Source organism: Marivita sp. S2033 (assembly GCF_046592965.1).
Classification (GTDB): domain Bacteria; phylum Pseudomonadota; class Alphaproteobacteria; order Rhodobacterales; family Rhodobacteraceae; genus Marivita.
Map to the genome: position 1 here is coordinate 446060 of NZ_JBISBV010000002.1, position 56807 is coordinate 502866.

The following is a 56807-nucleotide window of genomic DNA, read 5'->3' on the forward strand; positions in this document are numbered from 1 at the left end:
CAGGTCGCGCAGCAATCACTGGCGTCGTTCTGTAACAAGGTCAGCCTTTTGACCAGTTCGAACGGCGGGTTCGTGACCGAAGCATCAATCACGGACGCCAATTTTGCCTTGGCCGAACAGATGTGCCTCACCCGCACCTACGCAATGGCGCAGGGTGAGGAATTGATCGCCAAGGTGCAGGGTGCCACGCAAGAGCAGATCACCGAACAGTGCCGCAGCTTTGGCCCGCTGTTGAAAGATCACGTCTCGGCCGTGTCCCTGCAGACGCGGGACGAGGTCTTGCAGGGTGTTTCGTCCTTCATTCTGGCAAGCGGGATGCCTCCGCAACAATTGGCCGGCACGGCGCGCGTGTGCTTGTCGGTGGGGTATCGAGTGGATGACATGGATGTCGCAATGGGCTCGGCGCTGCTTCTGACATCACTTGGCGAAACGGGATATGCCGAGCTTCTGGGCCATCACCTCAGCCAGGGCATTGGCGCGTCAGAGCGCGCGGATATCGCCGTGGCCTGGTACGAAGCTGCCCTGACATCGTTCACTGACAGCGGCGAGATGGCGTTTGCACCGGGTCAGCCGGATCGCATGGGACTCTTGCAAAAGGCAGCCCTCATGCTCGGCGGACAGGCCATCGCGACGCCGGACGAATCCACCCCGAAACCTGCGGCGCTTCCCTTGCTGGTTGTGGATAATTGATGATCGTGCCCCGAGAGCCGAATGCGGTCTCTCGGGGTGGTTTCTTGGTAGGTGTGATGGGGGAACGGTAGGGGTTTGGCTTGCGCATCCAACGCCCCGTTCGCTCGTAAAGCGATCTTTACAGTATCAAGAAATTTGCGCTTGCCCCGGACAGAAGCTTTCGCTAATCACCCGCCTACCAAGTCAAGACAGTGCGGTCGTGGCGGAATTGGTAGACGCGCAGCGTTGAGGTCGCTGTGGGGTAACACCCGTGGAAGTTCGAGTCTTCTCGACCGCACCAGTTTAAATCTCAGTGATCCCTGAACATCTGGCCACTCAATTCGAAGAACTGAGTTGAAAAGGCGCGAAGCTCTGTGCGTGCATGTCGACATGGCGCAAGGCATCGGCTTCAACCAGAACCTCATGCACCAAGAGCACCTTCATGCCATGAGCAAGATCGTCTTGTGTGCTGATTTCCATAATCCGCGCCCGCTCAGCGTCATTAATCTTGGCTGCGTCAAATTCGGCAACGTAGTTTTTGACAACGTCTGTGAACGTATCCGCATGGGCGGAGATCGGGGCAAAAAAGATCAGCGTGGCAGCAATAAAGCGTTTCATATCCTCTGGTCCGGTCAGTTGCGGTTCGGGGATGTAACGTGCGCGCCACATATATGTTCCCGTTGAGACGGGTCCGGCACACATCATGCAGTGGATGTGCCGCAGTGGTCCGCGCCGATCCTGCATAGATCCGGATGTTACGGGAGAGCCCCGAGCCAGAGCCACACCGTCAAAACGCTCAGCGCCGTGGCGATCAATACCGATGACGCCGCCACCCGACGGGCACGTGCGTACATGTTGGCAAACACATAGGCGTTGATCCCCGGAGCCATCGCGGCGTTCAACACGGCACTGCGAAACGCGCTGTCATCCAGCATGAAGCTTTTTCCCAGGGTCCAGGTGATCGTGGGATGAAGCACCAGGCTGATCGCGCAAACGTAACGGATCACCCGCATGTCGCCCTCGGGACGGTAGCGGTACAGAACGCCGCCCATGGCGAAAAGCGCGGCCGGGAGCGCGGTTCTCACCATCATGTCCAGAGCGTCGCTGAGTGGAACGGGGAGCGAGATATTCAACAGGTTGAACACCGCGCCCAGCATGATTCCGATCACAAGCGCGTTGCGGAACATTGCCTTGAGCACGATCATCGGCACATCCCGGTTTGGCAACTCCGCCGCGCGGGCGCGGACGAATTCCATCACCGTGATGCCCAGGCCGTAGCAGAATGGCGAATGCAGCGCGATGATCGCGTAATTGGCGCTGAGGGCGTCTGTCCCGTAGGCGCGTTCCGTGATGGCGAGGCCGAGCAGGACAGAATTGGCGAACAGGCAACAAAAGCCGATGGCGACGGCATCTTCCCAGCCGCGTTTGAAGAAAAAGCGGACACCGAACAGCCCGGCCAGAAAGCAGCTGAGCGAGCCTGTGTAAAAGCTGATGAGCAAGGGCGCGGTAAAACTGTCGCCGAAATCGAGCGTCCAGATCGAGCGAAACAGCAAGCACGGGATCGCGATGGTCTGGGTGAATTTCATCAACCCGTCGATCACGCTTTCGCCCAGCACGCCACGCCACGTCACGACATAACCAAAACCGATCAGGACAAAAACCGGCAGGATGATCTCGATCAGCGTCTGCATGTCACATCACCTGATCGCGGGCAGGATCATAGCGGCTGCGTGATCACCATGCCGTCGTAGGCCGGTGTGATGTGCGCGGGCGTTTCGGCGTCGACCGTTGCGTAGTCGAGGTCGATATGCATGTTGGTGAGAATGCCTCGACGCGGCTTGGCGCGGTCCAACCATTCAAGCGATTGCGCGAGATGCGCGTGGGTCGGGTGCGGCTTCCGGCGCAATGCATCCAGAACCCAGACGTCGAGATCTTGCAGATGGTCGGCCCAGACGGGTTCGGAAATAGACGCAACATCAGGCATATACACCAGATCGCCGATCCGGAAACCAAGCGCGTCGATGCTGCCATGATTGACCCGGAACGGCGTCAGCACAACCGAACCACCAGCGCCGGTCACGGTCACCGGGCCCATGATGGTGTTCATTTCAAGGATCGGCGGGTAAGGGCTATCGGAGGGCTGCACGAAGGCATAGCCAAAGCGCGAAAACAGATCGTTCTGCGTGTCGCCATCGGCCCAGACCTGCAAACGATGCTTCATGTTGAAGACGATCATGCGCAAATCATCGACGCCGTGAACGTGATCGGCATGGCTGTGGGTGTAAACGACGCCGTCGAGTTCACCGACGCCAGCGTCCAGAAGCTGCGCGCGCATGTCCGGCGATGTGTCGATCAGAACGCGGGTGATGCCACTATCCGTAACCCGCTCCACCAGCATCGAGCAGCGGCGTCGGACGTTGCGCGGGTTTGTCGGATCGCAATCCCCCCAATGCCCGCCAAGGCGCGGTACGCCGCCAGATGATCCGCAGCCCAGTATGGTAAAGCGCGTCTCGCCCATCATGGAGCGGACTCGTACTGCGCCGCCTTGGAAAACAGCCGGTCGAAATTTGCCTCGGTTTGCGCGGCGAACTCTGCGTAATCCATCCCGAACAGCCCGGCACCGACGCGCGCGGTATGCGCGGTGTAGGCCGGTTCGTTGCGCCGCCCGCGATGCGGCGGCGGGGCGAGGTAGGGGCTGTCGGTTTCCACCAGAATGCGATCCACAGGCGCGGAGGCGAAAATGTCGCGCAGATCCTGGCTCTTGGGAAAGGTCGCGATGCCCGACATCGAGAGGTAAAACCCAAGATCAAGCGCTGCGCGCGCGAGGTCGGCGGATGAAGAAAAGCAATGCATTACACAGTTGTAAGGCTTGTTCTTAAAGCCATCTGTGAGGATACGCGCCATATCGTCATCGGCTGCGCGGGCATGGATGATAAGTGGCAGGCCGGTTTCCTGCGCCGCCTTGATATGCACGCGGAGCGATTGTTTTTGAATCTCCGCACTGTCGCTCGTGTAGTGATAATCCAGTCCCGTTTCGCCAATGCCCACGAACTTCGGGTGCTGCGCCAGCGCGACCAGTTCGTCGACGCGTGCAAGCGGTTCATCGGCGGCACTCATCGGATGGGTGCCGGCGGCGTAGAACACCGGCTCATAGGCTTCGGCAATGGCGCGCACCTGAGGCTCCAGCCGCAGCTTGGTGCAGATGGTGACCATCCGCCCGACGCCCGCATCCAGCGCCCGTGCAATCACGTCGGGGCGTTCGTCATCGAAGTCGGGGAAATCCAGGTGACAATGACTGTCGGTGATCGTGTGAGTAAACATGGCTGAGGTATCGGGGATGCGCGCGGGAGCGTCAAGCCACCCCGGCGTTATCGCGGGCAGCCGTCCTGCAACGCCAGAAAACTGGCCAGCAAAAGCGATCCGGTTTCGACGTTCACCGCCCGCCCGTGTCGCAAGCGGTCGCCTTCGGTCTGCGCAATCCGTGCCCATGCCCGCGCGGCCTCTGGTGTCGGACACAGACGCTGGAATGTCTCGGCCTCTTGCAGCGCGGCGGGCGGGTCGGGTGGCTGGCCGAGTGCGCCAGTGCGCGCGAGCCTCGCCAGAGCACGGTCAAACAGGGTCAAGAGAAGATCAAGCCGGTCCTCCTTGCCGCGCCCGGCGGCGCTTTCGGCCAAAGCGATGGCAATCGGGCGGCTGAGGTCGGGCAGGGTGGCCAACAGCTTGACCAGATCGGCGTAGAGCGTCAGCCCGTCCTGTTGCAAGAGCCGCACCGACGCACCAACTGATCCACCCGACAAAGCGGCCAGTGCTGCCGGGTCGGCCCCGGTCTGGTCGATCTCGGCAGCGGCGAGCGCCTGTGCCATGTCCGCCGCTTCAAGGGGCGCCAGACGCAATTCGCGGCAGCGCGAGCGAATTGTCGGCAAGAGGCGCGATGGTTGATGGCTGACCAGCAGGATTGTAGTCCGGGCGGGCGGTTCTTCCAGCAGTTTCAAAATCGCATTGGCCGCGTTGACGTTCATATCGTCGGCCACATCGACAATCACCACACGACGTCCACCATCGGTGGCGGAGAGGGCGAAGAAATTCTTGAGCCGGCGCACTTCATCGACCGTGATCTGTGCCTTGAGACGCTTGGCCTTTTCGTCATACGGGCGGCGCAGAACGAACAGGCCGGGCTCTGATCCGGCCTGCATCCGCCGCGCCACCGCATGTTCGGGGTCGATACCAAGATCCGCCGGGCGGGCGGCTGCGCCGAACATGTCGCCCGCATCGGCGGGGGGCGTTGCCAGCAGAAATCGCGCGATCCGCCATGCCAGCGTCGCCTTGCCCACACCGCGCGGACCGGTGATGAGCCAGCCGTGATGCAACCGGTCCGAACCATAGGCTTGCAGGAAATCCGCCTCGGCTACGTCCTGTCCGAACAGGCGCGCGGTCTCGCGCGGATGCGGCGCGCCGTCGATGCGGTCGGGTTCTGTTCTGGTATCACTCATGGCAGATGCGGGCTTACCGCAGCCCAGACATCCTCTGCAACAACCTCGGGCGCACCGGCCCCGTCGATCACCCGAAACCGGGTCGCGAATTCCTCTGCCAATTCAAGAAACCCGGCGCGCATGCTGGCTTGCAGACCTTCGCCGAAATTCTCAAACCGCTCTTCCTTGGTATTGCGCGACTTGGCACGGCTCAACCCTGTGGCCGGGTCCATGTCGATCAGAATCGTCAAATCCGGGTCCACGCCGATCATCAGATCGTGTAGGGCATCGACCTTGGCGCGAAGATCGCCGCGCGACAGCCCCTGATACATGCGCGTACTGTCCGCAAACCGATCGCAGATGACGATGTTTCCGGCTTCGAGCGCGGGGCGGATGGTGCGCTCAAGATGATCGCGCCGCGCGGCGGTGAACAACAACAGTTCGGTTTCCGCCGACCAGCGATCCGGATCGCCCTGCAAGACCAAAGCGCGGATTTCTTCGGCCCCCGCACTGCCGCCGGGTTCGCGGGTGAGGACCACATCGCGCCCCTGCGCGGTCAACCTGTCGGCCAGCGCACGCGCCTGCGTGGATTTGCCCGACCCGTCAATCCCTTCAAAGCTGAGAAACAGCCCGTGTCGGCTCACATCGCACCGTCGGCCGGTGCGCGAAGACGTCCCATCAGAACTTGCGAGACGTTCATGATCCGGTCGACAAAGCCGCTGGCGGGCACGCCGCTGGCAGCATAAAGCGGAATCCGGTGTTCGGGCAGCCCTTGGGGGCTGATGATCAACTCGGCCAACTGGCGACCCTCGACCACCGGCGCTTTTATCGGGCCGGTATAGACAACCTCGGCGGTCACTCCACTGCCGGGCATGTTGGGCAAGAGCAATGTTACATCGTCCTTCGCCGCCAGGCCGACCGTGTCGCTGGCCCCCATCCAGACATCCGCTGTCGCAATCACGGCACCCGCTTTCGTCACGGTTTTCTCGGCAAACTGGCGAAACGCCCAGTTGACGATCGATTCCGATTCCTGCGCACGTGCTTGTGCGGAGTCGAGGCCGGTGATCGAAAAGATCACGCGCCGGTCGCCTTGCTTGGCCGAGCCGACAAGCCCGTAGCCGGCCTCTTGCGTGTGGCCTGTTTTCAATCCGTCCGCGCCGATCCCAAGGCCCAGCAGGGGGTTGCGGTTGTAGCGGTTCTGCGATTCCGCTTCGTCGAAAAGAAACTCTTCTTCGGCGAACATCGGGTAAAAATCGGGAAAGTCGTTGATGAGACGCTGGGCCAGCAATGTCAGATCACGCATCGACATTTCATGCCCCTCAGCAGGCCAACCGCTTGCGTTCTTGAAGGTGGAGTTGGACATGCCCAACTGCTGCGCCCGCTGGGTCATGAGGCGCGCAAATCCGGCTTCGGACCCGTCGGGTGACAGCGCCTCGGCGATCACCACACAGGCGTCGTTGCCCGACAACACGATTATACCGCGCAAGAGATCCTCGACCTCCACCCTTTCGCCTTCGCGCAGGAACAGGGTCGAGCCGCCAAAGGAATTGGCATGCGCGGAGACCGGCAATTTCTCGTCCAGTTGCAAGCGCCCGTCGCGCACTGCCTCGAAGGCGATATAGAGTGTCATCAGCTTGGACATGGACGCCGGGGGCAGGGCGGTGTCGGCGTTTTTCGACAGCAATACAGTCCCGGTGGTTCCATCCAGCACGAAAGCCGCTTCTGCGCTGGTGTCAAATGCCGCCAGCGGAGCGGTGCTCAGCATCAGCGCGGCCATACCTGCGGTGAGAAAATTGCGATAGCGGCGGATCATGGCAGCTCTCCTGTCCTGTCGGTTTCGGACGGCAGTCAATTCGTGACGACGTAGGCGTCTGTAAAGCCGGAATTCTTGATTTTGGCAAGCAAGGCGCTGCGCTCTGCGCGGGTCTGTGCCGGCCCGACGAGCACGCGCCAGAACGCCTTGCCGCTTGAGGATTGTTCAAGAACGGTCGGGACCATTCCCGCCTGCCGCATCGCGGTGGCGGTGTTGTTGGCATTCTGTTCGACACTGAAAATACCGATTTGAATGAAAGGCTTATCCAGCGACGACGCGGCCGGACGCGGAACGGGCGCGGGTTCCGGTGTCGCATCAAGAGCCGCGGCCGCGCTTTCGGTCACCGGATCGAGCGTCGCTTCCGCAACATCCGTGGGTGCCGCCAACGTAGCGTCGACATCAGCGCCGGGTACGTCTTGCGCCGGGGCGGCGGCTGCATCGTCGGGCACCTCCTGGCGGCGCAATGCCACAACGTTCAGGTTGGTCGGAGCGCCAGCCAGCACTCCGAGCGCCGCCGCTGCATCGGAGGAGATTTGCAGGCGTGGCCCCGGCGTCTCGCGCTCTTTGCGAAACAGCGCGCCGATGACGAAATTGCCGTTGGCTTCGTTGCGGATGATGACGCGCTCGGGTTCCGAAACATCGGGATGTGCAGCCCAGACGCCACCAAGCGACGGACGACCGTCCCACAGCCCGGGTTCCGACACCTGGAAGACCTCGGGCGCTTCGATGTCGCGCTCGACCAGCTTTGTCGATCGCGAAGCGCCAGATGCGGTCTCGGCAGCCAATGAATTGGACTCACCGCCTTGCAGGAACCCCGGCAGGTTGCCGCCTTCACAGCCCGCCACTGCAAGCAGGGTCACCCCGCACATCATGAATGCGCGTGGCCGCCGCCACAGCCGGGGGTGCGTGATCGAATTCTTCATTGCCTGCTCGCCTTATGCTGTGCCGAACCGGGCGTGACCGGGCAAAACCCGTCGCGCCGATCGTGTTTTGCACGAACCTTACAGCGATGTTGACCGCAAGAAAAGTCCGACGGCACACCACCCAAAATTTTCCCGCCGCCCGCTTTCAGAATCGCAGCCGCCCCGCTATGTGCTCTGCCACCGGAGGTTTGGCAGAGTGGTCGAATGCGGCGGTCTTGAAAACCGTTGGGCGTGAGAGCGTCCCCAGGGTTCGAATCCCTGAGCCTCCGCCAAAAAATCCCCATAGATTAAATTTCAGCCCCGAAAATTGAACGTATTCAACCGTTTAAAAGGTTTCGTTTTCCCGGCGTGTCTCATGGCTTCCCGCCAGTTCCCTTGTTTGAGTAACTGTTTTGAGTAACAATTCGGCATCTGAGTAACTAGCCGAAAGTAACTGCTATGCTGACATTTCAAGAGTGCCGGGGCGCAACCGGTGAAGCGAAGCGCCGATTCCTGGCCGATGGAGACGGGCTGTTCCTCAGCGTCTCGCCCAAGGGCAAGAAAAGCTGGGTCGTGCGATACCGCAAAGACGGAAAGCAAGAGGCGCTGGGACTGGGGGCGTTTCCGGCGATCTCACTATCCAAGGCGCGAGAGAAACGCGACGCCATACACGCGGCGGCTGCGACCGGCAGTGATGTGAAGGCGGCTGTCTCTGAGGGCGACACGTCCAGCTTTGGGCATTACTTTGAATTGTGGTGGCGCAAGACGGCCCCGACGCTTTCCAGCGCCTATGGGGGTCAAGCCCATCGCCGGATGGAAAGGTACGTTCTGCCCGCGCTGGGTAACAAGCCGATGGACGCGATCACGCCGCAAGAGGTTCTTGGGATCATCCAAAAGGTCGAAGCCAAGGGCCATTTTGAAACGGCGCGACGATTGAAAGATCACATCGGGCGCGTGTTCAAATTCGCCAAGTTCGACGGAGTCGACAACAACCCTGTCGAGGGGATCAACGAACGACTGGCACCACGTCCGAAACAGAAGCACATGCCGTTCGTGCATCCGAAGGACATGCCGCAATTCTTCGCTGCGCTGGGGCAGTATGATGGGGAACGACAAACCAAGCTGCTACTGGAAATCATCATTCGCACGATGGTGCGCACAAACGAGTTGCGCGACGGGCGATGGTCGGAGATCCACGGCAACGAATGGTCTATCCCCGCTGCGCGCATGAAGATGCAGCGCGATCATGTGGTACCAATCGTGCCTCAGGTCGCGGCGTTGTTCGAGGAATTGAAAGGCGTCTGCGACGATCCGGCCATGTGGGGCAGTCACAGGGGAACGAACCTGAGACCCACTGGCGATGAAATGTGCGCCATCTCTGAAAACGGGATGCTCTTTGCGCTGTATCGGATGGGCTACAAGGGCCGCGCCACAGTCCACGGCTTTCGCCGCACGGCGTCCACCTACTTGAACGAGTGTGGGAAGTTCCGCCCTGACGTGATCGAAATGCAGCTTGCGCATGTCGAAGGCAATAAGGTGCGCGGCGCTTACAATGCCGCGACCTACATGGCCGAACGCCGCGCGATGCTGGAACACTGGAACGGCGTGATTGACCAATGGCAAGCCACTGGCGAATTGTTATCTTAAAGCCGTGGTCTGCCAGAAAAAGCCGAGATGGTGTTGTCTTCGAAACGATCGGATAAGAGCGGTTGCTAACCAGAGCCATTGAAACAACGGAAGCTTTGATCTGATCCAATTCTTTGCTACGCCTTCTAAGCTGGCGAGATACCCCAGCAAACGGAACCTACGAAAAAGAGTGAGATTGAAATGAGAGATTACGAGGATTTTTCAGAAGCGTATGAAGTTGCCAAAACAATTGAGATTGTAACTAAAGAAGGATTCCGAGGCGAAGAAGGGCAAATGCAGGTTCGTATCGAAATCCTTCAAGGCTTGCGTAATCGTAATTACAGTGTCCGCTGGCTACGGAAAGAGTATTTTCATCTTCAACCAGCGTATCCCGTCATTGAAGGTAAGCATGAAGCAAAGGCAGGCGATTTTTCGGTCTGGGTTCCATTGAGCGATATGCCGTGGGTCGATGAAGGTAACGAAGATCAAGCTGTTCAACGTGCACTTTCTTGGCTCAGAGACAAAGGAGCTTGATCGCTTCGGCTAACGCGAGAAGCCCCGCCACAATGGGCGGGGCCTCTCACACCGACGCGCATAGCGCCGGTATCCGGTATCAGCCGTGCAGTCGGACGTTGACCGCCCCACTGGCGCTGGCGGCATCTGTGACGGCAAGGCCGATCTCTGGGTTGCCTGCGGCTTCTGTCGTGACCAACCCTACGGCTTCATCGTAAAAGACCGGTGCGCCGATGGTGAAGGCATCCACCCCGACTTTCGACATGTTGAACACGCCACGCGTGACCAGATCGACGGTTTCACCAATGCCAGCGTCACCAGCGGCGACGCCGATCAATTCGCCAGCAATCACAACTTCGCCGGATGTGACAGCGACGGTTGCTGGAATGGTGATATTGTCACCAGTTTGAACGTAATTTTTCATCGTTAGATTCCCTTCGATGTGTTGAAATGAATGGTGTGAGCGCGGGTCGTCGTGGCGCTTCGGATCTCAGCATCGAGCGCCGCAATGGCCTTCGCCATCTCCGAGTCGCTCTTGTACTCAACCTCCGAACCACCGACGTTTTTCACGCGCCGCACCCCTTCGGCGCGAGACGCAACAAGCCCCTCACGCATCTTTTGGAGTTCGACCAGACTGGTCATTACACGCCCGGATTCAGGGTCGCGCCCCGGAAATCAACAGCGCCACAACCGAAGTCGAGAACAACGCGATATTCCATGCCCAGAACGTCCCACCCTTCGCGGCTGGACATTTGCGGCCCCTGCGCACTGGACAGGTAGCTGTATTCCAGCACCGGCAGGGCGGCGGGGTCAGCAAAGACATAGAACGACGCGTCTGTGATCCGGGGTTCCACCAGCAATGTCAGCTTGCCCGCAAACGGGTTCGCACTGTCCACAGTCGCGGCATAGATCGACGCCAACACTTGTTCAGCTTGGGTTTCCAGTTCCGGCCCGACCAACAGGTACTTGGGCGTGGCGTTGATCGGCGTCTTGCCGTCCAGTGCCTTCATGCCGCGAAGCGACTTGCGCGCACCATCCAGCGCCACCACATCAAGAGCCGTGCCAGTGGCAAGGTTGCCGTGATCGGCATGGAACAGCGCCTTGCCGTCTTCACCTATGGCAGGGTTGCTCAGAAGCTGCGAGAGCAACAGGTTCGCTTCGGTTTCCGCTGCCATGCGATCCGCCGTTGCACCCCAATCCCGGAACGCGCCAAGATCATCGTTGATAAGGGCTTTCCGCGAGATCGCGAATTGTGTGGCGTAGGTGTCGAGTGCGTAGCTTTCCGACGCCTCAGAACGCGTCGTGTGTTTGATCTCCCCCGACTCTCTGACCTTTTCGAGCAACCCCACATCGGACAGCTTGAGCCGCGTCCCGGTGCGGAAATCGTTCATGGTGGCCTGACGTGCCAGCGTCGTCTTCACGGGCGACTGCGCCGCCTGATAAGAGGCCGTGAGCGTCCGGTTGCCGGTGCTGGTCAGGAGTTGCGGGAAATCCGATGTGGTATGCATCGCTGCGCGAAACAGTTGATCGGTGTCCATCGCCCGTGTGCTGGTGCCGGTGGCCTCAACACATGCCCGCGCCATGTCGCGCAGTGACTCGTTCATATAGGGCCGCGCGGCATCGTCTGGCGCTTCACCAGACACGCGGGAATAGAGTGCATCGCCGCGACGCTGCATCTGTGTGGCCGGATCGTCTTGTGTGCCGACCGTGCGGATGCGAGGGGCCGGGTTCGACTGGCGCAAGGCCAATGCCGCGTCGCGACCAGCTTGGCGAACCTCATCATCTGTGAGTTCATCGCCCGCATCTTCCATGCGTGTCACCCATTCCCCGTCAAGGTTATGGGCCGCACGGACGCGCCCAATCAGCACTGAACGCTCAGCGTCGATTGTCAGTTCTTCATTTTCCATTCGTTTACTCCTGAATGTAGCCCCGGCATCTGCCGGAATAGGGACGGCGCTAACCTCTGAGATTGACCACGCGACTGCCGTCCGCGTCCGGGCCTTGCTTTGAGGATCGGTCGCATTTTTCCACTGAGTTACGCGATAGCCGACCGAGACTCCGCGCAGGGTTCCTTCACGGATGCGTTCCACAACGGGTAGAGCATCTGCGGCATTTGAAGGGCGAATGGTGGCAACCAGCGCGGCCCCTTCCATCCGGTAATCTGTGACGGTGCCGACCACATCGCGGGCGCTGCCCTGCCGGTGGCCGTCCAGAACCGGCGCGCCTATGAGGGCGGACAGGTCCAACCCGGCGGGGTCGAGCCGTTCGATATAGCCGCCCCGCGCGTCGCGCCGTGACACATCGGCAAAAGTCGAGATGGTGGCTTCGACCGTCATTGCATCACCATCGAACGTATCGGGCGAGAATGCCGCCCGTCGCGTCATGAGATCATCAAGTGGCATCGCTGCCCTCCTGTCTGTTTTGGTAAGGGTCAGCGGCACGTTCGGCGTCGAGGTCTTCGAGCGACCAGCCGCGCGCGGCCACCAGCTTGCGACGGCTGGTCAGCCCCGCTTCGAGTTCGGCGGCATCGGCTTGAACCTGCTTGTAGGGGTCAACCTGCATAAAGGCGGGCGGGAGCCAGTCACACGCGAGATAGTCGTGCGGCGATGCTTCAAAATCATCCGCGACCAGATCGCAAGCAAGGATTCCGTGCTGGATCACTTCGCGCCAGACCGGGCGCAAAAATTGCGGCACGAGAGTTCCATATTGGATTTGTTCGACGCGCTGCCGGAATGGCAGGAGTCCGGCCCTGAGAGAGCTATAATTGGCTCCCGTCAGATCGCCAGAGAGCAGGTGTTCCGGCAAACCCAGACCGGCTGCGATCTGTTGCAGGTTCATGCGAAGGAACGAACCAATCTCCTGAGCCTGACCCGGTGTGTTGAATTTCACATCAAAACCCGTGGGCAACCGCTTCATGGTTCCCGGCTCTAAACCGCTTTCCAGAATGCCGCCGTCTTCGGTGCCGTCATAAGGCTCTGAGCCGGTGCCGTTCATATCCACAAGGAAGGCCGCATGCATGGCTGCGACCTTGGTGCCCACCAGAAGCGCGTCGCAAAGCTGGTCAAATTCTGAGGCGGGGAGGATAACCGGTGCCAACCAAGACACGCCCCTGACCTGCCCAGCGGCAAGCGGTTTCATCACATGCCGAATCTCGTCAGCGGAAATCCGAACCGGCGGCGCATAGTTGGCGAATTGCTCATGCGGGCGGCTTGGCAGAATGTGATAAGCGACACGTTGGCCGCTTTCGTCAAATTCGACGCCTTGCACAATGAAGCCATTATTGCCCAATTCCCGCGTCATGGACTCGTCTACCAGTTCCGGTGGAATGAGACGCAGTCGCGGGCCAGTTTCGGTTTGGACGATCTGCACGAACGATTCCCCGTCAATGACAAGGCCGCGCACCATGTCAGCTTGCAGACCTTCGAAATCCGTTCGACCGTCAATATCGGCGGTATCTGTCCAGCCTTGCCAGTGGGCTGTCAGATCGGCGCGTGTGGCGCTGTCTCGGTGTTTCGGCGTTGGAACAATACCGGCCCCGACCAGCGCCCCGGTCCAGTTCGCGACGCCCTGAGCAAGCCAAGGGTTGTTGGCGGCAAGGTATCGCGCCCTTGCGCGCAGCGACGTGGCCCCGGCGGCAACCTCTGGGTTAATCCGGTGGAATGTGCCCATGCCGTGACCGCGACGGCCACCCGCCGCCCCGTCAAAGCGACGAACGGCTGTCGGTTTGGGCGCGGGGCGGCGAAACAGATCAAGGAAGCCCATCAATCCAACACCCCGAGCAAGGGTTTGATAAGGTCTGATGCGGGGAGGACAACGCGGGCAATGGTCGGACCGTCGCGCAGGTCAACGGCGCGGCTTGCGCGGGACGCGGTTTCACCTTCACCCGCTGGGGCGATGAAGCTTGAAATTCTGCGCTCACCTTCGAAGATGCGGATTACCAGAATGAGGTTCCAATCTTCACCTGCGCGCGCGGCGTTGACCAAACACTTCAACCCACTGGGAATGACGCGATCCTCTGCCCAATCAGGAAGTTTCCGTAAAGCGGGCGGTTGGTTCAGGGTCTCATTGGCTGCGCCCATTTCGGTTGTTGTCAGGGGAATGTCACCCATAGCGAGCAAAAGGCGGGCGCGTAGCAGTTCGAGTGGGTCATATCCAACCGGACTCTTGACCCTGCGCCCTGGGGTTCCACTCATCAGTTGTTTCACCAACGGGTTGCGCAACCGGATCAAGGTCGACTCGGGGTCGCGGTTTTCCAGTTCGGCGAGATGTTGTGCAATTTCAGACAGACGCATGGCGGGACTCCTTTTCTAACTGGGGCGTAGCTCTCTCTCAACGAACTTGCAAGATAATCTTATCTCTTGACCTATTGAGCAATGCGAGTCATCTCAGGGCAGCGGCTGGGGAGTCGCGCCGCTTAAAGGACAAAGCGGCAAACCAGAGTGGAAATGGGGCGTGGGTCGGGAGTCTCACGCCCCATTTTCGTAAGGGACTAAGGAGATGAATCTATATGCGACCCGAAACGAAAGCACTCGCCGCGAGATTTGCCCTACTTTCCCCACGCGATCAATTGGCATGGGTCAAACAGCAATTGGTCGAGGCATACTCAGGCCACCCGCCTAATTCACTCGAAGCCATACAAAAGGCAATCCGGGGCAGTGGGCGAATCGCTGCACTGGGTCACGCAGTTGGGGCATTCGGAAAAAACGATCATACAAGCCCTGTTCAGTTCATCAAATATCTTGAAAACCGGGTGCGAGAAACAGAAATCCCCGACACTAATAAAAGCGCCGGGGGTTCTAACGAAGAAGCGATGATCCAATCACCAAAGAATCACCAACATGATACCCCCAATCACAAAGGATAAGCACGTGACTGAAATTAGCCTGCCTGAAGCAGAGAGTAAAGCGCCGGATTTGGCTGAATTGCACAAAATCGGCGTCGCAATGCACCTTTTGAAACCAGCGTCCAAGGAACCTTTTCGTAAAGGCTGGTGTGAAAAGCCCGATACGCTGGAAAAGCTGCAAAGCGGTATCGTCAGTGGTCACAATACTGCCCTGCAAATGGGCAAGGCTTCAAAGACAGAATACGGGTATCTCCACGCATTAGACGCTGATTTGCGCGATGGATCAAAACGCGCCGATCTGATAAAGGCATTGGACGCGGCACTACCCGAATCGGATCGTGCCTATGTGGTCGAAACGGGCAGCGGCACAGGGCAGCATTACTTCTTTTTTGCACCTGAGCCGTTGCCCTCTCACACCATCGCCAAAGGTGACGGTTGGGAATTGGCCCTCAAAGGCACCGGCACCTATGTTGTTGCACCCGGCAGCATTCATCCAAGCGGCAAGCGATACGAATGGGCCAAAGGGAAGCGACTCGTTCCCGCAACCCTGGACCTTGTGCCACCGCCGAAAGTGGCCCTTGGCCCGCTGCGCAAGGCCGACCCGAAACCGCAAGCCGAACCGGCTGAACCCATTGAATCAACTGAATTGAAAGCCGCACTGGAACAGTTGGACCCATCCAAGCAGGATTATGACTCTTGGCGCACCATCGGAATGGCGCTGAATTACGAAAGCGGCGCGGCTTCTTGGGCTTCAACCTGTTCAATCAATGGTCGCAACGCGATTCGCGCACCAAGGATGAAGGGGGTTATCCGGGCGAAAGTGATCTGAAAAGCAAGTGGCGCAGCTTCGGGAAACGCGGCAACGGCGCTGCGATCACCGGGGCAACGCTCCTGCATATCGTGCGGGAATCTCAGAAGGCCGAAATGATTCAGGAGTGGGTCGAAAATCTGGACGATCCGGACGACATTGACCTGCTAAGCGATCCACCCGATTCAATCGAATTGGACGTATCCCTTGCCGCCGATCTGGACGCCCTGAGCAAAGCCGGAGATCCGCCCGCAACCGAATTGCGCTTTATATTCCCTGACCAATGCGCCAGTGCGCCGAAGCGCGGCTATATTATCAAGGGACTCATTGCACCGCGCGACGTGGCGGCGATTGTCGGCGCTCCCGGTTGCGGCAAGTCCACACTGGCCCCGCTGCTAGGCTACATGGTCGCTCAGGGACGCGAGGCGTTCGGCAAGCGCACAAAGCAAGGTGGCGTGTTCTATGTGGCCGCTGAGGATGAGACGGGCCTACAGATGCGCGTTGCGGCGCTGCGCGAGGACCAAGGCGAGGCACCTGATTTTGCCGTGGTCGCGGGCGTGTCAAACCTTCTCATCAAAGACTCGCCAGACTTCAAGGCGCTGCGCGATGCGGTCAAGGAACAGCGCCCGTCGCTGGTCTTCATAGACACGCTGGCCATGGCGTTCCCCGGCTTGGAAGAAAACGACGCCGCTGCAATGGGGCGCGTTGTGGCCGTGGCCCGTGCACTGACCAAGTGGGGCGCGGCGGTTGTGTTGATCCACCACGACACAAAGTCAGGTGACGGGTTGCCCCGTGGCCATAGCGTTTTGAATGGTGCATTGGACGTGGCCATTGCGTTGCAGCGCGACGGCAATACCGTGACGGGCAAGCTCTCGAAGAACCGGAACGGACCATGCGACCAGCAACTGCAGTTCCAGATCGAAGGCGCATATCTCGGAGAGGATGAAGACGGCGATGATATAACCGCCGCATTGTGCCGCCCCGTGATGGACGATTTTGCCGAAAGTGAAATTCGTAACCCGAAAGAGCGGGCATTCATGCTTACGCTGTATTCAATCCTAGAACGCGAGGGCGGGGAAAGTGTCTGCGAAAAGGCGCTGCGAGTTGAACTGGATCAATCGAAGGCTTTGTCGCGAACCCCGACTGAGGCCGCGCAGAAACGGGACTTCGAACGGACCAGAAAATCACTCTTGCGACAATTGTTTTTGTCGCGAAATGACAATGAAAGAACGCTTAACCCATTGTATCCATTAGATATGTGTTTCCCTGAACTATCCCGCGACAATAGCGACAACACCGCGACAAGTGGAAATGTCACCACTGAGCGGTCGAGCGACGACAGCGACACACCCCTTTAGGGGTGTCGCGCTTGTCGCTGTGTTTTGTCGCATGAAGAATAGAAAGAAGAAAGATGCAACCTGCTCAATCGCAACACCGATGCAACTGGTTCAATCGCAATGCAGAATTGAACACATGCAACTCGAAACTGGAATTGAAACGCGGTTGCATACGATCAATCCCAATGGGTCCTTCCGGTGGGGGCCACATGCGGGGACGCAGAACCCCGAAAAAACGCTCCCTACAATCAAAATTGAATAGGATTAACCCATGTCTGAGGCTTATTATATTGACCTGCTAGGGCCTTCCTCTGCCGAAGCGCACCCCAACCCCCAAAAAGATGTGGACCTGCCCTCAGCGGTCCACGAGTCGACGCTGGCAGCATTTCTGGGCATTAGCCGGACACGAATTGTTCAATTAGTAGGTGATGGTATTCTGCACCGATCTGGGCGCGCACAATTCCCATTGAAAAAATCGGTTCAAGCGTATTGCGAGAAACTACGCGACAGTGCTTCACCAATGGGTCGGGGCCGTTCCACATCATCCAATCCAGAATTGAATGCCGAAAAGCTGCGACTCGCAAAGGAGCAAGCTGACAAAATTGAATTGCGGAACGCCGCCGCCCGAGGCGAGTTGGTCAAGAGTGGCCAAGTCGAACGGGAATGGGCTTCTGTGCTGCGCGATGTGCGGGCCGCGATGCTGGCCGTTCCGTCCCGTTGCGGCGCGACCCTGCCACATTTGACCGCCCATGATATTCAGACAATTGAAGTCGAAATAAAAAACGCCTTGGAAGGTCTGGCCGATGGGGATTGAATTGATAAGGCGCAACGCGCTGCAAGCCTTGCGCCCACCCCCTGCCACCCCACTGGCGGATTGGATCGAAGGCAACATCTACCTGCCCCAAACAGCATCGGCCACACCCGGCAAGATGCGTCTCTGGGCCTACCAACGCGGCATCTGTGAGGCCATAGATGCACCTGAGATTGAAAGGGTTTCGATCCTGAAATCTGCCCGCGTGGGCCAGACCCAGCTTATGTCGGGCGTGATCGCAAGCTACTGTGCAAACAGCCCCTGCAATATCTTGGCCGTGCAACCCACGTCAGACGATGCTCGCGATTATTCGGTTGATCTCGAGTCGCTGTTCGAAGCATCCCCCGCGTTGCGCGGCATCCTATCCGATGAAGCCGACGCCACAGGCCGATCAACTATGATGAGCCGCAAGTTTGCAGGCGGTAGCCTCAAATTCCTTGCCGCCAAAAGCCCGCGCAATCTGCGACGCCACACCGCAAAGGTGCTGATCCTTGACGAAATAGATGGCTATGAAATTTCACAAGAGGGGGACCCTATCGCTTTGGCAGAGATGCGGACCATGACGTTCCGTGATCGCAAGATCATCGCGGGATCAACACCGGTGTTCGACTTTGGACCTGCAACACGCCTCTATGAAAAATCGGATAAACGAATTTATGAAGTGTCTTGCCCGTCATGCGGTGATTTTTCCGAAGTGAAATGGGCCGATATTCGATGGGGTGACGGCGGCCCAGAGACAGCGCACTGGGTTTGCCCGTCCAACGGTTGCGTTGTCGAGGAACGGCACAAGGCGGCGATGATCGCAGAAGGCCGCTGGCGGGCCACAGCGCCCGATGTGAAGGGCCATGCCGGGTTCAAGATCAACGCGCTTGTCAGCCCCCATCACAATGCCCGGTGGTCAAAGCTGGTTTCGGAATTCCTAGAGGCGAAGAAATCGCCCGAGACGCTGCAAACCTTCACCAACCTTGTCTTGGGCGAACCGTGGAAGACTGAGGGAAGCGACCTTGATGAAAACGCGCTGTTCAACACCCGTGAACCATTCGGCATAGACGCCTTGCCCGAGGACGTGCTGTTGCTGACACTCGGAGTCGATTGTCAGGATGATCGGCTAGAGGTCGTGTTGATGGGCCACGCGCGCAGCGATCTGTTCATTCTGGACCATCGCGTTTTGTGGGGCGCGATTGATGGGGAAGCGATCTGGGAGGATTTGGACGCGCTGTTGCGCACCCGCTGGGATCATCCCAAGGGCGGCACAATCGGTATCGACGCCTGCGCTATCGACAGTGGTGATGGGGGTCACACTGACCTCGTTCATGGGTTCAGCCGCCCAAGGTTCGGGCGTCGCGTTGTCAGCATTAAAGGGGTCGCGGGATTCAGCCGCGCGTTTCTGCAAAAGTCGGGATCGAAGGGCGCGCCGCTTTGGCTGGTCGGTAGCGATGCCGTGAAGGCGCAACTGTTCAACCGATTGGAACGCGGCGAGGGGGTCAGGTTCGCCCAAGCCCTTGAACCGGTGTTCTTTGAACAGTTGACCTCTGAGCGCCGCGTGGTGCGTTATTCCCACGGCAAGCCGGTGGCCCGGTTCGAGCGGATCAAAGGCAAGCGGGCCGAAACCTTGGACGCGACGGTTTACGCGTGGGCCGCACGGTCATTGGTCGGCATGAACCTAGATCGGCGTGAAGACGAATTGGCGTCGCGGGCCGCGCCGAAAAAGGCGGCAACCGTGGTCAGGTCGAAGTGGTTGAGCGGCTGAGGATTGATCCTGTTCAACTCAATTCACGGATTCATAACACCATGTTTTTGCCCGATTGATTCGGCGTCCAAGTAACCAAAAGAGCAACAATTTTGCCAAAGCCGTTGGAATGTAAGCGAAAAACTAACCCTGAGCCCCACCATCCCGAGTTTTTCCATCGAACCCTTTCTCGCGACGACAGCGCACGCAAATTGCGGCTCTCGGTACGTTCTGCCGAACTTATTTGCGGTTGGTCTTGGCTTTGGCGCGTTGGTTGCTAGGTTTAGGATCCGTGAGGACACGACCAATCTGTTTGCGGCCTGTATGGAGATATTTGATCATGAAACCAAAAAGTACCTTAGCTGCGATTGCCGTCGGTGTCGCTGGCACGATGGCGTCAGTTGCGGCGGCCGATATCACCGTATCTTCCAAGATCGATACCGAAGGGGGGCTTTTGGGCAACGTCATTGCCTTGGCTCTCGAGGACGCCGGGCTTCCGGTTGAGCGGCGCTTGCAGCTCGGCGGGACACAGGTTGTGCGCGAGGCGCTGCTGTCGGATCAGATTGATATCTATCCCGAATACACCGGTAACGCGGCGTTCTTCTTCAACGAGGCCGATAGCGATGTCTGGAAAGACGCAGACGCTGCGCAAGCGCGCGCGGCCGAGCTCGACAGCGCGGAGAACGATATCGTCTGGCTCGAGTCTGCACCGGCAAACAACACGTGGGCCATTGCGGTGACCGGACCGGTGGCTGAAGAAAACGCGCTGGTGAGCATGTCCGACTTCGGGTCATGGGTCGCCGGTGGGGGTGAGGTCAAGCTTGCGGCGTCGACCGAATTCGTCTCGTCACCGTCAGTGCTGCCCGCGATGCAGGACGCCTACGGGTTCTCGCTTTCGCCGGATCAGACGGTGATCCTGTCGGGTGGCGACACCGCCGCCACGATCCAGGCGGCGGCGCGGGGCACGTCGGGTGTCAATGCGGCGATGGTCTATGGAACCGACGGCGGGGTCGGGGCGACCGGGCTCGTGGTGATGCAGGACGACAAGGGCGTGCAGCCGGTTTATGAGCCTGCGCCAATCGTGCGTGCGGACGTGTTGAAGGAATATCCTGCGATCCCGGACGTCCTGAACCCGATCTTTTCCGATCTGGACATGGCGACCTTGCAGAAACTCAACGGGCGGATTCAAGTTGGTGGTGAACCTGCCGAGGCAGTTGCGCGCGATTACCTGACTCAAATCGGGGTTCTAGACTAATCGCGAGTTCGGAATCTTTAAGCAGGTCCGGTGCGGCGGTCTCCGCACCGGGAGTTCTGTTCGGCATCCTCGGGTTGATCGCATTGATGACGCCGATGATGACGCTGGCGGCGAACCGGATTGTCGCCGGCGACGGTGTCATGGTTTGGGGGCTTGCCGACCCATCGCTCGTGCTTCCGGGCGTGGCGGCCATTCTCGCGGGGCTCGCACTGGGCCTTCCGGTGGCTTGGCCGCGTTTGCGTGTATGCGGCGCGGTTATCGGTTTGCTCGGGTCGCTCTGGTTGCTGATGCTGGGGGCAGAGACTTTATTGGACGGGGCCGGAGAGTACGCCCGTGTCTCGCCGGCGATCGGGTTTTGGTTCCTCCTCGTCATTCTTGTCCTGCTCATGGCCGATGCGCTTGCAGCGCTCTCGCCGGGACCGCTCATGCGCGGGGTCTTCTTAAGCGCGGCGATTGCGGCACTGGCGGTCATCTTCTGCTCCGGTGCGCTGTCGGACCTGTCTGTCATGCAGGAATACGCCAGCCGCAGTGATGCCGTGCTCACAGAGTTTCTGCGCCATCTTGGCCTTGCCTTCGGATCGCTGGCCGCAGCGGCGGTGATCGGCTTTCCGCTGGGTGTTCTGTGTCATCGTCGCGCACAATTGCGGGACGCGACCCTGCCTATTCTCAGCTTCTTGCAAACCATCCCGTCGCTCGCGATGTTCGGATTGATGATCCCGCTCCTTGGGTGGGTCGCGGCGACGGTGCCGGGCGCGCAGGCCATCGGCATTGCCGGTATCGGTTTTGCGCCGGCGTTTCTGGCGTTGGTTCTCTATTCGCTGCTGCCGGTGGTCGGCAACACCGTGGCTGGTCTTGCGGCGACCCCGCCGGCGGCGCTCGAAGCTGCGCGCGGTATGGGCATGACAACGACGCAGCGCCTGTTGCGGGTCGAGTTGCCCCTTGGTCTGCCGATCATCCTGACCGGATTGCGCATCGTGCTGGTGCAGAACATCGGACTTGCGGTGATCGCCGGGCTGATCGGCGGCGGGGGGTTTGGCACGTTCGTCTTTCAGGGCCTTAATCAAACCGCGACCGATCTCATCCTTTTGGGCGCTTTGCCGACGGTTGCGCTGGCCCTCTCTGCGGCCATCGTGATGGACATTCTGGTGGATCTGACACGCCGAACACCAAAGGACACCGTATGATCGAGATAGATGAGATCACCAAAACCTATGATGCGGTCAAAGCTGTCGATACCGTGTCCATGACGGTGGAAACCGGAACGATCACGGTGATCGTCGGCACGTCGGGATCGGGGAAAACCACGCTGCTGCGCATGATCAACCGTCTGGAAGAGCAAACCTCGGGCGACGTGCGGATCAACGGCACGTCGACCCTGTCGGTCAAGCCGCATATTCTGCGGCGGCGGATCGGGTATGCGATTCAAGGCCACGGGCTGTTCCCGCATCACACGGTCGCCCGCAACATCGGCGCCGTGCCCGAGCTCTTGAACTGGTCACGCGAGAAAATCCGTGCGCGGGTCGATGAACTGCTCGAACTGTTTTCAATGGAGCCAGCCCAATTTCGCGACCGCTATCCGGCGGAACTATCGGGCGGCCAACAGCAACGTGTTGGCGTGGCGCGCGCGCTCGCGTCGCGACCCGATCTCATGTTGATGGACGAACCGTTCGGCGCGCTCGACCCGATTATCCGAACCCGTGCGCAAGAGGATCTTCGACGCATCCAGCAAAGGTTGGGATCAACCATCATGCTGGTGACGCATGACATGGAGGAGGCCATTCGCCTGGGCGATTTCGTCGCCGTGATGGATGGTGGCAAGCTGGTGCAGCATGGCACCCCGACCGAGATCATCGCCAGACCGGCAACCGAGTTCGTTGCCGACATGGTGGGTGATGTGGAACGCCCGTTGCGACTTTTGTCACTGATACCGGTGAGCGATGTCGTGGAGAGCGGCAGTGCTGAAGGCGCCGCGCTGGACGCGGGTGCAAGCCTGCGTGACGCGCTGTCCGCCTGCCTTTGGACAGGGCGAACGGCTGTTCCTGTCACCCGTGACGGAAAGCCTGTGGGACAGGTGACTCTCGCGGCCATACGCGCGCGGGCGGAGGCGCACGCATGAAGATCGGGATGGTCTTGCGCCCGATCCTGATGGCCCTGCTTCTTGCATTGGTCTTGAAGCCGCACTGGTTCACGGCCGTTTTTGCACCGCTCGCGCCGGAGGGCGGTCCGGTGATCTATGAGCGCACGTCGCTGCTGTCGCTGTCGCTCAGTCATCTTGGACTTGTCGCGGCGGCCTCGGTGGCGGCGACGATTGTTGCCGTGGGGTTGGCGATCCTGGTGACGCGTCCGGTCGGCGCGGCATTCCGGCCACTGTCACGGACCATCACCAACATGGGGCAGACCTTTCCGCCTGTCGCGGTGCTGGCATTGGCGGTCCCCGCCTTGGGGTTCGGAGCGGGGCCGACGCTGGTGGCGTTGTTCCTTTACGGTTTGTTGCCGATTTTTGAAAATGCGATCACCGGTCTGTCGACGCTCCCGCCCGCGACCATGGAGGCCGCGCGTGGTATCGGGCTGAACCGGTGGCAAAGGTTGCTGCGCGTCGAGCTGCCGCTTGCGCTGCCGGTGACCTTGACGGGTATCCGCTTGTCCGTCGTGATTGCTCTGGGCACGGCCACAATCGGGTCCACCGTAGCGGCGAGAACCTTGGGCGAGGTGATCATCGCAGGCTTGCTGACGAACAACACCGCCTATGTCTTGCAGGGCGGCCTGATCGTCGGCCTGTTTGCCGTCCTCATCTACGACGCGATGGTCCAGATCGAGGCACGGCTGGTGCGTCGGATGGGGCACTGACGGCCGCTGCCGACGATCAAGTGGGAGGCAGACCCCGCCTGTGGGGATCTGCCGGAATATCGCCTATACCGATTGCATCAAGGCAACCCTGCCGCTCCAGTCAGGATCATCGACAGCACGCGCCAGCGCGGTTGCAACGTCGCCACGCGCCGCTGACGCTTCGACATCGACATCATCGCCAAATCGCATGTCGCCGGTGCCGTCTTCCTCGGTCAACCTGACCGGCCGGAGGATCGCGTAGTCAAGGCCGGACGCCTTCAGATGCTCGTCGGCATCGTGTTTTGCCTGCAGGTAATGCTCAAGGTCGCCGCCGTCTTCGGGATTTCCCGCACCGACACTGCTCAGCATGACGAACCGAGAAACTCCGGCTTTGCCGGCAATGTCGATCAGGCTTTTGGCGCCGTCGCGATCCACCTTGTCGGTCATCTCGGGGCCGGTGGAACCACCGGAACCGGCGGCAAAGACAACTGCATCGCAGCCGTCACAAACCGCGTCATCCAGCTCGGTCAGATCGCCCTGACGGCGCTCTATATCGGACGGAAGACCGCTGGTGTCGGATGACGGGCGAACCAAGGCGATCGGGTTATGCCCCTTGGATTTCAGCTCGCGAACCAGACGAAGGCCGGTTTTGCCGGTTGCGCCGGCGACTAGGATATTCATGTGATGCTCCAATCTATGTCAGGTGACGTGGATTCCTGGCGGCTGCGTGATGAGTGGCGGGTGCCGCTTGAAGGCCCAACGGTTCGCGCAAGCGTCCGTTCCAAGGGTGGGGTTCGTTATCCACCGGCGGAACCTCACATAAGCGTGTGCGTTATCAGATGTCAGGTAGGAGAAAACCGTCATGGCGCCGCGCGCACTTTGGAAAGGACAGCTGAGACTGTCGCTGGTATCCATTCCGGTCGAGATATTCTCGGCCACGAAAACCGGGGCGCGGGTCTCATTCCGACAAATCCACGAACCGTCCGGCAAACGTGTGCGGTACGAAAAAACCGTGCCCGGCATCGGTCCGGTCAAGTCCGACGACATCGTCAAGGGATACGAAGTGGATGACGATGAGTATGTCCTGCTCGACCCCGACGAAATCGAAGCCATCAAGCTGGATACGAAGAAAACCTTCGAGCTGGTGCAATTCGTGGATGCGTGTGAAATTTCTCCGCTCTATTTCAACAAACCCTATTATATCACCGCCTCTGATGATCTGGCGCAAGATGCCTACCGCGTGGTGAGAGACGCGTTGCGCGAAGCGGGCAAGGTCGGGCTTGGACAGGTCACGATGCGGGGCAAGGAATATCTGGCGGCGGTCAAACCATGCGGCGACGGGCTGCTGATGGAAACACTACGCTACGAAGACGAACTGCGGGAAGCAGACGAAATTTTCACCGAGATGGAGGACGAAAAGGTCGACAGCGATCTGCTTGAGGTCGCGACCTCGCTCATCGACCGCAAGAGCGCGCCATTCGATGCCAGTGCGTATCGGGATAAATACGCCGAGGCAATGCAAACGCTTCTGGATGCCAAGATCAAGGACAAGAAAACGCCGCGTGTTCGCGCCGACGATGATGGCACAGACGCCGGTGACAATGTCGTCGATCTGATGAGCGCCTTGAAACAAAGCTTGAAAGAGGCGGACGGCAAGAAGAAGAAAAAGGCGCCGCGCAAAAAGGCGTCCTAGATGGCGAGACCCACCGATCCTCTGGCCGACTATAACCGAAAGCGTGATTTTTCCCGCACTGCCGAGCCGCGCGGTGAGGTTGGAGCGGTGCATGGACGGCGCGATTTTGTCGTCCAGAAACATGCCGCCACCCGGCTACACTATGATTTTCGCCTTCAATGGAATGGTGTGCTGCTCAGTTGGGCCGTCACGAAAGGGCCGTCCTCGAACCCCGGTGACAAGAGATTGGCGGTTCGCACAGAGGATCATCCGCTGGATTACGGCACCTTCGAAGGGACCATTCCAAAGGGCGAGTATGGCGGCGGCACTGTCATGCTTTGGGATACCGGCAGTTGGGTTCCGCAAGAGGATTTCAGCAAGGGTTTGAAGGACGGAAAGCTGAAGTTCACTCTTCAAGGCCAGCGCATGAAAGGGGGCTGGGCCTTGGTACGAATGCGCAAGAAGTCAGGAGAAAAGCGCGAGAATTGGCTGTTGATAAAAGAGCGCGACGATTACGCCAGCGACACGTCATCGGGTTTGACCCGCGACCATACAGTCTCGGTCAAAACGGGTCGGACGATGGACGAGATCAAAAAGGACGCCCCGGCAAAGGACATCCCCGACACTTCGCCCGACCATGCCCTCAAGCGCCCGGCCTTCATAAGACCGCAGCTCGCAACATTGGTGGATGCAGCACCCGAAGGTGACGGCTGGTTGCACGAGACCAAGTTTGACGGCTATCGCTGCCTCGCCGCGCTGGGCAAGGGCGGCACGCGGCTGTTCACGAGATCGGGCAAGGATTGGACCGACAGATTTCACGCCCTCAGCGGTGCCTTCGACGCGTTGCCCTGCGAGTCCGCCCTGATCGACGGGGAGGTGATGGCCGCCCGCATTGACGGCTCGGCGTTCTCCTCGTTGCAGATGGCGCTGAAAAAGGGGCACGCGCTGGTCTATTTCGCGTTTGATCTGTTGCAGATCGACGGCGAGGACTTGCGCAAGACACCGCAGATCGACCGGCGCGAGAGGCTGGCGGAACTGCTGTCGGGCATCGGGAACGGCCCGCTTCGGATCAGCGAGCACATCATTGGAAACGGTCCGGACGTCTTTGCCAGCGCCTGCAAGGCCGGTGCTGAAGGCATTATCAGCAAGCGCGTTGATGGCCCGTATCGGAGCACGCGCAGCACAGCCTGGCGCAAGGTCAAATGCAGTCAAAGACAAGAGTTTGTCATCATCGGATATTCCCCATCGGACAAGAAAGGCCGGCCCTTTGCCTCGGTTCTGCTGGCCACTCATGAAAATGGCGATCTCAGGTATAAAGGCCGCGTCGGAACGGGGTTCTCGGAGGCGATGATGAGCGAGTTGAGCAACCGCATGACAGCGCGCAAGACACCTCCGTCCGCAGATGTGCCTGACACAATTGCACGCAATGCGCGCTGGGTCCGGCCCGAGCTTGTCGCCGAGATCGAATTCACCGAATTCACCGCTGACGGCTACGTCAGACATGGAAGCTTCGTCGGCTTGAGAGAGGACAAGATGGCTTCGGAGATCAAGTTGGAGAAGGCGATGGCGGACGAATCCTCAACCACTGTCAGCGGCATTCGGATAAGCAATGCGGACCGCCCCGTTTTCCCCGGTCAGGGTTGCACGAAGGGAGATGTGGCGCGGCATTACGCTCGTGTGTCCGAGCGGTTGCTCGACCTTGCCGGACACCGGCCGCTGTCATTGTTTCGTTGTCCGTCAGGGATCGAGGATGCGTGCTTTTTCCAAAAGCACGACGGCGGCGGTATGCCGAATGAGCTGTCGCGCATTGCCATTGAGGAAAGCGATGGCGATAGCGCGAATTACCTGTATGCCACCCGACGCGAGAGCCTAGTCGCTGCCGCGCAGATGGGATGTATCGAGTTCCATATCTGGGGCGCACGCACCGACCGGCTGGAACGCCCCGACCGACTGGTGTTTGACCTTGATCCGGACGAAGGGCTTGACTGGAGTGACGTTCGCAAGGCCGCGTTCGATGTGCGTGACACACTGGCGGAACTGGGCCTCAACAGCGGCGCAATCGTCACCGGCGGGAAAGGGGTGCACGTCTGGCTGGCCCTGCGCCGCACGCGCGGTTGGGACACTGTGAAACTTTTCGCCAAGACGTTTGCCCATGTCATGGCCGGTCAGAAACCGGAACGCTACACCGCGACGATGTCGAAATCCAAGCGCAAGGGGCGCGTCTTTATTGACTGGTTGCGCAATGAACGGGGCGCAACCGCGATCGCTTCGTATTCACTTCGCGCCCGTCCCGGCGCCCCGGTCGCCGTTCCCGTGACATGGGACGAGTTGAAAGAGCTTGACGGCGCAAACAGCTTTTCGATGTCCGACATGGACGCCCGTTTGAAGCGCGACTGTCCCGGGCTGGCCGTGCAGAAGGATTTGCATACGCTCAGCGACGGTGTGATCGACGCGCTCCAGAAATTTTCAGAGACCTGACCTCCGCCGAAACCGAAAACGGGTGGATCGAGAGCTCGCGATACTGACACAAATCGGAATGCTTGATCGAACTGGACATCTGTGGTGCGGACGGGTTCATTAGCCTCACACAATCGCAGGTCAGATCGACCTGCGGGATGATGCGAGGAGACATTCAATGGACAGACGTAATTTCCTGAAACGGTCCGCTTTGGCTGGCACCGGCCTCACGGCGCTTGCTGCACCGGCGGTGGCGCAGGGCAATATCACTTGGCGGATGGTGACGACCTGGCCCAAGAACTTTCCCGGTTTGGGCGTCGGCGCGCAGCGCATGGCCGACCGGATCACCGCCGCGTCGGACGGTCGCCTGACCATTCAGGTCTACTCGGCCGGAGAACTGGTGCCGCCACTGCAATCGCTGGACGCCGTGATCGACGGGTCTGCCGAGATGAGCCACAGTGCCGCCTATTACTGGCAGAACAAATCCACGGCTCTCACCTTTTTCACCGGGGTGCCCTACGGGATGACCACAGGCGAGCTTTCGGCCTGGGTGCGGCAGATGGGCGGTCAGGAAATCTGGGACGAGGTCTATGATCAGTTCGGCGTTCAGGGGTTCCTGTCGGGCAACACCGGGGTTCAGGCAGGCGGCTGGTTCCGCAATGAACTGACCGGATTGGACGACGTGCAGGGATTGCGGTTCCGCACGCCGGGTCTTGGCGGTCAGGTCTGGGAAAAGCTGGGTGCCTCCGTCACCAACATGGCAGCGGGCGAAATCTTTCAGGCGCTTCAGGCGGGCACGCTCGACGCGGCCGAGTTTGTCGGACCATACAACGATCTCGCACTTGGCTTCCATCAGGTTGCCAAGAACTACTATTTCCCCTCATTCGTCGAACCGGGTCTTGCGACCGAACTGGTTGTCGACAAGGCCAAGTATCAGGCACTTCCGGAGGATCTTCAGCTGTTGATCCGGGATGTGTGTCAGGCGGAATACGATCAGGTCTCCGCTGATTTCGTGGCCAACGATCCTCGCGCGCTCCAGACGCTCGTGAATGACCACGGCGTCAAGGTCCTTCAGTTCCCTGAAGAGATCGTCAAGGCGGGTGCCGACGCGGCCAAGGAAATCCTCACCGGCCTGCGCGATTCCGGCGACGATCTGACAAAGCGTACCGCTGAGAGCTTTATCGAGGCGTTGAAAATCCTGCGGCTGCGCACCGAAGGGACAGACGCGCCTTTTGTTGAGGCACGCCGTAAGTATTTCGAGATCTGACACGTACGGGAATTTTACCAAGACAATAGGGGCGCCCGATTTGGGCGCCCTTTTTTTGTCCCGTCAGCCCTGAATCGTGGCTACCACCTCCAAGTCTAAGCCTAGCGCCGCGGCGCTCTATGAGGGAAAGATTGCTTTACGTTGGGTCATCTGGCATTCTGGTGCGACATTTTTGACTATCTATTTTGGAGAATACAGATGATTACTCACACACGTTTTAGTCTTGCCGTTGCAACCTTTGCCGCACTTGGCGCGTGCGGTGTCTCGGGGATTTTGCGCGTCGATCAGGATCGCTACAGCAACGGGTTCGCGCTCTTGCGAAGCACTACGATCCTCGGACCTCCCGAAGAGGACTCAATCGGCGAAATCCGTCCGCCTGTTCGCATCACCGATGCCACACCCTTTGATATGGGCCGCGCCGTGCTGATCGGAGATCGCGCCGAGTTTCTCACCGATCCGAACCATACGGTACCCAGCCGCTATCAAATCGTCTGGACCGGCGCGCGGACCTCGGTCAGCGATGCGGTAAACAACATCATCCTACGCGATGACGATGGCCGTGAAGCGCTGCGCATCCAGTACACTCTAAACCGCATCGACGCGATTTGGGCTGATGATGTGGGCCTTGCTCCGGGCACATTGAATGCGAGCCTACCGCACGAGGTGCGTATCATTTTGTATATGACCGGGGTCAAACGCGCCGATGTCACCGCAACTCGCGACGGGGAAGTGCTGTTCCAGCGCACCGGGATCGAATTGATCGACAGTGGGTTCAGCCGCCTCGACGCGGTCGAAGTGCGCAGTCAGACCGATTATTTCATGCGCGATCTGGTCGCCACGACTTTGGGCAATTGAGCCGTCAAGCCCTTCGCGGCCAGCGACAGATGGTACTAGGGGCGCCCGAGTTGGGCGCCCTTTTTTTAACGACAGCGCTTCATCGTCAAGTCAGCCACGGGGCAGCCACAAGACGATCTCAGGGAAGGCAAACAGCAAACCGATTGCAATCAGCTGCAAGACGACAAACGGAATGATACCGCGATAGATGGCGCTGGTGGGCAGGCTGTTGGGTGCGACGCCGCGCAGGTAGAAGAGTGCAAATCCGAACGGCGGTGTGAGGAACGAGGTCTGCAAATTGACCCCGACCATCACGCCAAGCCAAATCGGATCAATATCCAGCGCGAGCAGCACGGGGGCGGTGATCGGGATCACGATGAAGATGATTTCGAACGTATCGAGGATGAACCCCAGCACGAACATGATCGCCATGACCACGATCATCGCCGTTATCGCACCACCCGGCAGCGACGTGAGCACCGAGTGCACCAGATTGTCGCCGCCCATCAGGCGGAACACGATGGAGAACACGCTTGCGCCAAACAGGATGATGAACACCATCGACGTGATTGTCGCCGTTGCGATCACGACTTGCGTCAGTATCTCCAGAGACAGTCGCCAGCGCAGTGCCGCCAGAAGCATCGCGCCGACGGCACCGACAGACGCCGCCTCGGTCGGTGTTGCAATACCTCCAAGGATCGAGCCGAGCACTGCCAAGATCAGCAACAGAGGCGGCACGAGCGCCACCGCAACCTCGCGCCACAGACCGCTGCGTTCTTCGTAAGGCACCGGCGTTGCGGGGCAACTGTCGGGATCGGTGATCGCCTTGAAGATGACATAGCCCGCATAAAGCCCGACAAGCAGAACACCGGGCAGCAGTGCTCCGGCAAAAAGATCGCCTACGGAGACCGGAACCGGCGCGAAATTGCCCTTTTCCATCTGCACCTGCGAATTGATCCCGGACAGCATGTCGCCCATGAAGATCAGGACCGTGGAGGGGGGAATGATCTGGCCCAACGTGCCTGAAGCGCAGATAACGCCGGTCGCCAGTTTCGGATCATAACCGGCGCGCAACATCGCAGGCAGGGAAATCAGCCCCATCGTCACGACCGTGGCCCCGACCACCCCGGTGGAGGCCGCAAGCATCGCACCAACCATCACCACCGACAGACCGAGACCACCGCGCAGGTTCCCGAACAGTTTTGACATCGTCAGGAGCAATTGCTCGGCGATGCCGGATTTTTCCAGCATCACACCCATGAAGATGAATAGCGGCACCGCCACCAAAACCTCGCTCGACATGAAGCCGATATAGCGGTTCGGCAAACTGCCAAGGTTGGAGGGATCAAAGACGCCAAAGTTCCAGCCGACAAGACCGAAGAGCAGCGACACGCCCGCAAGAGTGAACGCGACTGGGAAGCCCAGCATCAGGAAGCCGATGATGCCAAAGAACATCAGACTGGCGAGAATCTCGCCCAGCAGAACCGGATCCATCACAATGTCCCTTCAAGAGAGGCATCTTCATCCGGCGGATAGCGCAAGTGCTCTGGCAGCAGGTCTTCACGATCGGCCAGCACCAGAGTCGCGCGCAGGGCCATGGCGATACCTTGCAAGGCGACCAGAACGGCAAAGACAATGATGAACGATTTCAGGACATAGAGACCCGGCATTCCGCCAACATTCGACGACCCTTCCATGTAGCTCCAGGAGCGCGCGACGAAGGGCCATGAGTAGACCAGAACGACGCCCATGAAGGGCAGCAGAAAGACCACCACGCCGATGAGGTCGATGACGGCCTTCTTTCGGATGCTGGCGGGCCGGTAGAAAATATCGACCCGCACATGGTCACCGCGCAAGAGCGCAAAGCCGGCGACAGCGGTGAACATCGCGCCGTTGAGCCAGATATAAAGATCACGCAGCCACAAATAGCTGATACCGAACACGTATCGCTGCACCACGACCGTGAAACACGCGATCACGATCCCCAGGGCGAGCCAGGAGGCGGTGCGTCCGACAAAGGCGTTGATGGCGCTGATGATGCGTATTGCGTTGGCTATGGCCTGCATGACCCTCATTCTCCTATCGCGACGTCACCTGCCTTTGTCACGATTTTTTGCGTCGGACAACTGGAAGCGAGCCTGTTGGAAGACCATCTTGCCGGATCAAGTTTCTAGAGTTCGATCCGGATATCATGTATCCACAGCTTTGGCGGCCTTGACAGAACGAAGACCACAACATCCGCCAGATCATCGGGTTCGGTGAAAATGTGGTTCGGGACATCCTCACCGGCCTTGGCGAACATATCCGTGTTGGTGCCTGACTGATAAACGCCACCAACACGCACACCGGTGGTTTCCTCGTCTGCTTTCAACACTTCGGTAAATCCGCGCACGCCAAATTTGGTGGCGGTGTAAACCGATTGCCCGGCCTGCGCGACGACGCCGGATTTCGAGACGATGTTCAGGACGATGCCTTCGTCGTTATCCCGCAGCGCCGGAAGCGCGGCCTGTGTGATCTGCATCAGACCAGTGAGGTTGGTCTGAACCGTTGCCTGTAAGGTTTCGGACGGGATTGTATCGAGCGGCCCGGTTTTGTGCCAGATGCCGGCATTGTTGATCAGGATGTCCAGTCCGCCGAAGGTCTCTGTCACCTTTTCGACAGCCGCAAGAATCGCGTCATGGTCCTGAAGATCGCATTCGATTCCGATTGCATGCTTGGCACCGGCAGATGTGCATTCCGACTCAACGCGGCGCAGGCGATCGGTGTCACGGCCCAAAATCGCCAGTTGCGTTCCCGCGGCGGCAAGTTTCAGGCAGATATGCCGCCCGATCCCATCGCTGCCACCCGTGACAATAACGCGCTTGTTCGTCAAATCCATGAAGTTCTCCTGTGATGCGCCGCAAGTCTGTCACTTGTCCTACCGTCGAGGTAGCGTATTCGGCTGGATTGAAGCCGACCCTAAGAGGCACACCGCTTGCGATACAAGGGAGCAGTGACAAAGTGGCATCTTCGGTCGCGGGTCAGCGGGATGGTCAAACCGCGAAATCGCGCTATACCTTTGATCGACGGCGCAGAAAATTTTCGTTAATCTGCGAGCGACGACTCTTGGATTGACGTCCGTTAATGCTTCACAACGCCGGATCAGGGATTCGGTGTCGTGACCGCACTGCAATCCACCAGACTTTAAGGAGATGTTTCCATGTCAGACAATGATCACTACAAAATCACGCCAACTGGTCATTCCACCACCGGATCGGGCGCACCGGCGCAAAGTGATCGCAATTCACTGACCATTGGCGCTGACGGGCCGATCGTTTTGCAGGATGTGCATTTTCTTGAGCAGATGGCGCATTTCAACCGTGAGAAGGTTCCAGAGCGTCAACCCCATGCCAAGGGTGCAGGCGCCTTCGGAACGTTCGAGACAACCGAGGACGTGTCGCGCTACACCAAGGCATCGCTGTTCCAGAAAGGGGCCAGCACCGACATGCTGGCACGCTTTTCGACAGTCGCCGGCGAGATGGGCAGCCCGGACACCTGGCGCGATGTGCGTGGGTTTTCGCTGAAGTTCTATACCGACGAAGGAAATTACGACCTCGTCGGAAACAACACTCCGATTTTCTTCGTGCGCGACCCGATGAAGTTTCCTCACTTCATCCGCAGCCAGAAGCGGCTTCCGGATTCCGGCCTGCGTGACAATCATATGCAGTGGGATTTCTGGACCAACAACCCGGAAAGCGCCCATCAGGTGACCTACCTCATGGGCGTGCGCGGCCTGCCGCGGACCTGGCGGCACATGAACGGCTACGGGTCGCATACCTACATGTGGGTGAACGCCGACGGCGAAAGGTTCTGGGTGAAATACCACTTCCACACCGAACAGGGCATGGAGTTTTTCACCAACGAGGAAGCTGCCGCCATGTCCGGGGCGGATGCCGATTTCCACCGCCGCGATTTGTTCGATGCGATCGGACGCGGCGAGCATCCAAGCTGGATCATGTCGGTCCAGGTCATGCCATATGAAGAGGGCAAGACCTATCGCTTGAATCCGTTCGACCTGACAAAGACATGGCCGCACGCCGATTATCCGCTGATCAGGGTCGGAAAAATGACCCTCAACCGGAACCCCGAAAACTTCTTTGCCCAGATCGAACAGGCGGCGTTTTCGCCGGGCAACACGGTTCCGGGCATTGGTCTGTCGCCGGACAAGATGTTGCAGGGCCGCGCGTTCGCCTATGCCGATGCACAGCGCAACCGGATCGGCGTCAACTTCCATCAACTGCCGGTGAACCAACCGAAGGTGCCGGTCAACACCTATATGTTCGACGGACAGATGGCCTATCACCACACCGGCAACGCGCCTGTCTACGTGCCCAACAGCGGTGATCGCCCGTGGGCTGACGAAGAGGGGCCGATGGACGATGGTTGGGAAGCCGATGGCGAGATGGTCCGCAGCGCATACAATCTGCGCCCTGACGATGACGATTTCAGCCAGCCGGGCACTCTGGTGCGCGACGTGTTCGATGACGAGGAGAGAGCAAAGCTGGTTGATCAGGTCGCAGCCAGCCTGTCCGGCGTGCGCGAGCCGGTGTTGGGCCGCGCCTTCGAATACTGGAAGAATATCGACGGCGATGTCGGCGCGCGGATCGAAGACAAGGTGCGCAGCGCGGACATGTGAGCGATGCACACCGTTTCGGCGTCAAGGCCGGACGATACGTGATTACATCAGGGGCCGGAGCGGAATACCACCGCTCCGGCCCCGTCTATTGTGCGTCGCGTGTCCTGGTGTTTTCGAGACCCTCCGCAGGCGCAGTCTTTCGACTTGGCCGTATGTCTTGCAGCACCGCATAGAACGCCGGCAGGACGACGAGGATCAAGACCGTTGCAGCCAGCAGGCCAAAGACAACCGAGATGACAAGCGGTTTCAGAGTCTGCGCTTGCGTCGAGCTTTCCAGCAGGAGCGGCGCCATGCCCATGATCGTGGTCGACACAGACACGAATATCGGGCGGAAGCGGGCGCGCACCGCTTGACCGGCCGCCTCCGATGCGGGCAAGCCTTCGGCGCGTCGGGTGTTGATGACGCCGACCAACAGGATCGCGTTATTGACCACGATCCCGGCCAGTGACGCCGCCCCCACGAGCGATGGCATCGAGATATTGTAGCCCATCAGTGCATGGCCCCAGATCACCCCGAGAAACGCCAGCGGGATGGTGATCATCACGATCAGCGGTTCGACGTAGCTGCGAAACTGGAAACTGAGAACGAGGTAAATCCCGATCAGCCCGATGACGAAGCCGCGCAGGATCGAAGCGACCGTCTCTGCCGAATTCGCGGCTTGCCCGCCAATGTCAAATCGAAGCCCCGGCGTGGTGAGGGCAAGCTCTTTCAGGAATCCGTCGGCCAGTCGCGCGGTGATGGCGTCGGCATTGCCGATCCGGCCGTCGACATCTGCCGCCACCGTGAGCGTGCGCTGGCCATTGCGGCGGCTGATGCTGCCCCAGCCGCGCGCGTCCTCGATCTGCGCGATGCTGGCCAGTGGCACGGTCCCGCCAGCGGGCAGGGCAATTTCCAACTCCGAAAGATCGGCGCGTGTGGCGCGGTCATCGTCCGCGAGCAGCACTTCCAGATCCCATGCCAGATCGCCGCGACGAATTTCAGTCAACTGGGTGCCAAGAAATGCTGCGCGCACCTGTCCTGCGACATCCGATGCGGTCAGTCCCAACGCCTCGGCACCGGGCGACAGGGACAGGTGCAATTCCGGCGCGCCGGGGCGCAAATCGACAATTGCGTTTCGCACGCCGGCATAGGTTTCAAGTTCGGCCAGTGTCGCGCGGCCCGCGGTTTCCAGTGTCGTGAGGTCGCGATGGCTCAGACGCAGTTCAACGGCGATCCCTTGCGGGCCGATGCCTGGTTCGGTGAGGATCAGCGACGTGACGCCGGGCAGGGGGCCGATCTCGGCGCGCCAGAGCGTGACAATATCGTCCAGAGTACTGCTGCGCGTTTCGGCGCCCAGCAAGTCGACTGCGACGGTGGCCACATGAGTTCCGGTTTCGTTTGCGGACAGGTTGCGGCCCAGACGGGTGATACGGCGCGTCACCAGCGGCGTCTCGTCCGGTTGCTGGGGCGTGAGTTCGGCATTGACCCGATCTAGCGCCGCCTCGACCTGCGCCACTGCCTCACTGGTGCGTGCCAACGGGGTTCCGGCGGGCAACAGCAATCGCGCCTCAAGAACATCGCCGTCGATTTCGGGCATCGCCTCGCGTTTGACGATCCCGCCACCCAGCGCTCCGACCGTGACGATCAGCGCGCCGATGGCGAGTCCGGCAACCAGCCAGCGCCAGCGGATCGCCGCATCCGCCAGACGTCCGACGCCGCGTTCCCGCACGATGTCGAAACCGTGGTCAAAGCGGGCGCGAAACCGCGATGGCGCCGTGTCCTTCAGCCCGCTCTTGAGGTGGTGCGGAAGGATCAGGAACGCCTCGATCAGCGACGCAGCCAGTGCCGCCAGCAAGACCACCGGCAACACTTCAAGCACCGCGCCAAGTTCTCCGGCAAGGAAGGCCAGCGGCAGGAATACGGCAAAGGTTGTCAGGAACGACGAAATCACACCCGGTGCCACAGCGCCAACACCGGCAACGACGTTTTCGATCGTCGCGCCCTTTGCGGAATGCACGGCGATCGAATCCGCGATCACGATGGAATCGTCCATCACGATCCCGATTGCCATCAGCAACGCCACCAGCGTCATCATGTTCAGGCTCAGCCCTGTCAGCCCCATCCAGACGAACGCGCCGGCAAAGGCGACCGGCAGGCCCATCGCGGCCCAAACGGCAAAGCCGGGCCGGAAGAACAGGCTCATCACGGCGACGACCAGAACCAGACCGATCACTCCGTTCTGCACCAGCATCAACAACCGCTCGCGGATGATCGACGTGACATCCTGCACCACCTCGATGCGGATCGCGTCAGGCAGGCGCACGGTTTCGGAGTCCACCAGCGCGGTCACGGCGTCCAGAACGCGCAAGGCGTCGGCATCCAGCCCCTTCGTGACGTCGATCAGGATCGCCGGAGTGCCATCGACGGTGGCACGGTCGAAAGTCGGCTCAAAGCGCTCCTCGATGACAGCCAGATCTCCGAGGGTCAGCGTCGCCCCGTTGGGCATTACAAGAACCGGAACCGTTGCCAATGCGGCTGCGGTGTCGTGGTCCGCGCTGAAGCGCAAGGTCCGGTCGGTTCCGGCACCTTCCAGCGTCCCGGCAGGAAGATCAATGTTCTGGCTGGCGATCGCGTTGGCAAGGGCGGCCGGCGTCAGGCCGTGACTGTCAAGCACGGCGCGTTGTGCGGTCACGCTGAGCGTGCGCGTGCCCAGTCCGCTGCGGTTGACGGTCGCCACACCGGGCAGCGCGGTCAACTCATCCGACAGCGCATCGGCGTAGACATCGAGTTCGTGCAAGGGAAGCAGGCCCGAAATGGCAACTGAGGTCACTGGATCAGAGCGGTGCAACTCGCGCACGATTGCCGGATCGGCGCGTTCGGGAAAGGTGTCGATGGCCGAAACCTCGGTGCGGAGCGAATTCACGAACCGCAACGGATCGTTGCCGGACGCCATCGTGGCAACCGCTTGCGCGCGCCCGGTCTGGGCCGTGCAAGTGAAGGTCTCGAGAGCTTCGACGCCCTGCACCCCGTCCCAAAGCGGCGCGCAGATCGCGCTCTCGACGTCCTCGGCGCTGGCGCCGCGATAGGTGACGGTGATCGCGGCTTCGGTGGCGCGGAAATCCGGGAATGTCTCGCGCAGGAGCCCCGGCGCGGCAAAGACACCGGCGGCGAGGATCAACAGGAGCAACAGGTTGCCCGCTGTCGGGTGACCAGTGAACCAGCGGATCATTCCGCGGCCTCGATCGGGTTCAGCAGCAAGCCCGGGATCGCCGGTGAAACATCGTCAAGAAGAACCCGATCCCCGGCGGCAAGACCGTCCGTCAGTATCACACGTTCGTTTTGCCGGAAGGCTGCTGTGACCGGGCGCAGAGCCAGTTTGTTGTCGCCATCGACGATACGCACCATGCCGGAATGATAGGCGGATTCCGGAATCGCGATGCCTTGGCTCAGCGGGGCGCCCGACAGCGTCAATTGCACTTGCATGTTCGGCACCAAGGGCAGGCGTCGGGGCGGGTCAGCCCCGGCATAAGGCTCATCGACCGTCACCACCACTGGCACCGTGCGTGCGCGGGCGTCCAGTGCGCCTTCGATCCGTGAAACCCGGGCGGGCCATTCCTGCGTCGGATCGGAGAGCGGGCTGAGAACGACATCGAGCGCGGTTGCCGGAATATCGCGCATCACCTCGGTCAGGGGTTTGTCGGACGGCAGATTGGCGATCAACCGGCGGAACGCGTCGAGCGGCAGATGCGCGACCACTTCTGCGGTGGCGATCCCGTCGCCGCGGATCACGACCTGTCCGGGGGAAACCGTCTGGTACAGCTCGGCCGTCACCTCGGTCACGCGCACATCGAACGGGATCGTCATGGTGGTACGAGACAATGAGCGTTGGGCGCTGTCGCGTGCGGCCGCGCTGCGCGCGGTTTGGGCGCTCAGTCGCGCCTCGCGGGATGGGACGAGGCTCAGCGTGTTTTCAAGTTCCGCGACCGTGCGGCGGGCAAGCAATGTGGCGCGCTCGGATTCGTCGGCCCGCGATTGCGGTACGGTGCCCTGTTCAGCAAGCGATCGCGTGCGCGTCAGATCGGCTTCTGCCAAGGCAAGGCGGTCTCGTTCCAGATCCAGAATGCGACTGGTGTTAGACTCCTCAGCCGACAATTGTGTTCGTTCGGCCTCGAGCGCTGCCAGATCGGCCTCGGCCTGCGCCAATGCCAGCTCGTAATCCGCAGGGTCGATGCGCAGAACTTCGGTTCCGGCCGTGATAAGGCGTCCGGGTTCGAGATCCGGGTGCCGCCAGATCACCTCGCCCTGCACCTCGGCGACCGCAACCCACCTGTCGGCGGCGCGCAGGTTGCCCCAAGCGGTGACCGTCGGGCGTATCTCTTCGGGCGTGACCGCCACGACCCGCACCGGCAGCGCCGGACGCTCGCCGTCCACCTGTGACGGGCCGGGCGCGGTCGATATCATCCAGACCGCCACGGCTATACCAAGCGCGACAGGGGGAACGGCGAGGAGGGGAGCGAGGCGCATAAGTGGTCAGCCCTGCACGCGGCGCATCCGCGCCATCGTGCCGTCGCGCAAGATAAACTGGTGATACAGTGCGCCGACCACGTGCAGTGCGATCAAGGCCAGCAGGATGATCTTCAAGATGTTATGGCCCTGTGCTGCCAGATCAACGCCGCCGAACCACGCGACTGCGCCGCTGAGGGGCATCAGGATCATCAGAGCGTACAATCCAAGATGGGTCAGCTTGGCGATCACGCCCTGGACCCTGCTGGATTCGATGGCGGCCGGAACACCGTGCCGCGACCGCAAGCCAAGCCGCCAGAGCGCCAGCAAGAACACCAGCGCGCCGCCGGCGACATGGGCCAGAACCAACAGGTCGAACCCGGCCTCGCCGCCTTCGGTCAGTCGTTGCCACGCATCCGACATGGCGTCCTTGAACAGATATTGCTGCGCGATGAGTGCAAAAACCACCCAGTGCAACACGATTTGCGTGCGGGAATATGATGTTGAAACAGCCATGGCAGGTGTCCTTCGCTCGGGTGCCGGAATGCTGTGGCAGGTATTGATTTGCGGTGAAGTATATGTTAGTGAGTTATAACTAACAAGGGAAAATCGTATGGCCGCTCGACAAAGCGCGGAAGACCGAAAGGCGCAAATCGTTGCCGAGATGTTGCGCCTTGCTGACGAGATCGGGCCGGATCGTCTGAGTACGACAGATGTGGCCCGTGCGGTCGGTCTGAGCCAGCCAGCGATATTCCGGCATTTTCCGACCAAGGGCGCGCTGTGGCTGGCCGTGGCCGAAGACATCGCCGCACGCCTGACAGAAAGATGGCAAGCCGCAGCGGCCGGAGCGTCGGCACCGCACGATACGCTTCGCGCCCTGATCGGGGCGCAACTCACGGCGATTGCCGAGACACCGGCGCTCCCGTCGATCCTGTTCTCGCGCGAGTTGCAGGTCGACAACCCGCCCTTGCGAGACGTGTTTCGTACCTTGCTCGGCACGTTCGAGGCGCATCTTGTCGCTGCGATTGCCGCTTTGCATGACGATGGCCGTTTGCGTCGCGAAGTGAAAGCGGCGGATGTGGCGATGTTGTTGACAGCCCTGATACAGGGCGTGGCAATCCGCTGGACGCTGGGCGCGCGGGGCTTTCCGCTGGTTGAGGAGGGGTTGCGGCTTTTCGACGTTCAGATGGCGCTGTTGACCCGCCAAGAGGAGACGAACAATGGCTAGTTCAGTGTCGATGTTGCGTATCGCCGGAGCGGTTGCCGTGCTGTTCGGTGCGCTGACGGTCATGTCGGGGGCGAGCACGCTGCTCGGTACGCTCGATATGGGGGCGGTCGTGCCGGTGGTGCTGTGGTTCAACACGGTCGCCGGGATCGCCTATATCGTGGCCGGATATGGGCTGTGGCAACGGCGTCACTGGGCCTATGCGCTGTCGTTTGCGATTTTCGCCGCGACAGCTCTGGTTTTCGCGATCTTCTGGTTCGAGGTCACCCGCGGAGGCGCGTTCGAGATGCGAACGGTGTTCGCGATGGCGCTGCGCAGCGCTGTCTGGGCGGCCATCACGCTTGTCGCTCGCAAGGGTTTGAAAAAATCCGGCAATCCAGTGTCACGTTGATCCAGGTCAATGCTGCGCCTGTATAGATGATAATTATATTCGATAATTGGAATTTGAATTCAACCCGTTGGACCTGCGCTTCTCTAAGACGCGTCCTTCATCACTGACGCAAGGAAAGGATCCCGATGTCGACCGAGGCAACACAGACGGCCAGCGCGTCACGCGTTGCGCATTTCCCGATCACCTTTTTTGCCATCGGCATGGGCATGATGGGCTTGACGCTGGCGCTGCGCGCCGCCGAGACGAGTTTTGCGCACGGTCATGCAGTGTCCCAGGCGGTGCTGGTCGTGTCCGTTCTGATGCTGCTGGCGGTGTCGGTGGGCTATATCCTCAAGGCGATGCGCCATCCCGAAGAGGTGGCCGCCGAATGGAACCATCCGGTGCGGATCGCTTTCTTTCCCGCCATTTCGATCTCGCTTCTCCTTCTGGCGACGGCCCTGCTCGAAACGGCGCCCTCGTTGGCGACACCTGTCTGGATGGTCGCGACCGCATTGCAGGGTGTGCTTGCACTGTCTGTTCTGTCTGCTTGGATCGGACACCGCCCGTTTCAATTCAGCTCCATGACACCGGCCTGGTTCATTCCGGCGGTGGGGAACGTGATCGTGCCGCTGGCCGGTGCGAGGCTGGGCTACGTCGAAATCTCGTGGCTGTTCTTTTCGGCCGGTCTGATCTTCTGGGTCATGCTGCTGACGCTGGTGATGAATAGGCTGATGTTTCACGACCCGTTGCCCGGCAAGATGCTCCCCACGATGATGATCCTGGTGGCACCGCCCGCCGTGGCCTTCACCGCTTGGACGCGCATGGTGGAAGAGCCGGGAGCGTTTGGCCATTTCCTGCTCAGCGTGGCCTATGTGTTTGCGTTGCTGGTCGCCACCCAAGCGCCGAAGTTTCGCCAATTGCCATTCGCGATGTCGTGGTGGGCGCTGTCGTTCCCGCTGGCCGCGTTGTCCATCGCCAGTTTCGGTTATGCCCATGCGTCCGGCTCCGAGCCGCATCTCTGGATCGGGGCTGGCTTGCTGGTCTTGCTGATTGCCGTCGTTGCCTTGCTGATCCTGCGGACCGCTCAGGCGATGCGCGCTGGCAAGGTCTGCGTTCCTGAATAAACATCCCACCGCATTGAAGGAGTTTCCAAATGCGTCTTCCCAAAATTCTAACGGCCTCTGCACTTGCTCTGGGTCTTGCCACCACGGCGCAGGCACAGGACGTCAACAAGCTGGTCACGATCCTGACCGCGCCAGAGCCGCAAACGCAGTTGATGGCGATGGTCCTGACGATGAACGCGATGGCAGCAGGTGCCGAAGCGGAATTGATGCTCTGCGGTCCGGCGGGGGATATCGCGTTGAAAGACGCTCCAGCCTCGGCCACCGACGGCCAGCCGCCGAAAGACGCCAGTCCGCAAGGCATGATGCAAACGATGATCGAGAAGAACGGCCTCAAGGTGCAGGTCTGCGCGATCTATCTGCCGGGGATGGGTGCTGACGCATCGGTTCTGGTGGAGGGCGTGACCGCCGCTGCACCGGATGCAATGGGCGCTGCCATCGTGGCCCCCGGCACATCCGTGATGAGCTTCTGAGCCAAACCAAAACGCCTTTGCGCCGCGCGGGCGCACAGGCTTCATCGAACACTGGGGAGGACATGATATGGACATGCAAAATCTGAAAGCCTCGCGGCGAGGGTTTCTTGGCCTGATGGCCGGCGGCATGGCCACGGCGGCATCGTTGCGGCCCGCTTCGGCGCAGGCGGTTGAGACCAACGCGCAGATTGTCATCATCGGGGCCGGTGCCGCCGGAACGTCGCTGGCGAACCGGCTTGTCCGTCGTCTCGACGGCGCGCGGATCACCATTCTCGATCCCAGCCCGATGCATTTCTATCAGCCCGGACTGTCGCTGGTTGCCGCTGGCCTGAAACCCGCATCCTATACGGAATCCGACACCACAGAGTGGTTGCCCAAGGACATCACGCTGATTTCTGAGGCTGCCGCCGCGATTGACCCGGTGGCCAAGACGGTCGCCACGACCGGCGGGCAGAGCGTGCCGTATGATTTCCTGGTCGTTGCCCCCGGTCTGGTGCTGGATCACGACGCGATCGAGGGGTTCTCGCTCGACATGGTGGGAAAGGACGGGATCGGCGCACTTTATGCCGGACCGCAATACGCCGCGCGCACATGGGAGGCCGCATCGGCCTTTGCCGAGACCGGCGGTGTGGGCCTGTTCACCCGCCCTGCGACCGAGATGAAATGCGCAGGTGCGCCGCTCAAGCACACATTTCTGATCGAGGATATCGCCACCCGCACTGCCGGGGCGGGCAAGCACGAAATGCATTACGCGGCCAACAACAACAGCTTGTTCGGTGTGCCCATCGTGTCGGAAAAGGTGCGGATGCTGTTTGATGAACGCGGGATCACGCCCCATTACAGCCATGTGCTCAAAGCCATCGATGCCGGACGCAAGATCGCGACGTTTACCACCCCTGACGGGGATGCGGAGTTGCAATACGATTACCTGCACGTCATCCCGCCACAACGCGCCCCCGAGGTCATTCGCCAATCGGGACTGAGCTGGGCCGACAAATGGACAGATCAGGGTTGGGTCGAGGTGGACATGAAAACCCTGCGCCACCTGCGCTATCCCGACGTCTTCGCGCTGGGCGACGTCGCCGGTGTGCCCAAGGGCAAGACCGCCGCGTCTGTGAAATGGCAGGTGCCGGTGGTCGAGGATCATTTGGTGGCTGCAATTCAGGGAGGCGAGGGGCGGCTGGCCTATGACGGCTACACCTCGTGCCCGCTCATCACCCGCGTCGGACGCGCGATGCTGGTGGAGTTCGATTATCACAACAATCTGGTGCCCTCGTTCCCCGGCGTCATCGCGCCACTCGAGGAGCTCTGGATCAGTTGGTTGATGAAAGAGGTGGCCCTGAAAGCAACCTACAACGCCATGCTGCGCGGCAAGGCCTGAAACGAGGAGACCGGTTATGGAACAACTGACATTCGAAACGATGATCGCGGTGTTCGAGGAGATCTTCGGACAGGCGCTGTTCTGGATCATGGTCGCGGCGGCGCTGATCGTGACACTTGCCTATCTCTACGTCCTGATCCGCGACAGAGAGATGTCGATGCGCAAATTCCTGCTGGCGCAGCTGTCGATGCCCGTCGGCGCGGTGGCGGCGATATTCTTCGTGCTGGCGGTGACAGATTCGCATCTGCGTGACATTGGCGGACCCATCGACGTAGTGATGATGCTGGGTGTGGCGGCCCTGGGCGCGGTCGGTATCGCGATACTGGTTTACACCCTGCAATCGCTGTTCCGAAAAACGCCCGAAGCCTGACATCGACCAAGGGCCGGTGGTATCATCGGCCCTTATTGCACCGACGGAAAGTAATCGGCCGGGGAGAGACGGATCGCGGATGGAATGTCTTGCTCTGGCGTCAGCAAGGTGATGCTCGGCCCGATGCGCAAGCCGGTGTGCGTACCCGCATCGCCCGACGTGGCCTGCCGGATCGCAATGACACCCTGTTGCATCGGGTCGTCAAAGGCGACTGCACTCACCTGCCCATTCATCAACCCGCGCAGAACGGTGTGGCTGATATAGGTGGACATCAGAACCGGCGGGTCGACGGCGGGTGCATTGGCAAGATATCCGATCGCTGCTTCGATGGCGGGTGCGCTGCCAATCAGGTAATCGGCGTTCGGATATTGCGCGAGTGCGGTTTCCACCAGAGCAAGCTGTTGGCGCAGTCCGGTATCCGCTCCGAATACGTCGGCAACCGTCACCGTACTGCCGGCCAGGCCGGTGCGCAGACCCTCCTCAAGCGGCCCGGTCCAACCCGCCTGCGACGGACCGGATATATAGATTGCGGTTTTCGGCGCGGCACCCGTGGGGTTTTGTTTTGTCAGATATCGTCCGAGGGCGAGGCCCATGTCTCTCCAGTCAACACCGATTTCCCCTGTGAGCGCATCGCTGTGCATCTCGTTGACAAGGCTGAACACCGGCGTCACCGGCGCAATCCGCGCGATGGCGTCCAACAGGTCGGGCTGATCGGCGGCAACCGTGCCGATGAGGATCGCATCCACATCGCGGGCGGCGCAGGCGTTTAGTTGCGCCAGCTGGGATTCCAGCGATCGGTAGCCGCCCGCCTCGAAGTACTCCAGATCGATATCCTGCCGCGCTGCTTCCTGTTCCAGCCCATAACCGACGCTGAGCCAGTATTCATCCTTGAAATGGGGCACCAGAACGCAAAACGTCTGCGTCGCGGCAACCAGGGACGTCGTGGTGCAAAGCACAGCGCCAAGTACAAGAGCCGCGATTGTGCCGGCGCGGGCGGCCCCGTACTGTCGGGTCATGCGACGAACGAGATTTGACACGAGACTGATCCAGATCCTCACCGCGATGGCGGCAATGGCCATTATCGTGGGAGTCGCCGCAATCGCCGTCAACCGCTATCTGGTGCGAAGCCAGAACGCGATGATCCAGTCAACCTTGCCGACGGCCGAGCTGGCCAGCCGGATCGGAGCGTCCGCCGAGGTTGCGGGCACGCTGGCAACGGCGTTCGTGCAAGCGGGAACAAGCGAGGATCTCGACCAGATCACCGCGTCGCTGAACGCCGCGGTTGCGGAGATGGAACGGGGTGCGCGGGTTCTGGACGGCTTGACGCCGGAGGCGCGCTCGGACGGGGCGATGTCGCAATCCAGCGGTATCGTCGCGCGTATGGCAGAAAACGGACATGCTCTGTTGGAGCTTGACGAGCGGATCAACGAGCAACGCCAGAATGCCGATCGCACAGGTGAGGCGCTGGATGCCTTGATCGAGGCGGCAACCGATCTGGCGCGCCTGCGCATTACCGCCGGCATTGCCGGGATTTATGCCGACCCGGAAACTGATCTGCGGCCGGCGCTCGACACGCTTGCGGATAGGTATTTCTTTGCCTTCGAACGCTTGTCCGAACTCGGCCGGATGGTGGATGCGACGCGGCTGCAATTGCAACAGGTGCCGCGCATCGACGCGCCGGATGATCTGGCGCGGGCGCGCGCGGCGCTTGCTGAGCGGCTTGATCTGGCCGCGCGGCGGGTGATTTACCTGCCGTCGCCCGCAACGCGCCAGGAGGCGCGCGCCCTGCTTGACGCTGAAGCGGCGGCGCTGGAACCGGGTGGCCTGCTCGCGCTACAGGGTGAAAAGATCGCGTTGCGTGAGAGCATTGCCGCCGACAGCGCCGCACTCAGAGACGCATTGTCGGCGCTTTCAGAGCAAGCCCGCCGTGCGCGCGATGCCGCGCAGGCGCGCGCCATCGAGCAGATCGACGAGGCGGAGCGGCGTGCGACCCTGATGAGTGCCGCGCTTTTGGCGTTGGTGGTGGGCGCCGTGGGTGTTGGCGCGGTGCTTTGGCTCTATGCGCGCCGGCAGTTGGTGGCGCGGCTGTCGAACGTGTCGCGCCGCATTGTCTCGGTCGCAGGTGCGGACTATGGCGCGCCGTTGCGTCTGAGCGGACATGACGAGATCGGACGGATGGAGAAAGCGCTCAACATCCTGCGCCGCCGCGCCATAGATGCCGAAATGTTGCGGGAAAGCCTGGAGGACGCCGTCATCGCGCGCACCGGAGATGTCGTCGCGCAGATGCAGGACGCTGACGCCGCGCGCGCCAAGGCCGAATCGGCTGATCGCAGCAAAACCGAATTTCTCGCCCGCATGAGCCACGAGATTCGCACACCTCTGAACGGCATCATCGGCATGTTGTCATTGCTGGAAACCGAGGTCGGAAACGAGGATCGCCGTGAGCGGGTAAAGACGGCGCATCGCTCGGCGCAGGATTTGTTGGAGATCACCAACGATATCCTGCATTTTGCCAGCGGCGAGGATCGCGCAAATCGCGGTAACCCCATTCATTTCGCCTTGCGTGAATTCGTGGGCCAACTGGGTCATCAACTGCAATCGCTGGCCGGTGCAAAGGGACTTGATGCGGTGGTCGACCTTGTTGACCCGACGCCATTGGTTCTGTTTGGCGATGTGGTGAAAATTCGCCAGATCATCGGCAATCTGATGTCCAATGCGGCCAAGTACACCCAGCGCGGTACGGTGGCGCTCTCGGTCGATCATGCGGTGGACGAGGCAACCGGCGACGTGGTGGTCAGCTTCACGGTCAGTGATACCGGTGTCGGAATGTCTCAGGACACGATTTCCCATGCCTTTGATGCCTATTCCCGGACCGAAGATGCCAGACGGTCGGGGATCGAGGGGCTGGGCCTTGGGCTTGCCATATCGCGAACGCTGACCGATGCGCTCGGGGGCGCGTTGAGCGTGGAGAGCGAGCCGGGCCTCGGTAGCCGCTTCACGCTGACAGTGCCGCTGCAACAGGGCGATGCTGCCCTCATCGAGGAGGCGGATGCGCCCGTGGCTTCGGACAGTCGCTGCCGCGACGTGTTGGTGATAGATGACCACGCCGTCAACCGCATGGTGGCACGCGGGTATCTGGAACGACTGGGCTGCCGCGTCTTCGAGGCCGCGACCGGAACCGCCGGGTTGGAGATGCTAAACAGTCGCCGCCTTGACCTCGTGCTGATCGACGTCGATCTGCCGGACATGCAGGGTGATGAGGTCGCCGCCCGCAGTCCTGCTGGTCCGGTACTGGTCGCGCTGACGGCGCATTTGATTGATGACACTCTGGAAAACCGCGACCGGTTGGGAGTGGCGCGCATCCTGTCCAAACCGATCTCGCCTCGGGCACTACACGAGGTCCTGGCGCTTTGTGGATCGGATGACGGAGAGAATGAGCCAGCGATACTGCACAGCCTGCAAAGCGATATCGACGATCTTGGCGCGGCCGTCACCAGCCAGATCGTGCAGGAATTTCTTGCCGATATGCCAGCCGCACTGAGCGCAATTACCACGTCCGAACCTGACGCGCAGCGCAAGGCCGCGCATCGCTTGAAAGGAGCAGCGTCGAATTTCGCTCTCGATCAGTTCTGCGCCGTGTTGGCGCAGGTCGAGGCGACGCCGGGCGCTTTGGACCGCGCCTTGATTGCGCGCGTCAAGCAAGGGGCAGATACCGCGGTGGCCGCCTTGCAGGCCGCAACGGCGCAGGCCGGCCTTCAGACCGAGGCGGGATCGACAAAGCGGTAACCGTGGCCGTGATCCGTCATGATCCATTCCGGGTCGTTCGAATTCTGCTCGAGTTTCTTGCGCAGCCGCCCCACCACGACGTCGATCATCCGGTCATTGGAGCGATGCGCGGGCCGTCCGATCATCTCTGACAGGCGGGCGCGGCTCAGGGTCTGGCCCGGATGATCCGCCAGCGCCGAGAAGACCTCGAATTCCTGCGGTGTCAGCGACTCGGTGCGCGCGGCCGAGACCAGTCGGCGGCGGATGCGGTCAAAGCACCAGACGCCGAAAGTCTCCACCGGCTCGGGGCCCTGCGGCGCTTGCCCGATATCGGCGATCCGCGCCAGCAGGTTCTTGATCCGCGCGGCCAGTTCCCGTTTATCAAACGGTTTGGTGACGTAATCGTCAGCGCCCATCTCAAGCCCGACGATCTTGTCGACCTGATCGTCCCGTGCCGTCAGCAGGATGATCCCGACGCGCGAGACGGCGCGCTGTTCGCGGGTGATCGTCAGCCCGTCCTTGCCCTCCAGATTGATGTCGACCAGCAACAGCTCGGGCGGGTCGATACGAATGATGGACTCCATTTCATCGGCGTCCTCGGCTTCGCTGACACGGTAATTCTGGGTGCGAAGATAAGCAGCAAGTCGCTTTCGCGAGGTTCTGTCATCTTCGACGATGAGGATATGCTGTGCCATGCAGCAAGGTTACAAATCTTTACATCTTCGAACAAGCCGTCTTGCGCGGGGTCAAGGCTGTGCTCGGGCACAAAGGTTAATTTGCGGTCAATGAATTTGGCCACAGGAGACATGTCATGTCGTTCAACCAACCCACCCGCCGCGCGTTTCTGCAAGGTGGTGCCGCCGCATTCGGCGCAACCAACCTCATGGGAACAACCGCGCTGGCCGCGCTCGATCCCAACTCGTTCAGCGAACGCATCTTTCATGCGACCCATTTCGGCTCCTTCGAAGCCATCGTGCGCGACGGCAAGCTGATCCAGATCGACACCGTCGAGGAAGTCGACAAGCGTCCGACAGCCATGCTGAAGCTCGGCATTATGGACCGGACCTATGACAAGTCCCGCATCAACTATCCAATGGTGCGCAAGTCCTATCTCGAGGGCTGGGAAACCGGAGACATCAAGCCCGAGCTGCGCGGCAAGGAAGAATACGTCCAGGTCGACTGGGACACCGTCTGGAGCCTGAGCGCGAAGGCGCTGCTCGATACTGCCGTCAATCATGGCAACGAGGCGATTTTCAGCTCGTCCTATGGCGGCTGGTCGAACGCGGGCAGCTTCCGCCCCAACGTGCTTCAGGGGCGTCTGATCAACCTGATCGGCGGTTGCACCAACACGGCTGGCGACTGGTCCGCCGGCGCCTCGCAGGTGTCCTTGCCGCACGTCATCGGCGATATGGAAGTGTACTCCCCGCAATCGGCGTGGGAAACCATCCGCGACGAATGCGACGTTTTCGTTCTGGTCGGCTGTGATCCGGTCAAGAACAACCGCATCGAATTCACGGTGGCCGACCACGACATGTCGTCGCGCTGGGAGATGATCCGCGATGCGGGCGTCAAGTTCATCTCGATCAACCCGCAAAAAACCGCCTCTGACGAAGTTCTGGGCGCTGAATGGGTCAAGATCGTTCCCAACACCGACGTTGCCCTGTTCCTCGGCATGGCCAATCACGTTCTGGAGCAGGGTCTGGAAGACCGTGCCTACATGGACACATACACCGTCGGCGCGGACAAGTGGATCGCCTACGTCAAGGGCGATACCGACGCCACGCCAAAGACACCCGAATGGGCGTCTGAAATCACCGGTATCGACGCCGACAAGATCCGCGAAATGGCCGAGCTGTTCGCCAAGTCCAACACCAACATCGCGGGTGCATGGTCGCTGCAACGCGCCCAGCACGGCGAGATGACCCACTGGGCCATCATCAACTTTGCCGCGCTGACCGGCAAGATCGGCAAGCCCGGCAGCGGGGTCGGGTTCTCCTGGCACTACGGTGGCGGCGGCATGCCGCAATCGGGCAAGGCAACGCCGGTGGGCATGAGCCAGGGCCGGAACTTCGTGAAGACCGTCTGCCCGGCAAGCCGCATCACCGACATGCTGGAAAACCCCGGCAAACAGGTGTTCTACAACGGCAACACGCATACCTATCCCGACGTGAAAGTGGTCTTCAACTCCGGCAACAACTTCATGTCGCACCAGCAGGACACCAACCGCCTGATCCGTGCGCTCGAGAAAGTCGAAACCATCATCAGTGTGGATGTGTGGTGGACAGCGGCGACACGCTGGGCCGACATCGTCATGCCGGCGGCGACGACGCTCGAGCAGGACGACATCAGTGTCGGCGGGACGTACTCGAACGACAAGATCTACGCGATGAAGAAAGTGATCGAGCCGATTGGCGACAGCCTGCCGGACTACGAGATCTTCGAAGGGCTGGCCGACAAGCTGGATATGTGGATGCAGTTCACCGAAGGTGAAGACAAGATGTATCACATCCGCCTTGCCTACGAGGCCACCAGCGCGGCCAAGCACACTCCGTTCGAGGAATTCTGGGAAAAAGGCTATGCACGTCAGGAGGTGCCGGAGGCAGCTCACAAGTGGACGCGGCACAGCGAATTCTACAACGACCCGGAAGGTTCGCCATTGCACACGACATCCGGCAAGATCGAAATGTTCTGCGACGACTTCGCGAAACTCGAGATCGACGATTGCCCCGGCATGCCGATGTGGATGGAAAAGCACGAATACCTCGGCAATGCCAAGGAAGGCCAGTTGCACGTCGTGTCACCCCACCCGTGGTTCCGCCTGCACAGCCAGATGGATCAGTCTGAAAAGCTGCGCAGCCTCTACAAGATCCAGGGCCGGGAACCGGTGCGGATCAACACCGAGGACGCCGCATCTCGCGGTATCGAAAACGGTGATCTGGTCGAGCTTTACAACGACCGCGGTACAGTGATTGCGGGGGCCGTCATCAGCGATGACATCATGCCGGGCGTGGTCTCGATCTATGAGGGCGCGTGGCCGTCACTTGACAGCAAGGGGCGCTGCAACTCGGGTCTGGTGAACTTCCTGACCTCGACACAGCCGTCCTCGGGCCTTGCTCAGGCGACAACCGCGAACACAACGTTGTGCTCCATGCGCAAATGCGAAGACCCCGAAGGTCCGAACCAGGCGTATGAAAAGCCCGCGATCATCGAGGATTACGAGTTGGCGGAAATCGATTACGACAAGCTTGGTCTTGACCGGATCTACGAGCTGACCGAGAACCTCTATGCCGACATGGGGCCGGGCGAAAAGCTGTACTATGAGCGGTGCACCGTCTGCCACGCGCCACGCGAGGTGACACACTTCTCCAAGCAGCAGTGGAACGGCATCATGCCATCCATGTTCCCGCGCGCCGGATTTGACGAAGCAGAATCCGCGCTTGTGAAAGACTACCTCATGATGAACGCCTCCGACGCCATGTAGCGTCAGCGGCACAGCAGGCGGCCTTTGCCTCCCTTGGGCCGCCTGCACCAAATCTACCCACTCCCTATCTGTGGCAAGGAACAAGCAGATGCACATGGACAGAACCATCGGCGGCTGCGGCTGCGACAGCATTGCGGCAACCGGCGATCTGACCAGCGTGGACGACGCGCTGGCCTGTGCGTTGCAACAGGTCACAGAGCTGACCGGAACCGACCGGGTATCGCTGGATGACGCGATGGGCCGGATCACGGCGCAGCCCCTCGTCGCTCCGGCCGCCCTGCCACTGTTTGACAATTCCGCAATGGACGGCTTTGCTTTTCGTCGCTCCGATCTTGACGGGCGGTGCTGTTTGCCGGTGGCGGGCACCGTTGCCGCTGGCGATGCACCACGCGATTTGCCTCCGGGAACCGCGTTGCGCATTTTCACCGGCGCGCCGTTGCCCACAAGTGCGGACACGGTGGTGATGATCGAGGCGTGCATCGACAAGGGAACCAAGGTGCATATCGAAACTGCCCCCGCGCGTGGTGCTAACATGCGCCTCAAGGGGAGCGATCAGGCCGAGGGTCAGACGATCATCGCCACCCGTACCCGCGTTGCGCCGCACCATATCGGTCTTCTGGCCGCCAATGGTGTCACCCATGTCGAGGTGGTCCGCCGCCCGCGAGTGGCGGTATTTTCAACCGGAGACGAACTGGGCCACGGTCCGCTCGGGCCTGGCCAAATCCCCGACGCCAACCGCCCCATGCTGCGCGCGCTTTTGCGGCAGGCGGGGGCGGATATCTGCGATCTTGGCGTTCTTCCCGATGATATGAAGACGACCGCGAGAGCGCTGGGTGCCTTGAACGACAGGTTTGATCTGATCGTGACAACCGGCGCCGTGTCGATGGGCGGTAAGGACCATATTCAGGCGGCGCTCGTTGCTGCTGGCGGCACCGTCAAGGGCTGGCGCGTGGCATTGAAACCCGGCAAGCCGGTGCTTTTTGGCACCTTGGAGCGTGCGGCGTTTACCGGTCTTCCGGGCAATCCCTTTGCCGTCCATGTTGGCTTTCACCTGTTTCTCAGTGCCCAATTGGCGCGCCTGACGGGCCGCACGCCACGCCCGTTCGCCTCGGTTCCCGCGATTGCGGGCTTTGACTGGTCGCGCAAGACCGGACGCGCCGAAGTGTTTCCGGTGCGGCGGCTTGGCTATGACGACATGGGCCGCCCGGTGCTGGAGCGTTTGGGAAACAGCGTGTCCGCGACACTCTTGCCGCTGACGGCCGCGGACGGGCTCGCCATGGTCGCGGCCGATTGCGCCAACGTCACCAACGGCGCGCCGCTGACCTGGCACCCCTTCTGCCAAGCGGAGGCGGGAGATGCTTGATTGCTCGACCGCGACCGTGCCGCTGACCGACGGTTTTGGCCGCAGCGTCAGCTATCTGCGTCTGTCAGTCACCGACCGCTGCGATCTGCGCTGTACCTATTGCATGGCCGAAAAGATGGTTTTCCTGCCCAAGCGGGACGTGCTGACGCTCGAGGAACTGGCGCGGCTCAGCGATGTGTTCATTCGCAACGGCGTGCGCAAACTGCGGATTACCGGCGGCGAGCCTCTGGTGCGGCGTGATGTGATGGACCTGTTTCGCGATCTGTCGCGCCATCTTGCAACCGGTGCGCTGGACGAATTGACCCTGACCACCAATGGCACGCTGCTCGCCCGTCACGCCGACGCGCTTGCTGCCTGCGGGGTGCGCCGGGTCAATGTCTCGCTCGACACGCTTGATCCGGCGCGCTACCGCGCGGTGACGCGGCTGGGCGATATCAATCGCGTTCTGACCGGTATCCAAGCCGCCAGGGAGGCGGGGCTGAAGGTCAAGCTGAACGCAGTGGCCAGCCGTGGCGCATTTGAAGAAGAATTGGACGACCTGATCCGCTTTGCGCATGACGGAGATCTGGACCTCACACTGATCGAGGAGATGCCGCTCGGCGACACCGGTCAGGACCGGAGCGAAACCGGGCTTTCGCTGCGCCATCTGCAAAATCAACTGGCCGCGCGCTGGACCCTGACGCCGCATCGCCACACGACCGGCGGCCCGGCGCGCTATATGCGGGTGGCGGAAACCGGCGGGATCCTGGGCTTCATCTCTCCGATGTCGTGCAACTTTTGCGCGCTTTGCAACCGCGTGCGGGTCAGTTGTACGGGGCGGCTTTACACATGCATGGGCGACGAAGGCTCTGTCGATTTGCGCGCACCTCTGCGCCACTCCGATCACGCCACACTCACGGCCATCACGCAGGCGCTCAAAGCCAAGCCCGAGCGTCACGCATTTGACGCCACACGTCTGGAAAGGCCGGCCATAGCGCGGCATATGTCCACACTTGGCGGGTGACGCAGAACGTTTTATGTAGAGCGGAACAGCATCTGCACATCTCTATTGCCAAACTCCAGCACACAGAAGGATTTCACATGAGCAAGCATTTACCGGGCGCGGCAGGCGAACTGGCCGAAACGAACCCGTCGGTTTGGGACGCCTATTCCGCCTTGGGCGAAGCCACCGCAATGGCTGGCGACCTGACGGATCGCGAACGCCGTCTGGTCAAGCTCGCGCTGTCGATCGGCGCGCGCTCTGAGGGGGCGGTTCACTCGCACACACGGCGCGGGCTCGAAGAAGACATTCCGGCCAGGGATTTGCACCAGGTCGCCTTGCTTGCGATCGGACCGCTTGGCTTGCCGCGCGCGGTCGCCGCAGGGACGTGGATTTCCGACGTCACCGACGAAAAGTAACTCCTGCGCGCCCGATCAGCCCGGTTTGGTATCCTCCGGGGCGCGGTCGGGCCAAAACCGGACACCGGGGCGCGCGCGACCGCCACCCAGCGCCGCAACGGTGCCATCGGCGCGCCAGCAGGCGGCTCCTTCCATCGTGCCGTCGGGATGTCTGGCAATCGCGTTCATGCCGCCGCCGACATGAGGCATCACGCGGACGGAGTGACCGCGTGCGCGCAGCGCGTCGGCCTGCGGCTCAAGTGGCTTCTCGATTTCAAGATCGTGGCCTTCGGTCCAGATGCGGGGTGCCTCGATCGCCTGTTGCAGGGTCATGCCGTGGTCGATCAGGTTGACGATGGTCTGGAATGCCGACGGGAAAATCCGCAACCCTCCGGGCAGGCCAAGCGCCCAGCGTAAGGCGCCGTTCTTCAGGATCATCATCGGTGCCATGGACGTCGGCACCCTTTTGCCCGGCGCAACCGACAGGGCGCGGCCGGGGTGGGGATCAAAGTTCATCATGTAATTGTTGGGAATGATCCCGGTGCCGGGCACGACAAAGCGCGCGCCGAACAGGCCGTTGATGGTATGCGTGGCCGATACGACATTGCCCTCGCCATCAGCGACGGTGATATGGGTTGTGTCGTGGCTTTCGTATCCGCCCCTCACCGGTGTGGGGGCCGCCACATCGCGCAGCCGGGACTGCGATTGCTCGGCATAGGCTTTGGAGATCAGCTTTTCGACTGGCACGTCGATAAAGTCCGGATCGCCGCTGGCGGCGCGCCGGTCCTCGAACCCGATGCGCAAGACCTCGGCCAGCAGGTGCAGCCCGTCTGCCGACCCAAAGCCAAGTCGCGCCACATCATGCGGCTCCAGTAGGTTGAGCATTTGTGCGATATGCACGCCGGAGGATGCGGGCGGCGGTGGGCCGATGATGTCAAAGCTGCGATACGTGCCGTGGATTACAGAGCGTTCGCGCGTCTTGTATCTGGCCAGATCGTCTTGCGTGACCCATCCGGCATCGTCACCGCCGGTGGCGATCCGCTCGGCCATGGCGGCACCCAGCGCGCCGCCATGCAGCGCCGCCGCGCCCTCTTGCGCGATCAGGCGCAGCGATTGCGCAAAGTCGCCCTGAACCAGACGGCTGCCAGCCGGGCAGGGCGCACCGCCGGGCAGGAACAGGTCGGAAATGGCGCGATCAAGCGCCAGATCCTCGGCGCCTTCGGTGATGGCCCCCTCCAGATAGGGTGTGACGATGAACCCGCGTTCGGCAAGACGGATCGCGGGTTCGATGACATCGGCAAACGGCAGCTTTCCCCAGCGGTCGTGCATCTCGCACCACGCCGCCAGATTTCCCGGCACGGCAACCGCAGACGCCCCGAGCGCAGAGCGACGGTTGCGCGTTTCCATGTGGTTGGGCGGAGTGTCGGAGACCGGATCGTAGATGTCGGGCGTGGTGCTGGCGGCGGCGTGGGCCAATCCGTCGATCACCGTGTGCGTGCCATCGGACAGGCGAATATGCGCCAGACCACCGCCCGCGATTCCCACCATCATCGGCTCCACCACGCACAGCGCCAGCATCGCCCCGACGGCCGCATCCACCGCCGTACCCCCTGCGGCTAGGATTTCGTAACCCGCCGCGGTTCCAAGGGGATGGTTCGTCACGACCATCCCGCCCGATCCAAGCGCCGGGGTTTTTTCGCAGCTGAAAGGGAGCTGGGACATGGACGTTTCCTTTCTCTAGAAGCCCGATCTTGATGGTCCGGCATCGGCCAGGGCGGCCACGACCCGCGGCATGGAGCCAAGGTGTTCCTTGGTGATCTCCAGCGCCCGGCTTTCATCATGTGCGGCCAATGCATCGGCAAGCGCGCGGTGCATGGTGCCTTCGCGCTGCTTGGGCACGCCCAACTGAAACGAGAGCATGGCCACACGGGTCAGGTTGGCCCGCAGATTTTCGAACACCTGATTGAGCACCGCGTTCCCCGCGGTTCTGACAATCGTTTCGTGGAACCGGTGGTTGAGATCGGCAAACGCCAGAAAATCATCCTCGGCGATCGTCGCGTGTTTGTCGCACAGATCAAAGAGAAGTTGGGGAATAGGGGCTTTTTCCCGACAGATGCGACTCACGGCATGGCTTTCGACCATCAGGCGCACATCGTAAAGGTCGAACAATTCGTTGGTCGAGATCGGCTTGACCATCGCGCCACGGCGCGGATGCAAGACAAGAAACCCTTCGGCCGCAAGACGACTGAGAGCCTCGCGCACCGGCGTGCGCGACACGCCTGTGGCCTTCGTCGCCATCGCTTCTTCGATGAATTCGCCGGGCGGGAAATCGCCGCTCAAGATCCCCTTGCGCAGCCCGTCATAGGCGCGCTGGCGTGCCGACAATCCCTTCGACTCAGCTCTCCGATGGGCCGGTGGAGAACCGTCAGCGTTCAGTGTCGTGTCGGATTGGGTCATGGCGCAACTCGCTCTGCCACAGGCACGGGTGAAAATTTCTCTGGACTCAAAGCGCGTCCTCCTCTTGTATACATGGTGTGCACATTCTGACCAACACAAGTTTTTCGGGGTGTGCCTCGCAAAAATCGCACCGGTTCGGGGCAAACTAGCTGTTTTTGTCCGCTGATCCACGCACGAACAATCAGACCCGGAAAACCGGGCGCATCACCAACATTCGGAGGACACCAGAATGAACAAAGTTATCAAGTTTTCCCTTGCTGCGGCGGTCGCGCTTGGCATGGGCGGTATGGCCAGCGCCGAGACGACCTGGCGCATGGCAACCAAAATGCCGGTCGACAGCCCCGAAGGAAAGGTATTCCAACGGTTTGCGGAGTTGACCGAAGAATACACCGACGGTGAATTGAAAATCGACGTTTACCCGAACGAGCAGCTTGGC

The 56807-nt window shown here is 60.7% G+C and carries 53 protein-coding genes and 2 tRNA genes (2 of these 55 running past the window's edge); 31 read left to right on the top strand and 24 right to left on the bottom strand.

Annotation, left to right across the window (positions count from 1 at the left end):
- On the top strand, positions 1-690 hold the final stretch of the coding sequence (locus ACGKZZ_RS06365) for a peptidoglycan-binding domain-containing protein (RefSeq protein ID WP_411222647.1). 1032 nt of this gene lie to the left of the window's left edge; the window shows 690 of its 1722 coding nt (coding positions 1033-1722); its start codon lies beyond the left edge, outside the window; it ends in the stop codon at positions 688-690.
- Positions 691-883: 193 nt separating this feature from the next.
- Positions 884-970, top strand: a tRNA-Leu gene (locus ACGKZZ_RS06370).
- A gap of 35 nt (positions 971-1005) precedes the next feature.
- Here ACGKZZ_RS06370 and ACGKZZ_RS06375 read toward each other — a convergent pair.
- The 8 genes from ACGKZZ_RS06375 to ACGKZZ_RS06410 all read right to left on the bottom strand — a co-directional run bounded on the left by ACGKZZ_RS06375 (position 1006) and on the right by ACGKZZ_RS06410 (position 7874).
- The gene (locus ACGKZZ_RS06375) at positions 1006-1287 is read right to left on the bottom strand and encodes a hypothetical protein (protein ID WP_411222648.1); all 282 of its coding nucleotides are present in this window, start codon (positions 1285-1287) and stop codon (positions 1006-1008) included.
- A 137-nt stretch (positions 1288-1424) separates the two neighbouring features.
- The gene (locus tag ACGKZZ_RS06380) at positions 1425-2360 is read right to left on the bottom strand and encodes an AEC family transporter (RefSeq protein ID WP_411222649.1); all 936 of its coding nucleotides are present in this window, start codon (positions 2358-2360) and stop codon (positions 1425-1427) included.
- Positions 2361-2386: 26 nt separating this feature from the next.
- On the bottom strand, positions 2387-3187 hold the full coding sequence (locus tag ACGKZZ_RS06385; protein WP_411222735.1) for an MBL fold metallo-hydrolase: 801 nt from the start codon (positions 3185-3187) through the stop codon (positions 2387-2389).
- The gene (locus tag ACGKZZ_RS06390; RefSeq protein ID WP_411222650.1) at positions 3187-3990 is read right to left on the bottom strand and encodes a TatD family hydrolase; all 804 of its coding nucleotides are present in this window, start codon (positions 3988-3990) and stop codon (positions 3187-3189) included. The genes ACGKZZ_RS06385 and ACGKZZ_RS06390 overlap by 1 nt, the downstream gene beginning before the upstream one ends.
- Before the next feature lie 47 nt (positions 3991-4037).
- Complete coding sequence (locus ACGKZZ_RS06395; RefSeq protein ID WP_411222651.1) at positions 4038-5159, bottom strand: DNA polymerase III subunit delta'; 1122 nt, start codon at positions 5157-5159, stop codon at positions 4038-4040.
- A complete protein-coding gene (gene tmk, locus ACGKZZ_RS06400) occupies positions 5156-5782 on the bottom strand; it encodes a dTMP kinase (RefSeq protein ID WP_411222652.1) in 627 nt (208 codons plus the stop codon). Before tmk ends, ACGKZZ_RS06395 begins: the two co-directional genes overlap by 4 nt.
- Complete coding sequence (locus ACGKZZ_RS06405; RefSeq protein WP_411222653.1) at positions 5779-6951, bottom strand: D-alanyl-D-alanine carboxypeptidase family protein; 1173 nt, start codon at positions 6949-6951, stop codon at positions 5779-5781. Before ACGKZZ_RS06405 ends, tmk begins: the two co-directional genes overlap by 4 nt.
- A gap of 35 nt (positions 6952-6986) precedes the next feature.
- The gene (locus tag ACGKZZ_RS06410) at positions 6987-7874 is read right to left on the bottom strand and encodes an SPOR domain-containing protein (protein WP_411222654.1); all 888 of its coding nucleotides are present in this window, start codon (positions 7872-7874) and stop codon (positions 6987-6989) included.
- 182 nt (positions 7875-8056) lie between these two features.
- Between ACGKZZ_RS06410 and ACGKZZ_RS06415 the strand changes: the two genes are divergently transcribed.
- From ACGKZZ_RS06415 to ACGKZZ_RS06425, 3 genes are all read left to right on the top strand, one after another.
- Positions 8057-8146, top strand: a tRNA-Ser gene (locus tag ACGKZZ_RS06415).
- 166 nt (positions 8147-8312) lie between these two features.
- Positions 8313-9500 carry a tyrosine-type recombinase/integrase gene (locus tag ACGKZZ_RS06420; RefSeq protein WP_411222655.1) on the top strand — a complete coding sequence of 396 codons (1188 nt, stop codon included), beginning with the start codon at positions 8313-8315 and terminating at the stop codon, positions 9498-9500.
- 180 nt (positions 9501-9680) lie between these two features.
- Positions 9681-10013, top strand: a complete 333-nt coding sequence (locus ACGKZZ_RS06425; RefSeq protein WP_411222656.1) for a hypothetical protein — start codon at positions 9681-9683, stop codon at positions 10011-10013.
- Positions 10014-10092: 79 nt separating this feature from the next.
- On the opposite strand, the gene ACGKZZ_RS06430 is transcribed toward ACGKZZ_RS06425, so the two are convergent.
- The 5 genes from ACGKZZ_RS06430 to ACGKZZ_RS06450 are packed head-to-tail and all read right to left on the bottom strand — an operon-like array spanning position 10093 to position 14284.
- Positions 10093-10416: a DUF2190 family protein gene (locus ACGKZZ_RS06430; protein WP_411222657.1), complete on the bottom strand. Its 324-nt coding sequence runs from the start codon at positions 10414-10416 to the stop codon at positions 10093-10095.
- A gap of 2 nt (positions 10417-10418) precedes the next feature.
- Positions 10419-10634, bottom strand: coding sequence for a phage head-tail joining protein (locus tag ACGKZZ_RS06435; protein WP_411222658.1), 216 nt, complete (start codon positions 10632-10634; stop codon positions 10419-10421).
- Positions 10634-12394: a Mu-like prophage major head subunit gpT family protein gene (locus ACGKZZ_RS06440; RefSeq protein ID WP_411222659.1), complete on the bottom strand. Its 1761-nt coding sequence runs from the start codon at positions 12392-12394 to the stop codon at positions 10634-10636. Before ACGKZZ_RS06440 ends, ACGKZZ_RS06435 begins: the two co-directional genes overlap by 1 nt.
- Positions 12384-13754, bottom strand: coding sequence for a phage portal protein (locus tag ACGKZZ_RS06445; protein WP_411222660.1), 1371 nt, complete (start codon positions 13752-13754; stop codon positions 12384-12386). The genes ACGKZZ_RS06440 and ACGKZZ_RS06445 overlap by 11 nt, the downstream gene beginning before the upstream one ends.
- On the bottom strand, positions 13754-14284 hold the full coding sequence (locus ACGKZZ_RS06450) for a hypothetical protein (RefSeq protein ID WP_411222661.1): 531 nt from the start codon (positions 14282-14284) through the stop codon (positions 13754-13756). Before ACGKZZ_RS06450 ends, ACGKZZ_RS06445 begins: the two co-directional genes overlap by 1 nt.
- A 215-nt stretch (positions 14285-14499) precedes the next feature.
- On the opposite strand from ACGKZZ_RS06450, the gene ACGKZZ_RS06455 reads away from it, so the two are divergent.
- The 9 genes from ACGKZZ_RS06455 to ACGKZZ_RS06495 all read left to right on the top strand — a co-directional run bounded on the left by ACGKZZ_RS06455 (position 14500) and on the right by ACGKZZ_RS06495 (position 23622).
- A complete protein-coding gene (locus ACGKZZ_RS06455; protein ID WP_411222662.1) occupies positions 14500-14856 on the top strand; it encodes a hypothetical protein in 357 nt (118 codons plus the stop codon).
- 4 nt (positions 14857-14860) lie between these two features.
- Positions 14861-15664: a bifunctional DNA primase/polymerase gene (locus ACGKZZ_RS06460; RefSeq protein ID WP_411222663.1), complete on the top strand. Its 804-nt coding sequence runs from the start codon at positions 14861-14863 to the stop codon at positions 15662-15664.
- 95 nt (positions 15665-15759) lie between these two features.
- Entirely contained in the window at positions 15760-17001 is a 1242-nt protein-coding gene (locus tag ACGKZZ_RS06465) for an AAA family ATPase (RefSeq protein WP_411222736.1), read from the top strand.
- A gap of 250 nt (positions 17002-17251) precedes the next feature.
- Complete coding sequence (locus ACGKZZ_RS06470; protein WP_411222664.1) at positions 17252-17794, top strand: DNA packaging protein; 543 nt, start codon at positions 17252-17254, stop codon at positions 17792-17794.
- The gene (locus tag ACGKZZ_RS06475; RefSeq protein WP_411222665.1) at positions 17784-19541 is read left to right on the top strand and encodes a phage terminase large subunit family protein; all 1758 of its coding nucleotides are present in this window, start codon (positions 17784-17786) and stop codon (positions 19539-19541) included. The genes ACGKZZ_RS06470 and ACGKZZ_RS06475 overlap by 11 nt, the downstream gene beginning before the upstream one ends.
- 319 nt (positions 19542-19860) lie before the next feature.
- Positions 19861-20775 carry an ABC transporter substrate-binding protein gene (locus tag ACGKZZ_RS06480; protein ID WP_411222666.1) on the top strand — a complete coding sequence of 305 codons (915 nt, stop codon included), beginning with the start codon at positions 19861-19863 and terminating at the stop codon, positions 20773-20775.
- 74 nt (positions 20776-20849) lie between these two features.
- Positions 20850-21959: an ABC transporter permease gene (locus ACGKZZ_RS06485; protein WP_411222667.1), complete on the top strand. Its 1110-nt coding sequence runs from the start codon at positions 20850-20852 to the stop codon at positions 21957-21959.
- Positions 21956-22891 carry an ABC transporter ATP-binding protein gene (locus tag ACGKZZ_RS06490; RefSeq protein ID WP_411222668.1) on the top strand — a complete coding sequence of 312 codons (936 nt, stop codon included), beginning with the start codon at positions 21956-21958 and terminating at the stop codon, positions 22889-22891. The genes ACGKZZ_RS06485 and ACGKZZ_RS06490 overlap by 4 nt, the downstream gene beginning before the upstream one ends.
- On the top strand, positions 22888-23622 hold the full coding sequence (locus tag ACGKZZ_RS06495; RefSeq protein ID WP_411222669.1) for an ABC transporter permease: 735 nt from the start codon (positions 22888-22890) through the stop codon (positions 23620-23622). The genes ACGKZZ_RS06490 and ACGKZZ_RS06495 overlap by 4 nt, the downstream gene beginning before the upstream one ends.
- Positions 23623-23685: 63 nt before the next feature.
- Here ACGKZZ_RS06495 and ACGKZZ_RS06500 read toward each other — a convergent pair whose 3' ends face one another.
- Positions 23686-24282, bottom strand: coding sequence for an SDR family oxidoreductase (locus tag ACGKZZ_RS06500; RefSeq protein ID WP_411222670.1), 597 nt, complete (start codon positions 24280-24282; stop codon positions 23686-23688).
- Between the two features lie 181 nt (positions 24283-24463).
- Here ACGKZZ_RS06500 and ACGKZZ_RS06505 point away from each other — a divergent pair, with 181 nt between their 5' ends.
- The 4 genes from ACGKZZ_RS06505 to ACGKZZ_RS06520 all read left to right on the top strand — a co-directional run bounded on the left by ACGKZZ_RS06505 (position 24464) and on the right by ACGKZZ_RS06520 (position 29852).
- Entirely contained in the window at positions 24464-25294 is an 831-nt protein-coding gene (locus tag ACGKZZ_RS06505) for a Ku protein (RefSeq protein WP_411222671.1), read from the top strand.
- The gene (ligD, locus tag ACGKZZ_RS06510) at positions 25295-27751 is read left to right on the top strand and encodes a DNA ligase D (protein ID WP_411222672.1); all 2457 of its coding nucleotides are present in this window, start codon (positions 25295-25297) and stop codon (positions 27749-27751) included.
- Positions 27752-27908: 157 nt separating this feature from the next.
- The gene (locus tag ACGKZZ_RS06515; RefSeq protein WP_411222673.1) at positions 27909-28997 is read left to right on the top strand and encodes a TRAP transporter substrate-binding protein; all 1089 of its coding nucleotides are present in this window, start codon (positions 27909-27911) and stop codon (positions 28995-28997) included.
- A gap of 198 nt (positions 28998-29195) precedes the next feature.
- Entirely contained in the window at positions 29196-29852 is a 657-nt protein-coding gene (locus ACGKZZ_RS06520) for a hypothetical protein (protein WP_411222674.1), read from the top strand.
- A 90-nt stretch (positions 29853-29942) separates the two neighbouring features.
- Here ACGKZZ_RS06520 and ACGKZZ_RS06525 read toward each other — a convergent pair whose 3' ends face one another.
- From ACGKZZ_RS06525 to ACGKZZ_RS06535, 3 genes are all read right to left on the bottom strand, one after another.
- Positions 29943-31325: a TRAP transporter large permease gene (locus ACGKZZ_RS06525; protein WP_411222675.1), complete on the bottom strand. Its 1383-nt coding sequence runs from the start codon at positions 31323-31325 to the stop codon at positions 29943-29945.
- Entirely contained in the window at positions 31325-31897 is a 573-nt protein-coding gene (locus ACGKZZ_RS06530) for a TRAP transporter small permease subunit (protein WP_411222676.1), read from the bottom strand. Before ACGKZZ_RS06530 ends, ACGKZZ_RS06525 begins: the two co-directional genes overlap by 1 nt.
- A gap of 104 nt (positions 31898-32001) precedes the next feature.
- Positions 32002-32709, bottom strand: coding sequence for an SDR family oxidoreductase (locus tag ACGKZZ_RS06535; protein WP_411222677.1), 708 nt, complete (start codon positions 32707-32709; stop codon positions 32002-32004).
- A 321-nt stretch (positions 32710-33030) separates the two neighbouring features.
- On the opposite strand from ACGKZZ_RS06535, the gene ACGKZZ_RS06540 reads away from it, so the two are divergent.
- Positions 33031-34506: a catalase gene (locus ACGKZZ_RS06540; RefSeq protein ID WP_411222678.1), complete on the top strand. Its 1476-nt coding sequence runs from the start codon at positions 33031-33033 to the stop codon at positions 34504-34506.
- 85 nt (positions 34507-34591) lie between these two features.
- On the opposite strand, the gene ACGKZZ_RS06545 is transcribed toward ACGKZZ_RS06540, so the two are convergent.
- From ACGKZZ_RS06545 to ACGKZZ_RS06555, 3 genes are read right to left on the bottom strand one after another with little or no spacing between them, the layout of a single operon-like run.
- Positions 34592-37714: an efflux RND transporter permease subunit gene (locus tag ACGKZZ_RS06545; protein WP_411222679.1), complete on the bottom strand. Its 3123-nt coding sequence runs from the start codon at positions 37712-37714 to the stop codon at positions 34592-34594.
- Positions 37711-39009: an efflux RND transporter periplasmic adaptor subunit gene (locus ACGKZZ_RS06550; RefSeq protein ID WP_411222680.1), complete on the bottom strand. Its 1299-nt coding sequence runs from the start codon at positions 39007-39009 to the stop codon at positions 37711-37713. The genes ACGKZZ_RS06545 and ACGKZZ_RS06550 overlap by 4 nt, the downstream gene beginning before the upstream one ends.
- A 6-nt stretch (positions 39010-39015) precedes the next feature.
- Complete coding sequence (locus ACGKZZ_RS06555) at positions 39016-39504, bottom strand: cytochrome b (RefSeq protein ID WP_411222681.1); 489 nt, start codon at positions 39502-39504, stop codon at positions 39016-39018.
- Positions 39505-39601: 97 nt separating this feature from the next.
- Here ACGKZZ_RS06555 and ACGKZZ_RS06560 point away from each other — a divergent pair, with 97 nt between their 5' ends.
- The 6 genes from ACGKZZ_RS06560 (at position 39602) to ACGKZZ_RS06585 (ending at position 43928) form a co-directional block, all read left to right on the top strand.
- Positions 39602-40216: a TetR/AcrR family transcriptional regulator gene (locus tag ACGKZZ_RS06560; protein WP_411222682.1), complete on the top strand. Its 615-nt coding sequence runs from the start codon at positions 39602-39604 to the stop codon at positions 40214-40216.
- Positions 40209-40604, top strand: coding sequence for a hypothetical protein (locus ACGKZZ_RS06565; protein ID WP_411222683.1), 396 nt, complete (start codon positions 40209-40211; stop codon positions 40602-40604). The genes ACGKZZ_RS06560 and ACGKZZ_RS06565 overlap by 8 nt, the downstream gene beginning before the upstream one ends.
- A gap of 125 nt (positions 40605-40729) precedes the next feature.
- On the top strand, positions 40730-41707 hold the full coding sequence (locus ACGKZZ_RS06570; protein WP_411222684.1) for an SLAC1 anion channel family protein: 978 nt from the start codon (positions 40730-40732) through the stop codon (positions 41705-41707).
- A gap of 29 nt (positions 41708-41736) precedes the next feature.
- Positions 41737-42177: a hypothetical protein gene (locus ACGKZZ_RS06575; RefSeq protein ID WP_411222685.1), complete on the top strand. Its 441-nt coding sequence runs from the start codon at positions 41737-41739 to the stop codon at positions 42175-42177.
- A gap of 67 nt (positions 42178-42244) precedes the next feature.
- Complete coding sequence (locus tag ACGKZZ_RS06580; RefSeq protein WP_411222686.1) at positions 42245-43558, top strand: NAD(P)/FAD-dependent oxidoreductase; 1314 nt, start codon at positions 42245-42247, stop codon at positions 43556-43558.
- Between the two features lie 16 nt (positions 43559-43574).
- A complete protein-coding gene (locus tag ACGKZZ_RS06585) occupies positions 43575-43928 on the top strand; it encodes a DUF5368 domain-containing protein (protein ID WP_411222687.1) in 354 nt (117 codons plus the stop codon).
- A 32-nt stretch (positions 43929-43960) separates the two neighbouring features.
- Here the strand turns inward: ACGKZZ_RS06585 and torT are convergent, their stop codons facing one another.
- Positions 43961-44944, bottom strand: a complete 984-nt coding sequence (gene torT, locus ACGKZZ_RS06590; RefSeq protein WP_411222688.1) for a TMAO reductase system periplasmic protein TorT — start codon at positions 44942-44944, stop codon at positions 43961-43963.
- Between torT and ACGKZZ_RS06595 the strand changes: the two genes are divergently transcribed.
- Complete coding sequence (locus ACGKZZ_RS06595) at positions 44943-47714, top strand: ATP-binding protein (protein ID WP_411222689.1); 2772 nt, start codon at positions 44943-44945, stop codon at positions 47712-47714. The genes torT and ACGKZZ_RS06595 overlap by 2 nt on opposite strands.
- On the opposite strand, the gene ACGKZZ_RS06600 is transcribed toward ACGKZZ_RS06595, so the two are convergent.
- Positions 47684-48388 (bottom strand): response regulator, encoded by a 705-nt coding sequence (locus tag ACGKZZ_RS06600; RefSeq protein WP_411222690.1) that lies wholly within the window; start codon positions 48386-48388, stop codon positions 47684-47686. The two genes, ACGKZZ_RS06595 and ACGKZZ_RS06600, sit on opposite strands and share 31 nt — an antisense overlap.
- Positions 48389-48504: 116 nt before the next feature.
- Here ACGKZZ_RS06600 and ACGKZZ_RS06605 point away from each other — a divergent pair, with 116 nt between their 5' ends.
- From ACGKZZ_RS06605 to ACGKZZ_RS06620, 4 genes are all read left to right on the top strand, one after another.
- Positions 48505-51174 carry a molybdopterin-dependent oxidoreductase gene (locus tag ACGKZZ_RS06605; protein WP_411222691.1) on the top strand — a complete coding sequence of 890 codons (2670 nt, stop codon included), beginning with the start codon at positions 48505-48507 and terminating at the stop codon, positions 51172-51174.
- An 88-nt stretch (positions 51175-51262) separates the two neighbouring features.
- Entirely contained in the window at positions 51263-52537 is a 1275-nt protein-coding gene (glp, locus tag ACGKZZ_RS06610; RefSeq protein WP_411222692.1) for a gephyrin-like molybdotransferase Glp, read from the top strand.
- The gene (gene moaA, locus ACGKZZ_RS06615) at positions 52530-53540 is read left to right on the top strand and encodes a GTP 3',8-cyclase MoaA (protein ID WP_411222693.1); all 1011 of its coding nucleotides are present in this window, start codon (positions 52530-52532) and stop codon (positions 53538-53540) included. Before glp ends, moaA begins: the two co-directional genes overlap by 8 nt.
- Positions 53541-53617: 77 nt before the next feature.
- The gene (locus ACGKZZ_RS06620; protein ID WP_411222694.1) at positions 53618-53935 is read left to right on the top strand and encodes a carboxymuconolactone decarboxylase family protein; all 318 of its coding nucleotides are present in this window, start codon (positions 53618-53620) and stop codon (positions 53933-53935) included.
- Positions 53936-53950: 15 nt separating this feature from the next.
- Here ACGKZZ_RS06620 and ggt read toward each other — a convergent pair whose 3' ends face one another.
- Together ggt and ACGKZZ_RS06630 are read right to left on the bottom strand one after the other, a co-directional pair.
- Positions 53951-55636 (bottom strand): gamma-glutamyltransferase, encoded by a 1686-nt coding sequence (ggt, locus tag ACGKZZ_RS06625; protein WP_411222695.1) that lies wholly within the window; start codon positions 55634-55636, stop codon positions 53951-53953.
- Positions 55637-55651: 15 nt separating this feature from the next.
- Complete coding sequence (locus ACGKZZ_RS06630; RefSeq protein ID WP_411222696.1) at positions 55652-56371, bottom strand: GntR family transcriptional regulator; 720 nt, start codon at positions 56369-56371, stop codon at positions 55652-55654.
- 229 nt (positions 56372-56600) lie between these two features.
- Between ACGKZZ_RS06630 and ACGKZZ_RS06635 the strand changes: the two genes are divergently transcribed.
- On the top strand, positions 56601-56807 hold the 5' portion of the coding sequence (locus ACGKZZ_RS06635; RefSeq protein ID WP_411222697.1) for a TRAP transporter substrate-binding protein. It continues 789 nt past the right edge of the window; only the first 207 of its 996 coding nucleotides appear in the window; its start codon is at positions 56601-56603; the stop codon falls past the right edge of the window.

Coding starts and splice junctions, on each gene's coding strand:
- ACGKZZ_RS06375 (WP_411222648.1), bottom strand. CDS start 1,287: ATGAAACGCTTTATTGCTGCCACGCTGATCTTTTTTGCCCCGATCTCC.
- ACGKZZ_RS06380 (WP_411222649.1), bottom strand. CDS start 2,360: ATGCAGACGCTGATCGAGATCATCCTGCCGGTTTTTGTCCTGATCGGT.
- ACGKZZ_RS06385 (WP_411222735.1), bottom strand. CDS start 3,187: ATGGGCGAGACGCGCTTTACCATACTGGGCTGCGGATCATCTGGCGGC.
- ACGKZZ_RS06390 (WP_411222650.1), bottom strand. CDS start 3,990: ATGTTTACTCACACGATCACCGACAGTCATTGTCACCTGGATTTCCCC.
- ACGKZZ_RS06395 (WP_411222651.1), bottom strand. CDS start 5,159: ATGAGTGATACCAGAACAGAACCCGACCGCATCGACGGCGCGCCGCAT.
- ACGKZZ_RS06405 (WP_411222653.1), bottom strand. CDS start 6,951: ATGATCCGCCGCTATCGCAATTTTCTCACCGCAGGTATGGCCGCGCTG.
- ACGKZZ_RS06410 (WP_411222654.1), bottom strand. CDS start 7,874: ATGAAGAATTCGATCACGCACCCCCGGCTGTGGCGGCGGCCACGCGCA.
- ACGKZZ_RS06420 (WP_411222655.1), top strand. CDS start 8,313: ATGCTGACATTTCAAGAGTGCCGGGGCGCAACCGGTGAAGCGAAGCGC.
- ACGKZZ_RS06425 (WP_411222656.1), top strand. CDS start 9,681: ATGAGAGATTACGAGGATTTTTCAGAAGCGTATGAAGTTGCCAAAACA.
- ACGKZZ_RS06430 (WP_411222657.1), bottom strand. CDS start 10,416: ATGAAAAATTACGTTCAAACTGGTGACAATATCACCATTCCAGCAACC.
- ACGKZZ_RS06435 (WP_411222658.1), bottom strand. CDS start 10,634: ATGACCAGTCTGGTCGAACTCCAAAAGATGCGTGAGGGGCTTGTTGCG.
- ACGKZZ_RS06440 (WP_411222659.1), bottom strand. CDS start 12,394: ATGCCACTTGATGATCTCATGACGCGACGGGCGGCATTCTCGCCCGAT.
- ACGKZZ_RS06445 (WP_411222660.1), bottom strand. CDS start 13,754: ATGGGCTTCCTTGATCTGTTTCGCCGCCCCGCGCCCAAACCGACAGCC.
- ACGKZZ_RS06450 (WP_411222661.1), bottom strand. CDS start 14,284: ATGCGTCTGTCTGAAATTGCACAACATCTCGCCGAACTGGAAAACCGC.
- ACGKZZ_RS06455 (WP_411222662.1), top strand. CDS start 14,500: ATGCGACCCGAAACGAAAGCACTCGCCGCGAGATTTGCCCTACTTTCC.
- ACGKZZ_RS06465 (WP_411222736.1), top strand. CDS start 15,760: ATGATTCAGGAGTGGGTCGAAAATCTGGACGATCCGGACGACATTGAC.
- ACGKZZ_RS06470 (WP_411222664.1), top strand. CDS start 17,252: ATGTCTGAGGCTTATTATATTGACCTGCTAGGGCCTTCCTCTGCCGAA.
- ACGKZZ_RS06475 (WP_411222665.1), top strand. CDS start 17,784: ATGGGGATTGAATTGATAAGGCGCAACGCGCTGCAAGCCTTGCGCCCA.
- ACGKZZ_RS06480 (WP_411222666.1), top strand. CDS start 19,861: ATGAAACCAAAAAGTACCTTAGCTGCGATTGCCGTCGGTGTCGCTGGC.
- ACGKZZ_RS06490 (WP_411222668.1), top strand. CDS start 21,956: ATGATCGAGATAGATGAGATCACCAAAACCTATGATGCGGTCAAAGCT.
- ACGKZZ_RS06495 (WP_411222669.1), top strand. CDS start 22,888: ATGAAGATCGGGATGGTCTTGCGCCCGATCCTGATGGCCCTGCTTCTT.
- ACGKZZ_RS06500 (WP_411222670.1), bottom strand. CDS start 24,282: ATGAATATCCTAGTCGCCGGCGCAACCGGCAAAACCGGCCTTCGTCTG.
- ACGKZZ_RS06505 (WP_411222671.1), top strand. CDS start 24,464: ATGGCGCCGCGCGCACTTTGGAAAGGACAGCTGAGACTGTCGCTGGTA.
- ligD (WP_411222672.1), top strand. CDS start 25,295: ATGGCGAGACCCACCGATCCTCTGGCCGACTATAACCGAAAGCGTGAT.
- ACGKZZ_RS06515 (WP_411222673.1), top strand. CDS start 27,909: ATGGACAGACGTAATTTCCTGAAACGGTCCGCTTTGGCTGGCACCGGC.
- ACGKZZ_RS06520 (WP_411222674.1), top strand. CDS start 29,196: ATGATTACTCACACACGTTTTAGTCTTGCCGTTGCAACCTTTGCCGCA.
- ACGKZZ_RS06525 (WP_411222675.1), bottom strand. CDS start 31,325: ATGGATCCGGTTCTGCTGGGCGAGATTCTCGCCAGTCTGATGTTCTTT.
- ACGKZZ_RS06530 (WP_411222676.1), bottom strand. CDS start 31,897: ATGCAGGCCATAGCCAACGCAATACGCATCATCAGCGCCATCAACGCC.
- ACGKZZ_RS06535 (WP_411222677.1), bottom strand. CDS start 32,709: ATGGATTTGACGAACAAGCGCGTTATTGTCACGGGTGGCAGCGATGGG.
- ACGKZZ_RS06540 (WP_411222678.1), top strand. CDS start 33,031: ATGTCAGACAATGATCACTACAAAATCACGCCAACTGGTCATTCCACC.
- ACGKZZ_RS06545 (WP_411222679.1), bottom strand. CDS start 37,714: ATGATCCGCTGGTTCACTGGTCACCCGACAGCGGGCAACCTGTTGCTC.
- ACGKZZ_RS06550 (WP_411222680.1), bottom strand. CDS start 39,009: ATGCGCCTCGCTCCCCTCCTCGCCGTTCCCCCTGTCGCGCTTGGTATA.
- ACGKZZ_RS06555 (WP_411222681.1), bottom strand. CDS start 39,504: ATGGCTGTTTCAACATCATATTCCCGCACGCAAATCGTGTTGCACTGG.
- ACGKZZ_RS06560 (WP_411222682.1), top strand. CDS start 39,602: ATGGCCGCTCGACAAAGCGCGGAAGACCGAAAGGCGCAAATCGTTGCC.
- ACGKZZ_RS06565 (WP_411222683.1), top strand. CDS start 40,209: ATGGCTAGTTCAGTGTCGATGTTGCGTATCGCCGGAGCGGTTGCCGTG.
- ACGKZZ_RS06570 (WP_411222684.1), top strand. CDS start 40,730: ATGTCGACCGAGGCAACACAGACGGCCAGCGCGTCACGCGTTGCGCAT.
- ACGKZZ_RS06575 (WP_411222685.1), top strand. CDS start 41,737: ATGCGTCTTCCCAAAATTCTAACGGCCTCTGCACTTGCTCTGGGTCTT.
- ACGKZZ_RS06580 (WP_411222686.1), top strand. CDS start 42,245: ATGGACATGCAAAATCTGAAAGCCTCGCGGCGAGGGTTTCTTGGCCTG.
- ACGKZZ_RS06585 (WP_411222687.1), top strand. CDS start 43,575: ATGGAACAACTGACATTCGAAACGATGATCGCGGTGTTCGAGGAGATC.
- ACGKZZ_RS06595 (WP_411222689.1), top strand. CDS start 44,943: ATGCGACGAACGAGATTTGACACGAGACTGATCCAGATCCTCACCGCG.
- torT (WP_411222688.1), bottom strand. CDS start 44,944: ATGACCCGACAGTACGGGGCCGCCCGCGCCGGCACAATCGCGGCTCTT.
- ACGKZZ_RS06600 (WP_411222690.1), bottom strand. CDS start 48,388: ATGGCACAGCATATCCTCATCGTCGAAGATGACAGAACCTCGCGAAAG.
- ACGKZZ_RS06605 (WP_411222691.1), top strand. CDS start 48,505: ATGTCGTTCAACCAACCCACCCGCCGCGCGTTTCTGCAAGGTGGTGCC.
- glp (WP_411222692.1), top strand. CDS start 51,263: ATGCACATGGACAGAACCATCGGCGGCTGCGGCTGCGACAGCATTGCG.
- moaA (WP_411222693.1), top strand. CDS start 52,530: ATGCTTGATTGCTCGACCGCGACCGTGCCGCTGACCGACGGTTTTGGC.
- ACGKZZ_RS06620 (WP_411222694.1), top strand. CDS start 53,618: ATGAGCAAGCATTTACCGGGCGCGGCAGGCGAACTGGCCGAAACGAAC.
- ggt (WP_411222695.1), bottom strand. CDS start 55,636: ATGTCCCAGCTCCCTTTCAGCTGCGAAAAAACCCCGGCGCTTGGATCG.
- ACGKZZ_RS06630 (WP_411222696.1), bottom strand. CDS start 56,371: ATGACCCAATCCGACACGACACTGAACGCTGACGGTTCTCCACCGGCC.